Genomic DNA, 57671 nt, shown 5'->3' on the forward strand with positions numbered 1-57671 from the left:
ATGTCATATACAGGAATTTTGAGTCTCAAAGATATTTGTCACTACGGTAAACGGTGTACCGCTACAGAGAAAATCACGAAGAAAATATCAACTGGCCAAAGTAAAACCGTTGTGCAGTGTAAGAAATATATAATCCAGAAAGACAAAGTCTCAGAGGAAATGATTTATTACATTGGGAAACAAAAGCAAATAATTTTAAAAGATCCTATCCCCTTAAAAGAGCTATATCCAACAATCAAACATGTTTATGACCAAAACGGTGTACTGATTGGTCGAAGAAAAAATGGAGTCTTGCGTTGTACCGCAAAAGGGATGGGGCGTTTGATCGGCTGAATTGATCATTCTCATAACTTGTATTTTATCGTTTTTCGCTTGCTTGAAAATATTGTCGAGACTTCTAAAGGAACTTAGAGTCACTAGAAAAATAAGGAGTAGACTTGATCTATCAACAATTCCCTTCGGGGAGTGACGGGGTAGGTTTTAACGATTGGTAACGTAAAAAATTGGTCAATCGAGTAAATGCGCTTGTTTGGATAGTGGTGAAATGAATTTGTGTAAATAATAAGCGCAGAGTAAACAAGAGGGAATTTAGAAGTTAGACAAGTTAGAATAGCGTCTAGATTAATCATGAGCAGCTACTAAGGGATCTAGACTTTGACGCAAACTCATGGAATAAGGAGTAGGTCTTCTCGTAATGGGGAGGACGCACAAGAAATTGTGTCGTGTGCTGCAGTACATGTAGATACTTGCGAGGACGTTGATTATTGGATCAATCGAGCATTTACCGCTGTCTACTAGGGTTTCTCGTTTCGGACGCCATAAACGAGTCGAAATTTTTTATGTATTTTTAAGTAAACGAAAAACGATAAAATATGAACAAGTCCTGAATAAAGTGAAAAAATTGATATAAAACATAGAGAAAATGAAATTTACGTAATGGAGGAATGACAAATGAAAAATTATGATCCGAATATACGATTGGGCACACATACTATTAAGGTTTCTTTCCAACGTTGGGATTACAAAGGATTTGTGACGTTTAGAAGGGGCGGAAATTGTAAAGGATTAGATGTGGATAGGCTACAATTAACTAGACAGAAAAATTAAGGTGTGTAGACTAGAAGAAAACATACCAGGAGGAATTTTTATGTCTAAGAGAACACGAAGAACTTTTTCACAAGAATTCAAGCAACAAATCGTCAATCTTTACTTAGCTGGAAAGCCACGTGTAGAAATCATTCGAGAATATGAACTAACGGCTTCAGCATTTGACAAATGGGTAAAGCAATCTAAAACGAGTGGTTCATTCAAAGAAAAAGATAATCTTACGCCTGAACAAAAAGAATTGTTAGAACTACGTAAAAGAAACCAGCAATTAGAAATGGAAAATGATATTTTAAAGCAAGCAGCGCTGATATTCGGACGAAGAGACAAGTAATCGATGCGAATAAGCATCTTTACCCTATATCAGCGATGTGCAGAATATTAGGTCTATCACGTCAGTCCTATTATTATCAATCAAAACCAAAGAAAGACGAATCAGAACTTGAAGAAGTAGTCGCTGAAGAATTTATCCGCAGCCGAAAGGCCTACGGCTCAAGAAAAATAAAAAAAGCCTTATCAAAACGAGGCATTCAGATCAGCCGACGAAAAATTAGTAGAATCATGAAAAATAGAGGATTAAAATCGAGCTATACTGTTGCTTATTTTAAAGTACATCATTCTACTTGCAATGAAGCCAAAACGACAAACGTATTGAATCGTAAATTCTTAAGAGACAGCCCATTAGAAGCGATCGTAACAGACTTGACTTATGTACGAGTCGGGAAAAAATGGAATTATGTCTGTTTCATTTTGGATCTGTTCAATCGAGAAATTCTCGGCTATTCTTGTGGAGAACATAAAGATGCCGTTCTAGTAAAAAAAGCATTTAGCCGTATCAAACAACCTCTGACAGAGGTTGAGATTTTTCATACTGATCGTGGAAAAGAGTTTGATAACCAAGCTATTGATGAATTATTAACAACTTTTGACATCAATCGATCATTGAGTCATAAAGGCTGTCCTTTTGATAATGCCGTAGCTGAATCAACTTATAAGTCGTTGAAAGTAGAATTTGTCTATCAATACACATTTGAAACCTTACAACAATTGGATTTGGAGTTATTTGACTATGTCAATTGGTGGAACCACCTTCGGTTGTACGGTACACTTGGCTACGAGACACCGGTTGGTTACCGTAACCAGAGATTGGCGCAGCGAATCCTTGATAATGAGCTCGGATGTGCTAACGCTAGCGAGGCAGTCTAACTTTAACTGTTAGCTCCTGCCGAAGATCGTCACATCCGAGGAGGCTCATTGTCAAGGACAATCGGAATAGCATACGGAAAGAAGTTCTGCACCTTATAAAATTTGTCAAAAAAACTGTTGCCATTCCAGATGTTTTAGCATTAGACGAGGATGATTTATACGATCAAACATTGACTGATAATCCAATTGGATTCGGCTTGCTACCTGAAGATGATGAAGGTAATGAATGGTTTAAAATGACGCTTATGAATGATAATGGAGACGAATTATCTGTTGAAGATACTTGGTCATATTTGAGTGATTATATTGTCAGCTTTGAAATCATTGAATTTGTAGCGGATAAAGAAGAATAAAAACTGGAGGAATAAATTTTACAGATAAAGGCTTAGAAGGAGTCACGACGATTAATAAAAAGGTAGTATTACCTTAGGCATTGAGTAAGGAATTTATTTAGGAGGAATAGTAGATGGCGCGACCAGTTTTAGAGGCGATGGATATGGATACTTTGACAAAAGGAAGGTATGTACAGCTGTTAGCTCGTGGTTATTCACCTAAAGAAGTATTCAAAGCCTTATCTAAAGGAACAGATATGGAAAAAGAAAGATTGCGAAAAGAATTCGATTATTGGAGAACCCATAATGGAATCAAGGATTTGAAACCAGCACGGCCAGTAATTAAACGAAAGAAAAAGATAACCCAAGACTGAAGTGTAGAGCGTATGTGATCATAGGCTTTTTTATTTTTGCAAAAAATAAGGAAGGTAGGAAAACTCATGAATTATGAAGAAATCGAAAACAGAAAAAAAGTGTCGAAAGAAATGGAAGAAAAGTTACTAAAAACGATGAAGCAAAAACACCTTAAAAGATTATCTGTCGCGCAATATATCAATGATATGCAGTTAACAGGAAAAGAGAAAGCTTGTTTGTTAGGTTCAATGAAAAACTTTGAACAGTTGAGACGAACTTATAGCTTTTGCGGGCGAGAAAACCCACGGTTTTAACCGTGTGGATGATAGCCCGCACTGTACTGTAAGAGCATAGGGAAACTTGTGCTTAGTGGAATATATAAAATCTCGTATATCCCAACAAAGAAACTGAATTGCGGGGAACCCCTAAAGCGAGTAAAACGACAACGTAGTCTTGAAATAGGCAAACGTGACCGTGGCGAAAGCAGAAAAAATTTACTCGATAGCATATGGTTAAATCCTAAGTGTTGCGACAATGGGCAATCTGCAGCGAAGACTCGAACAGAGTAACGTTCAACGACTATTCCTCTTGAGGGAAGTACACACAAGCGTGTGGAAGTGGTTTCGCCGTACTGGGTAAAGCCAACGGATAAGATATAGTCTGTGCTGGCACGAAAGTGTCAGAAGTTCATCAGAGAACTGCATAGGAAGTAGCGAACCTATGTGAACAAACTCCACATAAAAAATTCTTCATTCTTTTGTGTATATTAACATTGATTTAGTACATGGCTTAACCTAAAATTAAGGTATGGATAACGAATACAGACACTCAAAGACAACTGTATCGTTAGTCAATTACCACTTTGTTTTTTGCCCAAGGTATCGTCGGAAAATATTCGTTAATTCTGAAGTAGATGCTAGATTTAAAGCACTCGTTCAAGAAATAGCAAAGGAAAACGAGTGGAACATCATTGCAATAGAAACAGATAAAGATCATTGTCATTTATTAATAAATGTTCAGCCTACGTATTCTCCTTCTAAAATCATGAAGATAATAAAAGGTAAGACATCTAGAATAATCCGGCAAGAGTTTGAACACTTAAGTAAAATGCCAAGTGTTTGGACACGTTCATACTTTGTTTCAACCGCAGGAAATGTATCTAGCGAAATTATCAAGCGATATGTTGAGAACCAAAGAACAAGATATTGATTGCGTTAAGGAGGTGTGCAGAAATGAAAAAGGCTCATAAAATCAGGATTTACCCCAACTGTCGGCAAGAAATTCAATTTCAAAAAACATTCGGATGCGTTCGTTTCTATTGGAACTTTCTACTAGATCAACGTATAACGAATTACAAGAAGAAAAAAGAAAATGCCGATTACAAAGAAGATAAGACAACGTATGCTTCATTGAAAAAAATGGAAGAATACGCTTGGTTAAAAGAAGTTGAAGCTCAACCACTTAGCCAAGTAGCCATGGATCTAAATAAAGCATTTAAAAATACGTTCAACTCTACTTTTGGATTTCCTAAATTCAAAAGTAAGAAGTATTCCAAAAAGTCCTATCGAACAGCTATGGGTATAAAGGTGAATAGAAACTACTTTTATGTATCCAAGGTTGGCTGGGTAAAAATGGCTGAAACGTTGCGTTTCAATGGTAAATTAATGAATGTGACAATCAGCCAGTCAAAAACAGAAAAATATTTTGCAACTTTTTTAGTCGATACTGAAAACTTCCAAAAAGATCCTGTGACGGAATCCATTGGTTTAGATTTGGGTCTTACTCATTTCTGCATAACTTCCGCAGGTGAGAAGATAGGAAACGAGAGATTCTATCGATCATTAGAAAAACGCTTAGTGGTAGAGCAACGTAAACTTTCAAGACGCTTAGAAGTAGCAAAGAAGCATAATCGTAAATTAGAAGAGTGCAAAAACTACCAAAAGCAAAGAGTGAAAGTGGCACGTATCCATGAAAAGATTTTTAACCAACGAAATGACTTTTTACACAAACTGTCTTCTCGTATAACTGATGAGAACCAAATCATTTGTATTGAGGACTTGAATGTAACAGGCATGGTTAGAAATCATAAATTAGCTAAATCAATAGCAGACGTATCTTGGAGTGAATTTGTAAGGCAATTAACATACAAGTGTGAATGGAAAGGTCGAACGTTAGTAAAAATCGACCGTTTTTACCCTAGCTCGCAAATATGTTCTTCTTGTGGTCATAATGACGGTAAGAAAGAGTTAGATATTAGAGAATGGACTTGTAGCAATTGCGGAACAAATCATGACAGAGATATCAACGCTAGTATAAACATTGGAACCGAAGGACTTTCGGGGATAGCTTAGTAAATTTGCGCCCGTTTGGGTGTATTACCTAAGAACCCCATGACTTTAGTCGTGTGGAGTGTCAGGTGAAAACAAGTTCTAATTGTCAACTATTGTTAGAAGTCTCATGACATTCATTAATAGAATTCATTTTTAAAACTTTTTCTATGGAAATGAGAAAAAGTTTTTTTGTTTTGTCTGAAAGGAGGCAGATGGATGAAAAAATGGTTATTTGGTTTTTTAGGAGTCACTTTAATCGTCTTTTGCAGTGTGTTTGGCTATGTTAGCTACCAAAAACATGAAGGAGAGGTGTTTAAGCAAAATATAGAAAAAAAGATGCCCGTAGATCAAATCAATGCACATGCAAAGAGTTATAAGGAGGATGCAACGAACGTCAATAATGATATGTCTTTGGGGCAAATGTTGTCCATACAAAAAGAAGCAATCGAAATGGGCGTCAATAAACAAGTATTTGCACAAATTCAGATTCCTGCACTTGGTTTAGCATTGCCAATTTTTAAAGGGGCAAATCAATACACTTTGAGTCTTGGAGCGGCTACTTATTTTTATGAAGATGCCGAAATGGGCAAAGGAAACTATGTCCTAGCAGGTCATAACATGGAAATGCCAGGTGTTTTATTTTCTGATATTCAGAAGTTGTCATTAGGGGAGGTGATGGACTTAGTTAGTAACGATGGCGTCTATCGTTACAAGGTAACGCGTAAATTTATCGTACCTGAGTACTTTAAATTAATCGATGGCGTTCCTGAAGAGAACTCTTTCTTGTCTTTGCCAAAGAAAGGAGAGAAACCCTTATTAACGTTGTTTACTTGTGTCTATACGTCACAAGGAAAAGAAAGATACGTGGTACAGGGAGAGCTACAATAACAAGGTTTTAATCAACGCGAGTCGTTGAAATATGAAATGAGGAGAGTAAAAAATGGCAATAAATCGGTATGTAAAAAAAGCTGGAATGCTTATTGGAATGTTAGGAATCATTGCAGGCTGCTTTCAGGGATATCGAGCATATGCAGAAGATATCACGCAAAAAACGCCACCAGAGAAGGTCAATATCACGGTTCATAAATTAATGTACGATCAAGGAACGCAATTGAATGTTGATATTGACGGGATCAAAAACGATGGTTATACGCACGATCAATATCCTACAGGTGTAACGAAATACAACAAGGCAGATTATGGTGATGTTGAGTTTACGTTAGGAAATATTACGGATCAAGTATTACCGACTGAAGATTCTGATCTAACCAACGCGAAAGTGGACGAAATCGTTAAAGATGTAGAAGACAAGGGATCTAACAGTGAGTACGTCAAGAATGCAACCAACAAAATTACTTCAGCTGTAGATGAAAATGGTGAGATTACTTTTGCTGATCAACCAGCCTATGTCAATTCCAAAGGGAATGTATATGTGGTTTATGAAAGTAAATCCGCTGCTGGATTAGTCACACAAAAAGCAAAACCAATGGTTGTGATTGCGCCAATGACTGATAATACAGGTTCAGGTTTTTTAAAAGACATTCACTTATATCCTAAAAATATTGTTTCTAAGTTGAGTTTTGAATTAACGAAATTTGGTGACGATGGCACAGCTCAAAGCAAACAAACACCTTTAAAAGGGGCAAAATTTGAGTTATACAAGGGCGAACCTGGAAAAGGAACAAAATTAGGAGATCTTGTATCGGATGATCAAGGAAAGCTGACTGCTACTGATTTGACGTTAGGAAAATACTATTTTGTGGAAGTTCCTTCAGAAGTTGTAGTGGGATCAGATAAAGAACCAACAGCAGATCAATATTTATTAGGCGCAGACGCTCGCAACGATGCGCACAATAAATTAACCTTTGAAATTACGAATGATGGCGTGACAAGTGACTTAAAAGCTTCATACGTAAACTATAAAGCACCAGTGATCGATAAAACAGTAACAAATGGAACAGGACAAGAACATTCTTTCCAAATTGGTGACGCAGTAAATTATCAAGGAACGATTCATATCCCAACAGACATTGCAGGCGGAGCAGACGGTATCACAGTAAACGGAGTGAAAAGCGAAACTTCTCCTTACAGTGTATTTAAATGGGGGGATACAGCAGGACAAGGACTTTCTTATGTCGCTGCTAAAGCAAATATCAAAGTAACAAATAAAGATGGATCTGTGGTATTAAAAGAAAATACAGATTATAAAATCCAAAATTCAGAAAATGGCTTTGTGATCGATTTTATCGTGAATAATGGCCAAGTAAGTGATACTGTAGCAAGTTTACACGGACAAGATCTTCAAATGACTTATAACATGTATGTAAATGACAGCGCAGCTGTTGCCAATCCATTAACAAATAGCGTGGATTTCGTTTATAACAACAATCCATTTAATCAGGAAGAACACCACGAAAAAACGAAAGCTGACGTTGTGACTTATGGTGCAAAATTCTTAAAAGTCGATAGCGGACTATTTGGAACAGGAATCAAAGCAACACCGCTTGAAAGCGCAGAATTTGCTGCTAAAAACGCAGAAGGAAAATATTATGGTGGATTAGTTGATACGGATAAAAACGGTGTCAAAGAAGCAGTATGGGTAGACGATGTAGCAAATGCAGCGATCCTAAAATCAGATAAAGAAGGTCACTTTGAAATCACTGGTTTAACTGAAGGTGAATATTCACTGGAAGAAACAAAAGCGCCTGAAAACTATCAAAAATTAACGAAAGAGATCTCTTTCAAAGTAGACAAAGATTCATACAAAGAAGAAAACCGAATCACGATCAAAAACAATCAAAAAGCTTCCGTACCAATGACCGGTAGCAACGGTTTTCAAACGTATGTATTAATCTCTTGCTTGTTGCTAGGAGCAGGGGCACTTTCTGCAGTTGTTTACTTTAAGAAGAAAGCCTAGAAGGATCAAAACCAATGATTATCAGGAAGCCTAAGAAAAAGCGAATCATGGGTAAATGGATCATTGCTTTCTGGTTACTTTCAGCTGTAGGTGTCTTACTTTTGATGCCTGCTGAAGCGAGCGTGGCGAAATACCAACAAAATCAGCAGATTGCCGCAATCGATCGAACAGGAACGGCAGCAGAAACGGATTCTTCTTTGGATGTTGCTAAGATTGAGTTAGGCGATCCTGTTGGTATTCTTACAATTCCAAGTATTTCTTTAAAACTACCAATTTATGACGGAACGTCCGACAAAATTTTAGAAAATGGTGTAGGTATTACGGAAGGAACTGGTGATATTACAGGAGGAAACGGTAAAAATCCTTTAATCGCAGGTCATAGTGGACTTTATAAAGATAATCTTTTTGATGATTTACCTTCAGTAAAAAAGGGAGAAAAGTTTTATATCAAAGTTGATGGTGAGCAGCACGCTTATCAAATCGATCGGATTGAGGAAGTGCAAAAAGACGAACTACAAAGAAACTTTGTCACTTACTTAGAACCAAATCCCAATGAAGATCGAGTAACGCTAATGACATGTACGCCTAAGGGGATCAACACACACCGTTTTCTAGTGTATGGGAAGCGAGTAACCTTTACAAAATCAGAATTAAAAGATGAAGAAAATAAGAAACAAAAATTATCTTGGACATGGCTTTTAGGAAGTACTGTTTTTCTTTCAGTCATGATCATTGGTTCGCTATTTGTTTATAAAAAGAAAAAATAAAGGAGGGTAACCAACATGAGAAATAGAAAATGGCTATTTGTTTGTGCAGCCGCTCTTTTTTCTTTCACTGCCTACACACAGTTGACGTTTGCAGACAGACAAGAAAGCACGGATAGCACAGAACAAACAATCCAAACGTCAGATAGCAGCACGATTCAAAGCAGCGATGAAACCGTCGATTCGTCAACAGTTGATTCTTCAGAAGAACCTAAAATTGCTGAAGACGATCAAATAGTCAAACAGACCATTCACGTTCAAAAGATTATTTCTTCAGAACAATTAGACAACCAGGGGCATGAAAAACAAGAAGGAGTAAATGGCGCGAAGTTTTCTGTTTATGATGTATCGGACATTTTACAAAAGATGGATGTTAAGGATCTCACTACTGACCAAATTGAATCCCAATTAAAAGATCGAGTGAAAAAACTATCCAGTGATCAATTGAAGCTAGTTTCTAATGGAGAAACAAAGACAATTGATCAACAAACAGGTGTCTTTGAATTCTCGGTAGAAGTACAGGCAAATCAGAAACAAGCTTATTATATTGTCAATGAATCAAGTCCTGAAAACATTTCTAATAGCGAGGATATTTTGCTATTAACACCTGTTTCTGATAAAAACGGTGAATTCTTAAAGGATGTGTGGATCTATCCTAAATCAGAAGCTTCGCAACCTAAAGAAGAAGTAAAAAAAATCGTTTCTACTGGCGTAAAGAAAAACTTCTTTGAGAATTGTTGGGATTTTGTTACTCACTTGTTTTCTAGAGATTAAGGAAGAAATAAAATGAAACTGATCAAATTATTATTATTCAATCTTTCTTGTTTAACCGCAGTCTTTTTGTACTGCGGTTTATTATTTTCTAAACTATCTATTTTGCCAAGCTACCAACTATACCTAATGAGGATTTTAAACATACCAGCTGCTTCCATGCCGCTAGATATTATGGAAAAGCTCATTAGGAATCCATTATTTACTACGATCAATTTGATCGTTATTGTTGGAATTTCACTAGTCATTTATAAAAAAGAGGGGATGAAGGGATGAATTTTAAACACTCGTGGACCAGACGGTTAAAATATGTTTTTCCCATAATGATGATGTTAGGTACATTGTTTGGGTTAAAAACAGCCAATGTCTTTGCTGAAAAAGTTATTGTCGATCCGTCAAATCCAATCCAGAACGTAAAGAATAATTTTATTATTCCAAAAGATGTTCCTAATGCAAAAACAAATATTACTGTAAACGGAGCGTCAAAAGTTTACAAATATCATGTTGATGCCAACAAAGGTGGTTTTACAGACGACTACGTAGGATTAGTGGAGGGAAACAAAAATATACGCTATCCTTCTTTCCAAAAAGAATACGGTGAAACAAACCTTGTTTTAGAAGGCGTAACAACCAACACCAAAGTCAATATTGACTATGGAAAAATCGGTACGTATAACGGGAAAAAAGTCAATATCAAGCTAGTTCTATCTAATATTCACTTATACTCGGATACGTTGCCGTGGAATCTACTAGATAACAACTATACAAAAACTCATTTTCGAGACGATGGCTATAAAAATACGAATGGTGCAATGAGTAAATCTAAAAAAAGAACAGTACTTTGGATCTCAGACAATCTTTTCTCAGGAATTGTTTACCATTCAACACAAATGAATGTGCAGCTAGTAGCCACATATGAGGACGGTAGCCCCGTTCAATTTTCAGGAGATACATTTATCAGTTTTAACTCTTTGAACCCTGCAGGAGGAAAAAGCACGGATCTTAAAGGAGAATATGCCCACTATGACAAAATGAATACGACAGATTGGTATGTCAGAAAAGATACGGTTCTTTCAGAATTTAAATCTTTCTACAACAATCTGAACGTGGTAGGTGGCCACCCAGGAGGAAGCTCTAAGCTGACACAAGCGGATAATGATTTCAATAATTTGCATGATAAATTAGGAGATCCGAAGTTTGGTCAAGGTACTGTGTCCTTTAAAATATCTGAAGCAAATCCGACGTTTGTGATTGGTTCTTCTAATGTTCAAACCTGGTTTACTTTATCTTCTGCGACAATCTTTAGTGTTGTTCCTGATCAACCTGAAAAAACAGGGGTTGATAAAAATGGAAATAACGTGAACGATAAAATGTTGCAAGTAGGAGACACGATTCAATATCGAATCAAACAGAAGGTGAATCGATTAGGAGTGGATTTACTAGCGGTTTACGATCGATTTGAGTTAATCGATAATTTACCAAAAGAAGTAAATTACGTCGATGCACACGTTGAAAGTGGTACAAATAAAAAATTCGATGTATCTGGTGAAGTGACCTATGACAAAACAAAACACCAGGTAAAATATGCAGCGAAAGCTAATACATTAAAAAATCGAATGAAGTATAACGGCGAAACTTACGAATTAGTGATCAATGTAAAAGTCAATGAATTGGCCAATCAAAATAGTGTAGCCAAAAATCAGGGAACGTCGATCATTAATAAAGTAGAAAAGGATACAAATATCATTACCGTTTATTTCCCTAAAATTCCAGTGAAAGAAGTACAACAAAATGGAAAAGATGTAAACGGACGAAATGACGGTAAGAAGGGTACGCCGACAGCTCCTTTAAACGCAGGATCTGAAGTACAATATCTAGTCACACAAAAATGGCACACAAAAGGCGTAGACGCTGCGTCAGATCACTACAAACAATTTAGTATTCAAGATCCAATTGAAGCTCGTTTGACATATAAAGAAGGTTCTGCGCAAGTAATAGATAAGAGTAAAGGAAAAGATATTACTTCTGAAGGCACACTAACCTATGATAGCAATTCAAGAACGCTGAAGTGGGAAGCTTCCGCTGACTTCTTAAGTAACAATCTTTTAGATGGACGAGAAATTCAGCTGATATTTACAGCTAAAACTCCATTACAATCAGAAAAAAATATTGATAACCAAGCCGTAGTAGCAGTAGATAATGTTTCTAATAAAACAAATGTTGTGACAATTGGGGTTGATCCTAACTTGCCACAGGTCATTGTTCCTAAAACAGGTTCTACACATTTAGTAACGATTTCAGCGGTCAGCTTACTATTACTTGTGTTAGCAACTTTTAGTTATGCGGTTCTGAGATACATTTAAAATAAAAAAACGAAAGAATGAATAAAATGAAAAAGTTAATAATAGTAGTTACTTCCTTGATTGCCATGATTGTTATTTTAGTCGGATGTAGTAATGAAAAAAATAAACAAACTAATCAAGATAATGGCGTATTGAAATCAGGAACTATGTGGAAAGAAGAAGTAGGTGGTCTTGTTTATAATTTGAAAATTATAGACGAGACTACCTGGGAATACTCTGAGAGTGTATGGCATCCAGATCCTGTACAAATAACAGTCAAGAGGCAAAAAGACTATAAAGGTTTAGAAAGATACAAAATAGTAGATTCAGCTGGTGTTAGGGAATTTATAAACAAATCTGATTCTTTATTTATTGTTGTTCCCTATGAGAAGAATGGCGTAAAAAAAATAATTTTTCTTGGATCTAGCAAGGATGAAAAGCGAACGAAAGAGAAATTGATTCACGATGGATCACAATCCAATAAATATAAGTTACAAAAGACTAGCGAGTGATTGCTAGTCTTTTTATTTGTCCTGAAGGAGGAATCACAGTGGCAAAAGCTAAAACGCCATTTGAAAAAGCCGCGTCTAAAATCTTAGAACGCCGCGGTGTATCTGAAACACAGTGGAAACAAGAAGTCCTTGAAAAAGCACAATTTGACCTATTACGGGGAAAAGACAAGGACTTAGAAGGATATATCTATCAACGTGAACGTGAAAAGCTTGTTTTCGATGAAATTATTAAACACTAAAAGGAGCGAACAATTTTATGTTTGAATCAATTACAATGAATTTTTTAACACAACCGAAAGTAGTAGCTGCGGTTGATATTTTTAGAGCATTACAAACTGCCGCAACTAGTTTAAAAAACAATCTGATGATTTTTGCTGCTGCTGCGGCCGTTGCTTCCATTGTTATTGGGGGTCTTTTCTTCCTATTTGGACGAAGAGGAGCTGAAAATGGGAAGATGCACGTAGGCTATGTATTGATGGGGGTAGGAGTTATTTTAGCAGCAGCTTCTATTGTGGTTTCGTTATTTGGATTGTTTGGACAAACACCTCAAGGATTATAAGAAAGTAAAAAAGTAGGAGTAAGAAGTAGTCGATACTTTTTACTCCTTTTTTATGAAAGGAGAATACTCATGTACTTTACGATTGCAGGCAATACCAAAACAGATAAAGAGTTAATTAAAAAAGCAACGAAGGAAGTAGGAAAGCGGACTTCTTTTTTACCGAAAACAATTAAATATTCTGTCATTGAAACGGAAGAACAGCTACATGTGTTAGGGAAAGTACTGGAACACGAAAGTCGATCTTCTGTTAAGTTGACTCTCACGTTACATGACACAGAAGGAAAAATAGAGAAAGCTGGTACAGAATACGTTTTTGGCCCGCTGGATTATCAAATTTCAGAAGGTTTCTATCCTACATTGATGGATTTAATCCGCCTTGATGTGTTTAAAGAAACGGATGAAACTATGAGTGTGGAAGAGTCTTATCGAAACGAAAAACTTTTACAAGTTTTAGAAGAAGAGTTAGAGAGCGACCAAAGAAAAGTGAATCAAGTGAGTGAAGTCGAAGTAAATGAAGAAGTACCATGGGAACGACCAATCTTTCCAAAGAAGGAGTCAAAAGAAAAAGAGACAGTCTATGTTGACGAACAAGCTGATATTCCGACTCAGAAATCGATATTTGAGGAAGAGAACGATGTGATGGGTCAATTGGAGGTAGATCCCTTTGAAGAAACAATGGAGGATGAAGAGACGGCCGAAGTAGAAGTTGATCCAGTTGAAGCTAATGAAGAGTCAATATGGACTGAAGGGGATTCTCAGGAATATATTGAACCACTTATCAGTGAAGAAGTAGAGAAAAACGAAACAGAGATACAAAAGGCAACTGTATTTGATTATATTTTGGATCAATATCCGCCAGAGCATGAATGGATGAAAGAAAAAAACAAATTATTTTTAAATGGGCTTTATTCGAAATATCAATTACCCCAAACCTATCAAGCATTTTTAGAGAGTAAAGAAGAATTAATCTCACAGGGTAAAGGCACACTTTTAGAACAGTTAGAGTCTGTCCAATCAACAAATTGGCATGAGCTTGCACAAGAAGATTTATTAGCCACCTTTGAAGAACGTCAACAAGAAACAGATCAAGAAATTAATGAGTATGCGACGGAACAGTCGTCTAATTGGGAGAAAGCAAAAGAGGAACTAAATAAAGAAAAACAGCGAGTGATTGAAGAAGAAGTACAAAAAATTAAAGAGCGATACGAAAAGAAACGCGACAATGCGTATTCCTTGTGTGTAGAAAAGATCAATAATTTTACTCAGACGAATCAAGAAGCGTTATCGAAAGAAAAAGAAAACTTGTTAAAAGAACGTATAAGAGAACGAAAAGAAGAATTTTATCAAGGTTTGCGTACAGATAAGCTAAAGATTAGCAAAGAATTAAATGAGCAACTGAATAAGCTATATCAAACAACGACTGAAGTTCTTATGGAAAAACACGAGCAGATCCAGCAAGAATTACAAGTACAAATTCCAAAATGGAAAAAAGAGTATGAAATTCAACAACGAGAATTGAAAGAACAAGAAGAAAAACAACGGCAAAAAGAAAAAGAGCGCGAACAATTAGAATTAAAAAAACGTGAACAGGATCTTGCGGAACAAAAAATGGCGATAGAAAAACAACGGTTAGAGCAAGAAAAGGAAAAAGAAGCAGCTGCTCGTAAGGAACGTCAAGAACAAATGGATACATTGCGACAAGCACAGTTAAATTATCTAGCACAACCTCAACCAGTAGCTGCTGTTCAAACGCCAGTGAACAACCAAGCAAATTTAACTCCTTCACCACAGCGTTCCTTTAACGGATGGATGGTGGGATGTATTGCAAGTTTAAGCTTGCTTCTAGGTGGAGGAACAGTATTTGCTTTTAATCATATCAATCAATCTTCACAGGCTGATTCTGTGGCCACAACGACGTCAATCAAGGAAGAAGCCCAAGAACAAGCAAGAAAAGAGTATGAACAACAATTAGAAGAATTATTGAATCATACCAATCAGTCAACAACAGAGTCAAGTATGGAAAATAGCAAAGAGAGTGATCCTAGTAAGGCTAAAGAAGGATCAAGCGATTCAACTGTACAATCAAACACTTCCGAAAGTTCAGAATCAAATGAGGTGAAATAATGCGTGTTAGAGAAACAACGAGACGAAAAGACAAACGATTCAATTTAGAAAAGAATAGGTATCTTTCTCATTTCTATCGCTATACTCCTTCAGGAGAAGAGCTACCAGAAAAACATGACAAACGTATTTCTCAAAAGATTTTTTATAGTGGCTTAGCTTATCTTCCTTTAAACTATGTTGTTACAAGAATACCAGAAGCATTTCATCGATTTGAGATTATTCCAGGAAGTTTACAAGGAGTGAATATTTTTCAGTTACAAGAAATGCCGCAGTTATTCCATTTTGATTCAACTGGTTTTTGGAATCCTTTGACCCCAACAACAAGTTTAGGCACACGTTTAGTTGTTTCTACGATTTGTGTTGTTCCAGCTGTACTTATGGGATTGAAAATGGACATGTGGTTTCGTCCTCTAGCAGATGGGCAAAAAGGAGATAACCGATTAAAAACGTTAAAGGAAATCCAACAAATTTATCCGCAAATACCAGAATCAAAGGGAGGTTTTCCTGGTTATGGCGGAATACCAATTACTCATTATAAAAAGTACTGGTATATTCAGACGGATACAGTAAATACTTGTATTGTTGGTACTTCCCGTTCAGGGAAAGGACAGATAGAAGTTTTAGCAACCATTGACAATTTGTCTCGTGCAGAAAGACAAAGTTCAATGGTTGTTAATGATCCAAAAACAGAATTATATGTTGCTAGTAAAGATGAACTAGAAGCTAGAGGGTATGATGTGTATGCATTTAATATCACCGATCCACTGCAATCAATGAGTGATAATCCATTGGCACTCATCGTGAAATACTGGAAGCGAGGAGACATAGATACTGCAACGCAGTTAACCAATACTTTTACGAATACGATTTATTATGATGCCAATGCTTCAGACAACAAATACTTTAACGAAAATGCGCAGAAAGCTGTAAATGCGCTTATTTTTGCGTTGTTAGAACAAGCCGATCAAACAGGGGATTACTCCAAATTAACACCCAATAATCTTGTTGAGCTTCTTTCTGAAATTGGCGGTTTTAATTATCAAGATCCTGAGAATGATTACAAACAACTCAATGCCTTAGATGAATTCATGAATCAGTTACCACCTGGAAACATAGCAAAAAAACAATATGGGGCAACAAAAATTGGTTCTGATAAAGCAAAAGGGAATATTTTATCGACGGCAATCACAGGATTGAATCCATTTACCCTAACGAAAATTGCGAAAATGACTTCTCAATCAACCATTGATTATAAGTCCATTGGTTTTCCGAAGTATTTGGATCTCAAACTACACGAGAGTCTGTTAAATCAGCGAATTGTTGTAGAGTTTTATCATCAAGGAAAAAAATTTCATGAGGAACGTGTCAAAGTAGGTTATAGAGGTTTTTGTGAAATCAACTTTGATTGTCATTTAGAGCAGGGAGATCATGTTTGCTTAAAATACGATCATCAAGGAAAAGAATATGTTGCTTGGTATGAGTTTTCTCAAAGAGTATTGAAAGACGAAGAGGGAAATATCGTTTATCGAAAAAAACGAGGAGAAACCCATTTACCAGAATTAGAAAAAGAAGCTGTTCTAACATTAGATGAGGATAAAAGTAACTTATTAGTAGAGTCTATTCGGATGCACTATACCGATAAACCAATGGCTATTTTTATGCTCACACCTGATTATGATCCATCTAACCATATCATTGTTAGTATTTTTCTTAGTCAGTTGTATAAAGAATTATCTACGCAATGTGTTAAGACTAAAGGAGATAAATGTCACCGTAGGATTCATTTTATTTTAGATGAATTTGGGAATATGCCACCAATGGATAATATGGAAGGAATCATGACAGTCACAGCTGGTAGAAACATGTTGTGGGATCTGTTTATTCAATCCTATCAGCAACTTTATGCGAAGTATGGGGAACAAAACGCAGCGATTATCAAAGAAAATTGTCAGACACATATTTATATTATGTCGACAGACGATAATACCATCGAAGAATTTTCCAAAAAAGTGGGGAATAAGACGGTTGAACAAGAGAACAGTACCACCAATTCATTAGGTATGAATACTCATATCAATCGCAATGTTGATTCAGATCGTAACTTAACTCCTGAAAGAATTTCTACTTTTTTAGAAGGTGAAACGATTGTACTCGCTCCTTTAAAACGACGAGATTTGAAGGGTCATAAAATACGGCCGTATCCTATTTTTAATCATGGGGAAACGAATCTTCCTTATGCTTATCAATATATTGAAGATTTCAATCCATCGTGGGATATCAATGATATAGACATACATTGTACACATGCGGACTTGGATCTTAAGGCTTTACAAATTGATTACGATTATTTTCTACCTGATATCTATGCACGTCGACTTTATCACAATATGCACGATCAAATAGAAGAGGAAGCTAAAGAAAACATTTTTATTAAAATCGTTCAATCTTTAGACAACTCAACGGCACAAAAGTTACTTATTCAATTTTATGAAGAGAAGCAAATAGATCGTTTGCAAGAATACCTTGAAAAATTGCATCAAAATGAAGAAATTACAGAGGTTATAAGGAAACGACTTTTGCTAGAAGCTGAAAAGGCGGTGAAAGAATGATCATTGGAGGAATATTTTCCGGCATTGCCGACTGGTGGTCAGGCTTATTTGGGGATGGGGATGCAGATCCCAAAACCGTAACGAAAGTCTTACAAGATTATGGTAATTATCTGCAGTATCAAGATGTATTCAGTTGGATTTGTAATACTTTTTTATGGGGTTTGATTAAAGGGTTATATAATCTCAATACTTTACTAGAAAAAACAATTTATCAAAGCTTTGATTTAAAAGACTTATTGAACGCTGCTGGTGTTAATGAACTGTTTCAAAGTTTGATTAGCAAGGTATTGGCTCTTTTTTGTGTCGTCACATTAATTTATTTAGGCTTAAAATTTTTTATGAGTAAACATCCACCAAAAATCAAAAATATCTTGGTTAATCTATTTATGGCCATGATTTTGATTTTTGGTGGTAGTTCTTTAATCGATGAAGGGCTAAATATTAGTAAAAACTTTTACGGAGACGTGACTGCAGCAAATAAAGCAGATAAAACTGGATCACCTGCTTTTCAAATTATTCAAAATAATGTGATCGATGTGAGTACGCTACTAGAAACTGATCCGAATAAAGTAGAATCCCTACCAACAGATAAAAGAAATGCTCTCACGGCGAAAAACTTTAAGACAGCAAATATTAATTCAGTGATTATTCCTAAGGAAGCCGCTAAGATGGCGGATGAAGATAAGAGTGGTCTATCAGATATACAAAAGGATCGGCTAAGAGCGTTACAATACCGACTGGAACTGGATGATAATGGAAAAGAAATCCCTGTAGAGATTAGTGATGAGGGGTTAGCAAAATATGTGTATACTTCAGGCTATCGCCGATACATTAGTAGTCCAGGGATTATTTTAGCTGGTGAATCTTCTTTGTCGGTTGCCTATTTATTTATCTTGTTTACGATTGTAACTTGCATTATTGAGCTGGTATTTAAAAAATTCTATTTAGTAATTGCCGCGTCAACGGACTTTGAGACAGGACAACGGATGAAAAGTGCTATAGAAGATATTTCTCAATCCTTCTTGTTATTGGCGTTTACGATTTTAGAATTACGAATCTATACATTAATGCTGTCAGGTATCGGTGATTTGCACGCAGCAGGCAAGATCAACGGATTTTTGTATGTTGTCGCTTTAATTGTACTAACCATTGCGCTATTCAAAGGCTCTCAATCTGTTACGAAGATTTTCGGTGTTGATACAAGTCTGAAAAACGGCAGCAATTCTCTTCTTAGCATGTTTGCCTTAGGAAATATTGCGAAAAATGTGGGTAGTGGGGCTAAAAACCTTGCAAGTGCTGGTAAGAGTGGTTTAAGCAATTTAAATGATATTCGTAAAAATGGATTTGGCAATCGAAAAGATGTTACCCCTGATAACGGGGAAGAACAATCAGACGATAAAGCTACAACTGTACCTAATAGTAAGAAAAAAGTTTCCGAAATGTTCGGGAAAGCGAAAAATGGTGTTTCTAAAGCCGCAGAAGGTCTTGGTTACGTCAATGAACGTGGGTTAAAAGGAACAGCTGAAGATCTTACAGAAAAAGCCAAAGACACCTTAGAAGAGAAATTAGACGGCACGAGAGCTAAAGAATTGGCTGAAGCTGTGAAGAATCCATCCGAAGCACTAGAAAAACAAAAAGAAAAAGCTTCAGAAGTCAAAGAAGGACTGAAAGGTGCGTATGGTGAAGGACAAGTCAATGCAGCAGTAAAAGCTAATACAACAACCGAAAAAGAAAATCAAGAAGGTGCAGCGATTCCTTCAGCCAAAGATCACCAAGATGGGTTGCATTCTAACGAAAATTCAGAAGAAGAACAAAATGGTCAATTACCAAAAACAGATCCAGAACAATATCGTTATAAATCTAACATTAATTCTGAGAATGAAAAGCGCATTTCAGATTTACCAAAACGAAATCAAGAAGTACAAACGGATGAGGATTCCATCGATCTGCCAAATGATAATGGAATCGAAGTTGGAACTGAAAAATCAACGAAAATTAGTTTGCCTAAGACACAAAATTTACCAATGAAAGATAGTCGTTTGAATCAATTCAAGGAGAATGATCAAAGCTTTGTTCACCAATCAACTGCAGGTAATGTTCAAATGAAACCAAGTCGTTTGCCTGAAAATGGAAATCTGACAACTGTTTCTTACAATTTATCTGAAAGTGGGGAGACAGGGAATGCGTCCGTTCAAAATGTTGTGACAAGAGAAGCTGCACCAGAACCTATTCAAAAAGTTCACACAGGTTACAAACCAGCAAATGTGGCATTTACTGCACCAACAAAAATAAATGTAACAAGAGAAACTAAAAACAGGAACAATGAATTGAAAGAACAATTATTGAAGGATATCAAATCATAAAAGGCCTACGAGTTAGGCCTTTTTTCTATGTATGAAAAGGAGAAATCATTTATGGATAAATATATTAACATGAAAAATCCTCCAAGATTTAGTGGGGAATGGAAGTTTTTCGCCTTTTTCTTTTTGGATCTATTAACGCTTGGTGGTTGCTTTTTTTGGGCGAAAATAGTCAATAATCTTGTCCATTTACCACTCTTTTTTGCACTCTTGAATTATGGCTTATGGATTGCGATAGCTTTAGTGATTGTTTGGCGCCCCTATAATAACCCAGGTCAACGACAAATTTTTGCGATTATCGAGTCTATTTTTTTTACGGACAAGAACCACTATCATGCGTTAGATCCTAACCGAAATTATCATGGTACGTATAAGGAGGATGAATAAATGCGAGTCAAAGGACAAAATTCAGTTGATAAGAAATCCATTTTTCAGTTTGGAAAACCAGAAGAACGATCTATCTTGGATTTATTTCCTTATAAATCCTGTACAGAAGAGGGAGTCTTAGTTACTAAAGAAGATCATTTTCAACGTTATTATCGTGTAGTTTCTACAGACGTGGAAGGATTAAATGAACAAGAGAAACTAGAACGAATGAATCAGTTGACCACCGTCATGCGTACGTATGTGCCAACAATTAAGTTAGTTAGTTTGACCACAGAGACGGATTTAACGGAACAAATTGTACAAAAGCGGCAATTATTAGATAAGAATCGTATGGAACAATCCTTAGGAAGAAATCTACAGCGATTAAGAAAATATGAAAAGAAATTAGTAGAGGAAATCCAGGAATTGAAACGAGCAGAACAAGAACGTCCTGACTTAAGCTTCTTTTTCGTCATTGAAGGAAAGACAATCAAGAATTTACAAACCAGAAACCGTCAGTTAATGCGATCTAGTGGCATTTTAGGGTTAAAACCACTCTACAAAAAAGAATTGATCAAGATTCTTTATCGAATGAATAATATGAATGATGAGTAGGAATGATGAGTAGGAATGGAGAAGAGAGAATGAAATATCCGTTGATATGGTTAGAAAAAGATGTTCCGAAGGAAGAGACCACTAGAAAATTTCCTCACACTTTAAGCCTGGGTAAGTTGGGAAAAGGGCAATCTTTTCACCAAGTAAAGAATCAAACAAGAAGAGGTGACTGTACATGTTAGAAGCGATTAAAACAGCTTTTTCACCACAAAATGATCAAAAAGTACTTGATCCATTAAAGCAACTAGGAAATCGGGAAATCGAAATTTTAAAATCCAAAGGGTATGATTTAGATTTTTTAAAACAAGTGATGCCACAAGGTGGATTAAATTTCGATGAAGAGTATGTGACCTATGGAAATGGTTATTCACGGTGTGTGACAGTTTATCACTACACAAAAAATCCAACGCTTTTTTGGTTGGCCAATCTCATGAACAATCCTCATACAGTGGCCACACTCGATGTTAGCACAGATGAAAAGCAAAAAGTGATTGATCAAATCAACCGTGCATTAGATGAATTAAATGATCGATCAGATAATGAACGAAAAGCGACTGACCGAAATAAAAGTGCGGAAGAATACCTGGAACTAGCGGAATATGCCCGAAAATTGACTTCTAATGGGGAAATTTCTAAACAAGTCAAAGTGAGAGTACATGTTTACGGAAACACGATTCAAGAAGTAGATGAACGAGCGCAGGAACTGATCGAAAATCTCAAAGGAATGGATTATCGTGCGGTGACTTATCTGCATAAAACCAAACGAGATTGGCAATCGATGTTTACCATGTTCGATGAACAAGCTGAATGGTCCGGAAATATCAAAGGGCAATCACTACCATCGTTAAACATTGGCGGAGGTTTCCCGTTCCACCACCAAACGCTAAAAGATCCAGGAGGGACACAATATGGGGAAACCATGACAGGCGGCCCATTTGTCTGGAATGCGACGTATAAAAATAGTGTACGGTTGTCTACTAATACCTTGCTTCTAGGAATGATGGGAGCTGGTAAATCGACCGTTCTTAAAATGATCGCGGAAGCCCATTTAGCTGCAGGAGACTTTATTTGGGGCTTTGAAAAGGGAAAAGACTTTATTCCTTTCTTAAAGGAATATAACGGTATTATGGTGCGTTTAGACGGATCTGACGGAATGATCAATCCTTTAGAGATATTTGCCACACGGACGTATGATGAAGCATCCAGTTTATATGACGATGGATCAGTCAAAGATTTGAAGATCAATGAAGCAGCGTCCTATCAAACACACTTAGACAAAGTGGTCTATCAGGTACAGTTAGTGAGTCCTCAGCTAAAAGGAACGATGAAAGCAGAATTTAAGACCTACTTAAATCGTTTTTATGAAGAGTATGGAACAGTACCACGCGGCTTTACTTCCTCAAATTCGCGTTCAAATACTGATACGCAAGTCACAGGTAAAGATCCAGAAGCTTATCCGACGTTCAAAGAATTTTTAGACTTTTTAGGACAACTGGAATTACCAGGTGCTTCCCAAGAGAAAAAGAATCGAAAAGAAGAAATGGAATCCATCGTAGAATCCTTATGTGAGACGTATGGCATGATTTTTGATGGTCATAGTACGATTCGACACCTTGACCAACAACAGTTGGTCTTTTTTGACATTGACTCTATTACAGGCTTAGATCGAGGGGTACAACAATGTCAAATGTACATGGCTATGACGTTGATTTGGAATCAGGCATTGATTCAAGGAAGAAGACAACGACGTTTAATTAAAGAAAAACAAATGGAAGAACAAGACTTCAAACGCTTCTTGGCGATGATTGATGAGTGCCATAATGCGATTAATCCAGATTTTATTGAAACGGTAAATTATGTAACAAACTTTCAACGAGAAATGCGTAAAGTAGAAGCAATGACTGTTTTAGCTACACAATCCCCACAAGAAATGGTGCCAGAAAATATGTCTTCTGATAACTTCTCGAAACTGAAGAAAGTCTTTGAATTTTCTTCTACGAAGATCTTTATGCGTATGGATGAATCTATTTTACGTCATATAGAAGGATTAGTTGGTAAATCAATGACAAACTCAGAATTAGAATCCATTCCTCAACAAAATCAAGGAGACGCTGTGATCAATTTTGGCTCAAAAGAAACCATTCGTGTTCATTTTAGTCCGAACAAACGTCAATTAAAATTGTTTGATGGAGGAAAATAATGGAAAACCAAAATGAAAGTTTAATCAAGCAGTATGTTAAGCGTCGTGCAAAGCGACGCTTATTTTTGTGGTTGTTTGGTACTTCTGCAGGTTTGATTACTATTTTGATTACTGTGTTCGTGACCCTTTTTCTAATACTTGCGGCGGGTTCGATTGATCATTCTGATTCAGATTCAAGTAGTGGTGGCGACGCTTTTACAGGAGAATATTCGGAAGGATTACCCATTTATAAAGAAATCAAAGGAAGAGGCCCTTTTTCTGATGAGATTGCGCAATATGCTGTAGGTGCAGCAGTGAAATATAAATTATTACCAAGTGTGATCCTTTCGCAATACGGTTATGAATCAGCGTTTGGTACATCGGCGTCCGCAAGAAATGATCTCAACTATTTTGGGATTACTTGGTTTGATGGTTGTCTGTTTCCTAAAGGAACTGCACGAGGAATTGGTGGCATTGAAGGTGGCTGGTATATGAAGTTTCCCAACTCAAAAGCTGCATTCTCCTATTACGGCTTTATGGTAGCCACACAATCAAATTTTAATGCATGTGTAGGAAATAAAAGCCCTGGCGCAAGCTTATTGATCTTAGGACGAGGTGGTTATGCCGCTGCAGGAATTACTGAAGATAGTCCGTATTATACAGGTTGTATGTCAATTATCACTTCTAATAAATTAACCGAATATGATGAATTCGCGATGAAACATTGGGGTGAAGGTGGTAATGATAATGGCACAATTACTGGTGAATGGACGAATCCATTCCCTGGCAGCAGTTTAGATAAAAGTTCCTTCAGCGGTGGTCAATTATTTGGAACGAATCCAGGCGGTGAATTCCGTCCGAATGGCTTCCATGATGGATTAGACTTTGGTTCAGTTGATCATCCAGGAAGTGAGATTCATGCGGTTCATGGTGGAAAAGTCGTGTACGTTGGAAATCCTGGTATTTCAGGTTTAGGCGCATGTGTGATCGTGATCAATTACGATGGCTTGAATATGGTGTATCAAGAATTTGCGAATAGTACAGGAAATTCTCGTGTGAAAGTAGGCGATCAAATGAAAGTTGGTCAAGTAATCGGGATACGAGATACAGCACACTTGCATTTAGGCTTCACTCGAATGGATTGGCGTCAAGCACAAGGACACGCATTCACAGATGATGGTACATGGATCGATCCATTACCATTTTTGAATAGCAGCAAAAAATAGATCAGGAGAAAAAATATGGAAAATAAAACTTTAAAAATCGTCTTAACAGCTGCAATTAGCGTTAGTTTAATCGGCAATATCGCGTTGTTTTGGCAGCTGAAAGAGGAACAAGCGACAAATACAAATACCTATAAAATTGAAGAAGTGGCTAAAAACGCCTCTGAGAAGCTCAAAAAAAATTCCTCTTCAGCGCAGGCAAAGATCGACAAGTTAAATCAAACTATTAATGAGAAAAACCAAGAAATCGATCAGCTGAAGCAACAAGATGGCACAAAAGCAAAAGAAGAAGTAACTGAAGCACAAAGTAAGACGGCAGAAGAGTTCGGTAAATTGGCCATTGATAAATCATTAAGCAGAAATGAATTAACGGAAAAACTAAAAGATGTAGCAACCCAAGAAGTGATTGACAAATTAAGTCCTGCAGACGATGATCACCAACATGATGATTACGGAAGTTACTCCTTTACATTAGGTGACGTGCAAACTTACGCTCAAACAAGCAGTGTAAAAGAGGAACAAAATTTTGTCGTATTTGTTGATTATACAATCGGCAATCCTCAATTCAAAGATGTCAAACCGCAAAAAATAAAAGGTGGATTAACTGTCACTGAAAAACAAGTAGATGGTCAATGGAAAGTCACAGACTTTAGTTATTTCACTCGTTAGGAGGAAGAAAATGAGTAAGAAAAAAGGAGCAAGACAACGTTTCAAAAAACGAAAAAGTTATCTTAGATGGCTGGGAATCTTTATGATTCTCGGCTTTTTGATTCTTGCTAGTCCGATTTATACGCACAAGAAGGTAGACATACCAGATGAGGTAAGCACGAACGCATTCTTAAACACGAAGGAACTGACGATGGTTTCAAAAGAAAAAGGAGCAAATCAGCAATTAGTTTTTGAATTTGCGATCGACGATGAAGATCAAAGCTTATTAAAAGAACTGGCTAATCTTAATTATCGCGTAGAAGTAAAGACAGCTAAAGGGGATTATCAAGCAATAAAAGCCGAAGTGATCAAAGTTTCTGATGATTATTTTGCAGTGAAGCTATCGCATGTACCAGAAGAATATATTGCTATGCGATTAACCATTATTCCTGAAAAAATCGATCCAAAGGTGGATATGCAAGAACCGCAAGATCTGATTTTTTATATTCACGAAGATAAGGTCAAAGATCAAGTGAAAGACAAAGATTATGAACAACATGCGATCAATTACAAAGTGAAAGGATACAAGAAAGAACAAAAAGTAGCACAAAAACAAATTGAATCTTTCCAAGCAACCATAGATTTGAATGAAGAATTAGTGAAGAAACTAAAAGATCAGTTGCCTTATCAAGTCGCAGATGATCAGGAAAACACTGAAAATAAGATTAATGGTTACCAGCAAGAAATTGAAACATCGAAAACGCAAATGAAAGATCAAGAAGAGATCATTCAAAAACTTCAAGAAAAAATTGATCGTATGACAAAAGAAAATATTTAGTAGAACAGGTGGAGTGAAAGAAATGAAGCGAGCGAACTTGGTCGGCAAAGATATTTTCGCTGAGCAGAAAGTATTGATTAAAGCCTATCTCAAAGTTGTAAAAGTCAAAGATGTATGTCAAGAAGTGAATTTATCTAACACGACAATATCTGAACTGAAGAATGGTAGAAAGAATTTAGACACATTAAAATTGAGATCTTTTGAATCTCTATATATAGCTGCTAAAAAATATTTTACAGCTGATAATAAATAAAAAATCAAGGTGGGTTCTATGTGAAAAAAAGTATCAAAAGTTTTTATGGATTAGCTATATCGCCCTATTTATCGTTGGGTTTCTCGTCAGTGTGTCCGTGATCGTCGGAACGCTTTTTCTTTTGTTCTCTGACGAAGATCTGTTACTTAAGGGGTTAATGAGTACGTTATCGTGTGTTATGTTACTTTACCTATGCATACAGCTCAACGAAATTATGCCCCCTCATTGGCAAGAAAAGAAGAAAGAATTTAAGGAAGAAATCGAAATAAAATCCAATGACTGGATCGAACATACGTGGCTTCCTCTGAAAAGAAATAGCAAACGAAAGGAATTTTGGGCATTGCAATTATGGCCAATAGGAAAACTTTTTAGTTATATGGCTTCACTTATGGTTACTTTAATCGGCTATTTGGTGGTGGTCTATGGGGTGGCCTATTACTTGTTAAGTGAGCCAAAACAGATCGCGGCGTCAAATATTTTCACGGCAGAAATGACAATAATGTGTGTCATGTGCTTTTCTATTTTTAGTTACTTACTCGTCCAATTTGTCAGGCAAAATTTAACAATGAGTAAACTTTTCAAAAGTTTATTGGACTTACTTATCTTAGGCAGTATGTTAACGACTCTAACAGATCGGTTCGAACAATCTGGAAGAACGGTAGAGGGGATAAAGAACTTCTTAACGACGATTGATCAATTTATAAATGGATATATGTATTTGTTTGAAGTAAGCTTTATTCTCGCTTTGTTTGGTTGTGTATTTATAAAACTCATTAAAAGATCAATCGAAAAAGAAATGGTTATTGATCTGATTCCGACGCTGAGCGGCTATGAGTATTACGTTGATTTTGGAAAGTATGAGGAGTTGATCCATACGGATATCGTTCACACGAGTATCCATGAAGTAACCGTTAAGGGCATCAGATCTACTTTAAAAGATGGACAGGAGACGAAAACAATCGACCGAAGAAAAGAGGTCTACAATTTTTATAAAGTTGAAGCAAGTCTACGATATGGCATTGGGAAATTGTGGTTAGATGGGAGTAATATTCAACAAAACAAACCATATGTTTTAGGAAAAGTGGTGATTTAGAACTTCCTATGAAAGATGAATAAATAAGGAGAATCCTTTGAAAATGATTCTTCTTTACAGAATTGTGCTTATAGTTGGCACGGAATTAAAAATCTTAAAGAAGGAGCATTTATTCAAAGTGAAAGAAAATCAGGATCAATTACTATGTAGTAAAGCGGGTATGGTGAACATTGAATACCGAACAGAATATTTAGAATTAATGGATCAAACTGATTTTTTGTCGATTCGAGAGCAACAAGAGCAAGAAAAATTAATGGCTACTTATAGCCAATTGATTGATGAATGGGAACAATTCAAGGAATCTAAAACATAAAATTCCATTTAAACACCTTATTTTTTAAAGAGCATAAGGAAACGTGGGAACACTTTTTAAAAAAAGTGTTCCAATAGGCTGTGCCTATTACGTTTCTCAAAAATAAATGTGGGAACAAAATATTTAAAAATAGGATAGTGAAAGGATAGTGAAGGATAGTAAAAGGAGGGTAGTAGGATAGCAAAAAGGATAGGCTCCTTTTCGCTATCCTTTTTAAATTGGAGGAATTAATATGGAAGTAAGAATAAGAAATGTGGATGAGAAAATCGTAAGAGAAATTGATCGAAGATGTGACGAACTAAGTAACCGTACGGGTCATAAATGGAGTCGTAACGATTATTTAAAATTACTAATAGAAAATGATTTTGATCGTCCTTTGATGGAATATAAAAAAGAAAAGTTTGATCAGTTATTAGAAAAGTTTTCAGAAATTCAAAGCTATAACACAAAGATATTAGAAGAATATGTTAGCCAAAACAATCGTATTTTAGAAATCTTGATCGAGCAAAATAGAGGAAGTGAACTTTGATATGGCAAAGGTTATAGACAAACACATTTACTTTCACCAAACACATATCGATGTGTTGGATGAGATTATTTCTACTCATGCAAAAGTTAAAAACTATAGTGAAGCCGTTCGGTTTCTATGTATGAATTATGATCCAGAAATGGAGAAAAAAGTAAATTCCAATCAAGCAAAGTTGAATGGAATGAGTAAAGAAATTTCTATTTTAACCGAAATGGTTTCAGAGTTTGCAGATCTTCATTTGAAAGATACAGGAATACTAATTGGTACAAATTCAACAGTTTACCAAGAAGCAAAAGAACGTGTGGAAGGAAAAATTAAATCTAATCAAACCAAAAAATATTCCCCTCAGTTGAAGAAACCTGTGAATGAATCTGTTCATGCCAGAGTAGATACATTTGATCCAACGAAGATTCTAAAAAGATAAAAAGTAGAAGGGGAACGTGATGAATAAATCGCCTGCAGTCATTCTTACTTGTCAATTTACCTTGCCCAATAAAAAATCTTTTTCAACATACATTGATTATATGACAAGAGAAAAAGCGCTGGAAGAAATGGAACGACGTACGCCTGAAGAAGAACAGGAACTGCAACGAATCAAGAATGCTTTAGAGGATTTTTATATTCCTGAAGGAGAAACTTTTTCGGAGAGTAAGACGGATAAAGAATTCAGTGAAACGTCGAATGAAGCTCAATCTTTGATGGGGAATGGTATCAATTTTGACAAGTTAGAGGAACAAGATTTTACCAAATATCTTTCTTATATGACCCGTCACTATGCGTTAGAACAAAAGAAAGAACTTACGCAAAGTGAACAAAAAGAATACCAACGCTTGAACCAAGCAATAAAAAAATATCAAACAGAGCCACACAAAAAAGCTTTAGGAAATCTTCCTGGAGTTTTTTCTATGGCTTCAGACGAAGTGAAAGGAAGTGATCTGAAGGAGATTAAGCAAATCTTCCAAAGAGGACAACAAAAAGGCTCAATCATTTATCAAGATGTTGTCTCTCATGATAATTCTTATCTTGAAAAAATAGGATTGTACGATACCAAAACAGATACTTTAGATGAAGAAGGGTTAAAAGCAGCTGGAAGAAAAATGATGGAGACATTATTCGAGAAAGAGCAACTGAATGAAACAGGCTACTGGATGGCAACGATTCACCGCAATACTAAACATATCCATATTCATTTTGCAGTTGTTGAAAAAGAAAATACGCGTAAACCTTACACTGAGGTTGAAAATGGTGTGAGTTATATCGTACCGAAAGGTAAGAGAAGACAAGCAACATTAGACGCAATGAAGACCAATTATGTACATGAGTTAGAACGTTTTTCTTATGAAAAGGATCGAATAATTGGTATGGAGAAACGAAATTTATTGACACGAAAAAGTGATTTGCGTAACAGCTTAACAAAAGTGGTAAAAGAGCCAGTACGTTATGATCGACACGCAATGAACTTATTAAATGAAGTATATAGAACCTTACCTGAAAAACGTTCGGAATGGAATTATGGGGATGAAAATCGAACTAAACTTTCACCATACACAAGAGAGAAACTCGACGAGTTAACCCAATATGTGTTAACAAAAGAACCTGAATATCAAGAATATATACAGATTTCAAAAGCATTGAAAGAAGAAGCAGAAAGTCTTTATGGGGAAAGCAAGAGAGAATCAAAGGATGCAGAGAAAAATGCTCTCTTTGATTTAAAAAAGCGCACAGGAAATGCCATCCTAACAGAGCTGAAGAGACAGGATAGTCAAATAAAACCATTAATAGAAAGTGTTGATCAGATGCAATCTATTTACAATGAACGATCCTTTCGAACGCTTAAACAATTGCCAACGAATGAATACAAATATAGTTACGAAGAATTCATGAAGCGCAGGAAACAATTCCAACAAAGAGTTGTCACGCAGCGGAGTTTACGTCAATTAAATCGAACGATTAATGCCCATGAAGAAAAATACCACGCAAGTAAAGCATACGAAGAGCAACAACGAAGAATTCAAATGGAACAAGAAAGACAGTAGGAGGAAGAGAAATGAAACGATATTTGAATCAATGGAAAGTCATAGAAGGATCACTAAAAAAAGAACGAATCGAACAACTTCCCGATTGTTTGGAAAAAGAGCATTTGTTCCAGATAAGAGAAATGTTGAGAAACGAACAGTTTGATCCAAATCAATTTTTAGTCGTTGAGTACCCAGCTACTGGTGTGTATTGTTGTAATCATGTGAATGGTGAAAAATATTTTATCATTCAAGAATATGAGGGCAAGTTAGCACCTTATTATACTACTTGGGAAATGAATGAAGAGGGAATCAATAACTTTCCATGTAAAAGCATTGAAGAGTCCATTTCACTCACAGAGTGTTAGTTGTTAAGTGAATAAAAGAAGTAAAAGAGTCCTGAACGTGATTGTCCAGGACTCTTTTTTTCAATGAATTGTTTTCCGCCAATTTATTGAGTGGTGCGATTTCCGACTACATTATATCAAAAGAAAGGAGGAAGAAGAAATGGCTTATTCAACTATTGGAGTTGTTGTTGAAAAAAGCAGAGACAATCTCGTTTTTGTGACAGAAATTCAAACAGGCAGATCTTTTGTCGTCACAGACAAAGCGGCAAAAGCTTATCAAAGTGGCGATATTTTAACGTTAAATCTGACTACGAAGACGTTCGTCGATGCGACAGAAGATTATCCATTTGTTTAGGAGGAAACGGACATGGCAGAAGAAAAAGAACCACTAGACAATAGTCGTTTGGGAAAATCAAAAAGAAAATTAGTACGATTGCAAAATGAATTAAACGAACAAATTGAAAAGATGTTTGAACACCAGAGAAAGACCAACGGTCAACCAATGAACGATAAGAGAAATGGGCATTCTTGGTTTAGGCAACAAGAGCGAATCGAAAATAAAGTGCATAGTCTGAGAGAAGAGATCAAGCAACAAGAAAAACAAGTAGAAAAACTTGAAAGACAAGAAGAGATAAAGGAAATGGGCTATAACAAGTACGGCGGACTGGATATGACGATCGAGAATATTCCAAGAATCAAAGAAGAAATCGAACGCTTTGAAAAAGGTGAATCGACTTTTTCAGCCGCTACGATCCGAAAATACCAACGGAAATTGGAAACATTAGAACAGCTGAAAGAAAGATCGGAAAAAGGAAAAGAAAACCTTCTTCCTGAAGTACAAGCAATCATTGACAGCGGACGAGTGACGCAATGGAAAAAAAATCCGACCATTTATTTTCTGAAAGGCTATCGAAAAGTCGCTTTAGAACTGAATGAAAACGGGGAATTTGAGGAATCTAAAAAATACCAAGCCACGTCGGAAGAGGAAAAAGCAGCTGTTCGTGAATTACTTGAAGAGGCTGTACCAACTGATTCTTTGAAGGAGAAAGAAAACGATCATTTTTATCGAGTAGAATTCAACGAAAATGATCCAGAAAAAGGATTGAAAAGTTATGGTGGGGAGATCGTAACATTCGAATTGATCGATCAACTCAAAACGTTGGATAACCAATACGCCGCAGAAGCAGGTTATTATAAATTCTATTTTGAAGAAGTGAAGAACGGAGAAGTAGTCGATCAGATCCGAATGGATCTAGGGGATGGCGTCAACAGTAATCAACCCATCTATTTAGAGTTAGCAAAAATGTGCGAACAAGTACCTGAGAAGGAACAAAAACAATCGGTCAAAAATGAACCTGTTTCGAAAGAACAAATGCAGTCGAAAGAAACAAAAACAAAACAAAAGGGCTATCAAAAACGAACGGCAGAAGAGATTAAACAAGAAGTTAAATCCCTTTCGCAACAGGCACTGGATGCGGTGAAAAAGCATACTCATTCTCCTGAAGACGTCAAAGAACTTTTGAACTTTATGTCTCGTTTTCCAGAACGATCCTTTAGAAATCAATTATTGATTGAGGAACAATTTCCAGGTGCAACGGCTTGTTTAGGTCGTGCCGCGTTGAAAAAAGAAGGAATCTATATCAAAAAAAGGGAACAAGGGAACAAGATCTTTGTCAGAAAAACGGTCAAAGGATTTTATGAGAAAGGACGTGGCTTTGTTCGAGAAATAGAAGCTACACCAGAAGATAAAAAACGAATCGAAAGTGGTCAAATCGAAGTGATCAAAAAAACTTACTACACGATTGAAAAAGTGTTTGATATCACACAAACACAGTTAAAACCTGAAGACTATCCGAAAATCTTTCCGAACCGTGTCTTTGATTTTCAATTGGATAAAAAAGGACAGTCAGAACTTCAAGCTGGGATTCAAGCGGTAGCCAACAATATTGGAATACAAATTCGAGATATGACAGAAAGTGAAGTCTATCAAAGAGAATTAGGACAAGCACGTGGGGCGTATGTTCGTAACGAATTTACTGGCGAAGAAGAAATCGTCATGAATACTCGAAATACTCCTACGCAGCATTTAGCTACAAGTATTCATGAATTAGCCCATGCAAGAATGCACAAATTTTCAGAATTAGATACCGCAACTAAAGAATTGCAGGCAGAAATGACTTCTTATATTGTGTGCAAACATTTTGGAATGGACACGTCGGAGAAAGCTATTCCTTATATTGCAGCATGGACGAAGAATGGTCAGACGTTGGATGATAAGGAAGCTGCGGAACGTGGGAAAATCATGAATGATGTCAGCCGTGTCGCAAATGAATTCATTCAAACCATTTCTAATGAAATCAATCAATACAGAGAAAGAGAACCAGAGATCCAACCAGCAGAAGTGAAGCAGGAGCATAAAAATACTGTAGAAACGGCAGAACAAAAGAATATTGTTCCTGTTGGTTCACTTTGGATCGACAAGAAAGACGGGAAAGTAATGGAAGAAGATACGGGTCGAACGTTACATTTGAAGGATGCGGCGTTTATTGAAGATCCGCAGCATAATCAAGTAATTTTAAAAGGAAAAAGTTATGGAAAAGAGATCCAAACGGCGTTACCTTCAGAAGAATTTGCGCTAGGAAATCCATTCCGATTTTCACTTGAGACAGTGTCAGAAGTGGCAAAACGAAAAAATGAAATCTATTATGAACAACAATTGTCACAAAAAGAACGTGTATAAAACAAGTAAAAAAGACTATCTGAAAAACGGATAGTCTTTTTTCTTTTGGGAGGTTTTAAAATGACCGAGAAAAAAATGAGTCTTATTGATCGATGTAAACAGATCGATATAGTGGATTTTGCTCGAAACAATGGAATGGCTGTAGTCAATAAAGGACGAGACTATCGCTTAGAAGACCATGATTCATTTGTTTTTGATCGAAGAAAACAACGTTTTTATTGGAACAGTCAAAATGTTAGTGGCGACATTATTGAATTAGCTAAACTTTTTTTCATAGACAAAGAGATCCAAGACCCTAAGCAACAATTTAAAGCAGCCACTGATTTTATTCTAAAGAATGAAGACAAAACAGAACGAGTGGAAAATCTTCATTTTGAGACAGAAAAGTACAAAGATCACCCCGTTGATTATCAACCACTCACAGAAAAAGGAAGGAATTATCTGAAGGAAGAACGAAAACTACCAGAGTGGCTGATTGATTATGCAGAAAAAGAAGGGTTGATTGCTGAACTAAAGCCGAAACATGAACGGCAAAATTTTTTAGTTGGAGACGACCGTTTAGATCATGCGGTTGCTTTTTTATGGAAAGATCCACAGACAGGAGATACAGTAGGGGCAAGTTATCAAGGAACGATCGTCGATTTTAATCGTTTCGGTAAACGGGGAACGTATAAACACATTGACAAGAATCCTACGCCAAATCACGGATTTAATTTAAAAATAGGCGATCCGAAGCATTTAAAATTCTTTGAAAGTAGTATTGATCTGTTAAGTTACGCTGCATTGAATCGGGAGAAACTACAAGATGCCTGGTTAGTTTCGATGGACGGGTTAAAACATCATGTAATCAGTCATTACGTTGAAGAGTCGATTTCTGAATTAAGTCGAAAACAAACATTTCCTCAATCGATTGAAGTATGTGTGGACAATGATCGTGCAGGACATATTTTTTATGAAAAAGAACAGATGAAGGGAATCGTTGATCCTTTTACCAATAAGAAAATCCGTTGTGAGCGAGGAATTCCAAATGATTGGCAAGTACCTAAAGAATACAAAGCTACTTATGAAGCAGTCGCAAAAGAAATGAGTGTTGAACCTGAAGCAATTATGGCCATACACAAAACTGAAACTAATTTACAGCTGACAAATCAATTGGTGTCTGCTCATGATGTTCAATCTACGTTTGGAAAGATGTTGGCGAAGGGCGAACCAGTAGAAACAATTGATTTGAAAGAAGCATGTACCACGGTCGCGAAGGAACTGAAAGTATGTGAACGCGCAGATGGAACATACAACTTTGATCGTTTTTATAGTAGAAAAGCCAACATAAAAGACGTTAATGCAGGAATCCTTCTTTCCTATAAAGCAGAACAATACTACAAAGGCTATAAAAAGCATGAACATGAATTTGTACCTGAAGTGAAAAAGGATTGGAATGATCAATTGAAGCATGAGATCCAGCAACAAGAAATCAGAAAGCAAAGACGTGCGATGTTGTTTCAACAAGGCAGACAACAAGAAAGGGAGTGAAGTCGTCACTATGAAAACCGTCATTTTAGCAGAAAAACCGTCACAAGCGAAGGCTTATGCCGATAGCTTTTCTAAAGCTACCCGAAAAGATGGGTATTTTGAGATCCAAGATCGATTGTTTACAGGAGAAACTGTGATCACGTATGGTTTTGGTCATTTAGTCGAGTTAGATTCGCCCGATATGTACGATGAAAAATGGAAACAATGGGCATTAGAACATTTGCCTATTTTCCCCAATCAATACCACTATCATGTTCCTAAAGATAAGAAAAAGCAGTTTAGTGTCGTCAAACGACAGCTGCAGTCAGCTGATACGATTGTGATCGCGACTGATAGCGATCGTGAAGGGGAGCTGATTGCCTGGTCAATCATTCAACAAGCAGGCGCCAATCAAGGAAAAACCTTTAAAAGACTTTGGATCAACTCCTTAGAAAAAGAAGCCATTTATCAGGGATTCCAACAGTTACGAGACGCAGAAGAGACCTATCCAAAATTTGAAGAAGCACAAGCACGTCAGATCGCCGATTGGTTAATTGGGATGAACGGTAGCCCACTGTATAGTTTACTCTTGCAGCAAAAAGGCATACCAGGAAGTTTTTCTTTAGGTAGAGTCCAAACCCCAACACTCTATATGATTTATCAATTGCAGGAAAAGATTAGAAACTTCCAAAAAGAACCATATTTTGAAGGAAAAGCCCAAGTAATCGCTCAAAATGGCGCATTTGATGCGAAGCTTGATCCAAATGAAACCCAAGCGACACAAGAAGCATTTGAAGCCTATTTAAAAGAAAAAGGTGTTCAATTAGGAAAACAGCCAGGTACGATCCTTCAAGTCGAAACAGAGAAAAAAAGTGCGGCTAGCCCACGTCTTTTTTCTTTATCGAGCCTTCAGTCTAAAATGAATCAACTCATGAAAGCTAGTGCCAAAGATACTTTGGAAGCCATGCAAGGGTTGTATGAAGGAAAATATCTAAGCTATCCGCGAACGGATACCCCTTATATTACGGAAGGGGAATATGCGTATCTGTTGGATCACTTAGACGAATACAAGCATTTTTTAAAAGCCGAAGCGATTCCGACTCCTATTCATACACCGAATAGTCGGTATGTGAATAATAAGAAAGTCCAGGAACATTACGCGATCATTCCTACAAAAACGGTTATGACAGCAGCGGCTTTTGAACAACTAAGTCCACTGCAGCAGGCTATTTATGAACAAGTGTTAAAAACAACGGTGGCCATGTTTGCGGAAAAGTATACCTATGAAGAAACAACGATCTTGACGCAAGTTCAGCAGCTTCAGTTAAAGGCAATCGGAAAGGTGCCGCTAGATCTAGGTTGGAAGAAGTTATTTGGAAAAGAGAGCGACGGAAAAGAGAAGGAAGAAGAGCCGCTACTTCCTAAAGTGACAAAAGGAGAAATGGTGACGGTGGATCTACAAGTTCTTGAAAAAGAAACCAAGCCACCACAACCTTATACCGAAGGTACGTTGATCACTGCAATGAAAACAGCTGGGAAAACCGTGGATAGTGAAGAAGCGCAATCCATATTGAAAGAAGTGGAAGGAATCGGTACAGAAGCGACACGGGCGAATATTATTGAAACCTTGAAACAAAAGGAATATATCAAGGTAGAGAAAAATAAGCTCGTGGTGACGAATAAAGGGATTTTGCTTTGCCAAGCCGTGGAAAAAGAGCCGCTGCTTACGAGCGCCGAAATGACCGCCAAATGGGAAAGCTACTTGTTAAAGATCGGTGAACGAAAAGGAACACAAACCACTTTTCTAGCCAATATCCAAAAATTTGTCTCTCACTTATTGGAAGTCGTACCAGGGCAAATCCAATCCACTAATTTTGGATCGACGTTACAAGAAGTGAAAGCAGCCAGTGAAAAGCAAGAAGCCGCGCGTCATTTAGGAATTTGTCCAAAATGCCAGGAACAAGAAGTCTTACTCTATCAAAAGGTGGCAGCCTGTACGTCTGAAGCCTGTGATTTTAAATTATGGACAACGATTGCCAAAAAGAAACTCACAGCGACACAGCTGAAGGAGATCATTCAAAATAGCCGAACAAGCCAACCAGTGAAAGGGTTAAAAGGTCAGAAGGGTTCATTTGAAGCAACGATTGTTTTAAAAGAAGACTTCACTACAGGCTTTGAATTTTCTGAAAAGAAAAAAACGAACTTCAAGAAAAGAACACGCCGCACTGCAAAATAATGGAGGGTTAATCTTATGCGTAATACCACACACAAACAACAAGAAATCGAAAATCAAAAAGCCAAAATTCGTTCAGAACAGGAAAAAATGCGTGCCAGCAAACGAAGACTGCAGCAATTGAAGAACCAGCAGAGGATTCAAAAAGAAATCGAATTAGATCGATAAAATCTTCCTAACTATTGTATACGTATAAACTTATGTTATACTGTTTTTATAAGTTTATACGTATACAAAGGAGGGAGAAAATGACAAAAGCAATGGTATACAAGCTGCTAGAAGAATTTAATGGAACTTTGGCTTTGAAGGATGCCAAAAAAGCGGGCATTTCTCCTGTAACGATCAAACGTATGGTAGATCGAGGGGAGCTGGATCGAGAGTATCCAGGTTTTTTCACCTTACCTGGTCAATTTCCTGATGAATTGTTTATGGCGCAAAAAAAATATGAACGCGGCATTATTTCACATATTACCGCGTTAGATTTGTATGATTTAACAGATATGATCCCTAGACAGATCGATCTGACTGTACCTTACGGTTATCACGTTTCTGAAAAAGGATTGAAGGAATTCGCAGTTGAGCTACACTATACAAAAGCGGAATGGTATGAATTAGGTAAGATTGAAATAAAAAGTCGCTATGGGAATCCTATTATAGCTTATGATCCAGAAAGAACTTTATGTGACATTTGGAATCCCTGGTATACCGTTGAGGATGAAATCAAAGTAAAAGCAATCAAAAACTATATGGAGTCGGACAGAAAAAATCTTAGAAAATTGAATGAGTATCGACGAATTTTACCAACAGACAAAACGATGCGTTCTTATATTATGGCTTTAAATTAAAGGAGAAGATACATGACACCTACGCAGTTAAAAGCAAAAGTGAAGAATATTTCTAGAGAAAAAGAAGTTGATCCGCAGCTTGTTTTAAGACATTTTATGATGGAAAAATTCTTGGAAAAAATCTCAGAGTCTCCTTATCGTGAAAATTTTGTGTTAAAAGGCGGCTTCTTGATTGGCTCAAAGTATGGCATTGAAAATCGCACAACCAAAGATATTGATACGACTTTACGGGAAATGAAAGTAACCAAAGAAACATTAGCAACGGTTCTAAACGAAATTTTTTCAACGCCGACGAAAGAAGGCATTCAATTTGAGATTCAAGGAATGAAAGAAACGAGAGAAGCCGATTACTATCCAGGATTTAGCTTACGTGTGCTGGCACATTTGGAAAACATGCGGCCAGATTTGACTACAGGTGACTCGATCTATCCTGCAACGATCACTCACAGTCATAAATTGATGTTTGAGGATCGAACGATTCCTTTGGAATCCTATCCTACAGAACAAATTATTGCTGAAAAATTAAGTGCAACCTTTGATTTTTTAACAGATAATTCGAGAGGAAAAGATTTTTATGATCTCTATACTATTCCTAAAATGGAGAAGATCGATGAGAAGACCTTGAAAGATAGTGTGAGAAATACATTTACACGTCGAGGAAAAACTGATCCGTTAAAGATATACTATGAAAAGGATATGGATGTACTGAAAAATAGTCACGAGCTAAAAGATACATGGAAGAAATATCAAAAAAGCAATCCTTATGCTGCATCGATCACGTACGATGAGACAATGGATTCGATTAGTAATTTGATGGAAAAAGTGATTCACGTCGAAGAAAAAGAGCGAAAACTAGCTTATCAAAGACACCAACAGATGAATAGAGAAATGGAGAGATAAAGATGATTAATAATGTGACATTAGTAGGACGCTTAACCAAAGATCCTGATTTACGTTATACCGCAAGTGGTACTGCAGTAGCGACTTTTACCCTAGCCGTCAACCGAAATTTCACGAATCAAAACGGCAATCGAGAAGCCGATTTTATTAACTGCGTGATTTGGCGCAAACCAGCAGAAACAATGGCGACATTAGCTAAAAAAGGTAGCTTGATTGGTGTAGTTGGGCGGATTCAAACGCGGACTTACGACAACCAGCAAGGACAACGTGTATATGTGACTGAAGTTGTAGCAGATAACTTTCAACTATTAGAAAGTAAAGCAGCGACAGAGAGCCGTGCGCACGCTGATCAATCGTCCACCAGTCCAAGCACCGCCACCTTTGAACAACGGGATACAGCGACGCCTAACAACAATGGATTGAACGCTTCACAGAATCCATTTGGTGGACAATCAATCGATATTAGCGATGATGATCTACCGTTTTAGTTTGAGAAAGAAGGAGTAAGCATGGCAAAAAAATTAGTCTGACGATGGATCTATTGATACCCGTAATTGCATTTATAGACGGGATTTCTTTGGGCGTCACTGAAAATCCTTTGGTAAATAGAATTGCGAAAGGATCACTATTTCTTGTATTCGTGTATCTTGTCTGTTCTTATCTTTTAAAAAGAGCAGGAAAGGATAATTCCTTTTGGCGATTGACTAAAGTCACAGTAGCAGCGACAGCTGTTATACTTACGGCTATTCTACCGCTTTATATGTAGAGTTAACGGGAAATCGTTGAACTTCTTGCGAAATATTGCTATAATGAACATGAAAAAGAGGAGTTGCGCTAACAACCCCTCATTAACAGCACCGATTAAAGAACGGTGGCAGAATATTAGTTATTTGGAAATAACCGCTGACCTGCTAAAGTAGACGGTTATTTCTTTTTGTCATTTTTAAGCATATTTACAATCAAACTAATCAAAGCAATGGTAAACATACCAAAACCAAGAATGGTTTGAATTGTCTCATATGCGGACAAAAGGCTTACTCCTTTCATAGATTTTAGCACTTACATTCATAAGCACCACCACCTTTCCAGAAGTCGCCACCGTCTTCAAACTTTACTGTCTTGACTATTATAGCATATCTAAAATCGAATAAAAATTCTCAATTTTAACTGTTTTTGCTATAATTTTAGCGAGGTGATCGTGATGAACAAATATGTTGGTTTGCTTGATAAAATCCGAGTAATAAAAACACAACCATTATTGGTTCGCTTTACTTTACAAACAATTCATGAATCGATTAATTGTGTAGTTGCAGATATTGAAATTATCGATAAATTGTTAATTATGGATGATGGAAAATACAATATTGCCGTCACAGGTCATTTCAATAAACGGAATCAATTAGTCATTGAATCGATGCAAATTAGAAACCCTGATCATTTTACGCGAGCAATGGGCATATAAATAAAAGAAGAGCTGCAATCCTAATGTAGGACTGCAGCTCTTTTTGTTTTACATAGAAACAGGAAGAAAGGGAAAGGCCTGTTTAGGAAGGCACAAGCGCCTTCTCAATTGAAAAACCTTTCTCTCACTCCAACCGCCACCGCCGTTCGAGAAGAAAGGAAGTGAACGTTGCACGTTCACTAAGATAAGGGGCCTTGCTTTGTAAGACAAAATAGGAAAAGCTTCCTCTCACCAAAAGGTTCGTTCCTGTTCGCTATCTCTTTATTGATTTGCCAGACCGGCAACAAGTTGCCTTTTATCACCAAAAAGCGACAAGGACAAGGGTAAATGGCACGCTGCGCGCCCTTGTCCTTGTCGCTTTTCGTTGATTCATTCTGGCCAACAAATCAATAAAGAAAGAACTAACGAAAGGAAGTAAAACCTTTCCTAAGAGGAGGCAGAATCAATCATGCGAAAGAAATTTGATTATTGGGGTGTTCCCTTCAGCGAATTATTCCCAAACTATCATGCACCACATACTGTCGAATGCGATTGTGGAGAAAGAGCGAAATGTATCAAAAGCTATTGTTTGTATCAATGTCCAACATGCGGGAAAAAATATACCTTGTCTTATGGCGATTATATTTTGATTGAGGAGAAAGGAAAGAAACGCTGATGAAAACACAACACAAATTATTGACTGTAAAAGAAGTCGTTCAAATTTTGGTGGACAAAGAAGTCATTTCTGAAAAAGTAGCAGAAGCTTTACTTATTCCGCGGTACTGGACGATAGAAACCCCTTTAGTAGAGGATGCACCGACTATGCTATTTGAAGACCTAGTGAAGATTGCAGGATGTGAACTGCATTATCAAGAAAACTTGGAAACTTATGAAAACGAATATTGGTTAACCAAATTAGAGAACTAAAAAGGAGAAAAAATATGGCTCAAAATTACTATGACGAATTTGTCAAATTACCTTTGGATAAAATGGCACAAAAAATGGAGGATATGACGTTCCTAGACAACGAAACACGTGTTCCAAAAAAACATTATAAAGAAAAATTGTCGGTAGCTGTGGAAGAAATGATTGAATTAGGTGTCGAAATGAATCTTATTGCGACGTACTATCGAACACTGGAAGAACTGAAAAAGCAAAATGCAAAATGGTTTTTCCAAGCCTTACTATGCTTGGAAGTAGGTGTCAAACCAAGCACTATTAAACCTTCTGAATATCAAGCTTTAGAACTAACGTATGCGAAATTTGTCGAAACGAAAAAAGCCAAGACTGTTTCAAGTGAATGGTTAGATTATTTTGAAAATATCAATAAGTATGGCGCCTATTACACCATGAAAAAGGAGGACAACGAAAATGAATAAGGTGATTTATCAACTAACAACGGATTCCATATCAACGATTTGAAAGAAAAAAAGGTCAATAATCATTTATACCGAAAAGTGAGAATGTGTGAAATAAGGACAAAAAAAGCCTAGTAACTAAGGGAATGGTTCTTATTTCGCACCAACCGCCCCCGCCGCTTAGGTGGTGCGAAATAAACGGGCAAAGCCCGATAACTTAAGAGAAAGAAGGTGATCCATTTGAACAAGATTATTCCCTTATTGTTAGTACTGTTTGTTGGTTTTAAGCCATTGTTCCACTTCTCTTGCTGTGTATTGGCTGCCCAAGTCAGTGTGTAGAATCATTCCTTCTGGAATGTGATAATGTATTTTTGCTTTATTCAATGTTTGGATGACACAATCCACAGTCATTCGTTTTGAAAATGTATAACTAATAATTTTTTTCGTGTGTAAATCCATGATTGAAGATAAGTAACACCAACCATTTTTCTTAGTAGGAATGTACGTAATGTCAGCTGCCCATTTCTCACAGATCGTTTCAGTAGAAAAGTCCTGATTTAAGAGATTCTCTTTTGAAATGATCGGTTTATTAGACCTTTGAGGTCTATATTTTTTAACTACAATCGACCTTAAATTTAATTGTTTCATTAGCTTTTGGACATGTTTAAGAGATACTGAAATCCCTTCTTTTAATAAAACTTGATGGATCTTTGTGGCACCATAGCGTTGTTTATTCGTAAAAAAAATTGTTGAAATCTTCTTTTTCAACTTATTATTTCTGATTTCTGTAGCTGTCAACGGTTTATTCTTATAAAAATAATAGACACTTCTAGGGATTTCTAATAACCGACACAACAAAGAAACAGTGTAATCCTTACACCATTTTTCAATAAATTGAACAAGCGAATTTAGGTTTTCCGAGAGAATATGGCTGCGGCTTTTTTTAAGATTTCAAGTTCCTCATTTAAACGAGCATTTTCTTTTCTCAGTTCAGCTACTTCTTTTCCAGTCAGTCCTGTGGACTGATCAGGTAAATATAAATTCTTCCATTTGTAAATCGTTGCTTCAGATAAGCCATATTCTTTCGCTAACCCTTGAACAGAACGTCCAGTTTGATTCAGTTCAACAATCATTTGTTTAAAATTTTCTTCATATCGGGTCATAAAAATTCATCCTCTCGTAGATAAGTTTAATTTATTCTTGTCTCTACGAAAAGCTGTCTAAGATTTGATACTAACACCAGGTTCCATGGAAGTTCGAATACCCAACAATTTAGTTTTTGCGCTACCACTATAAAGTAAATCAATAACAGTAATTGCCAAAGAATTAAAAAAACCCACTCCTACACCAAAGACAATCCTAGAAATTAATATTACATAGTAATTATCAATAAAGAAAGGTACCACACCTGCAAAACCGGCCAATAAAAGCCCTAATATTACAGTTTTTTTGATACCTATTTTTTTAGAAATAAAATTTGCAATTATTAAGGAAATGACAACTGAAAATTGTTGTACAGTACTTAAACTTTCAATAGCAGCCTCTGAAATATTATTATAATGGTTACTAATATCTGGCAACAGCGGAGAAATTGCCGGTCCTGTTGTGATAATAAGGGAAACGCTTAAAACCGATATTTTTGTTAATAAGTTTAATTTATTTTGTTTATTCATTCATATCAACCTTTCATTTACAAGAATAAAAGTAACGTTTAATATTTTTTAATTTTATGATTTGTCAAATTAAGCTAGAATAAAATGCTTCTTGTACATAGCTCAAAAATATTTCGATTGGTGTTCTGTAATTCAATGATTTTCTTGGAATATGATTACGTTGATTGCTGACACTGGAAATAAATGTCTGATTCACTTCTCTAAAATCCATTGATTTCGGCAGTCCATTACGACGCAGAATCCCGTTAGAATTCTCGTTTAATGGGCGTTGAGAAGGTGTTCCAGGGTCCGCAAAATATATATCAATATCATGTTGGTTACTAATGGCTTTCCAGTTAGAAAATTCTTTTCCACAGTCAAACGTAATAGATTTAAAGAAGTTTTTAGGGAAGCGAGAAAACCATTGATTAAGGGCAGTTTCAATCGGCTTATTATGTTGAAGATAATATGATTCTATCATTGTCAGTTCGTCTATGGTAAGATGTTTGTAGGTCATTTATGGTTACACTCCTTTGTTTTCTTTCGTCGGAAATACAATTTGAGTGTACCATAAATGCCTTTTTATTTTTCTAACTTAATTTTACAATTCGCGTAATTTAATGCGCTTTAAAGTAGTTTTTTATGATTTGCTTTTTATTAATTTGCTGGCTTTAATGAAATCACGTTGTATCCAGAATGAGATTAGCAGTGCCAATAGATCAATCAAAATAAAGGCAGCTAATGTCAAAGTATAATTGTGGAACAGTTGATGTGTTAATGATAATAGTAATGGTCCAACAACTCCGGCAGCAGCCCATGCTGTCAGTACATATCCATGAACAGCTCCTAATTCTTTAGTACCAAAGACATCACCTAAGTAGGCTGGGATGACAGAAAAGCCTGCTCCATAACAAGACATCAACAAGCATAATGCAATGACAAATAGGAGCGGTAATTTGAAGATGAGCATGGCTGAAAGCATTACAATATCGAGAATAAAAATGGCACTGAAAGTAGCAGGGCGCCCGATATAATCAGACAAAGTTGCCCATATCAAACGTCCAAAGCCATTGAAAAGGCCTATGATTCCAACCATAATTGCGGCTGTTTGGACAGACATGCCGGTCATACTTTGAGCCATGGGGGATGCAGCTGAGACAAGGCCGATCCCGCATGTAATATTGATAAAGAACATTATCCAAAGAAAAGTGAAGGATTTAGTTTTGAGGGCTTGGTTAGCTGTTAGCTCCGGTCCTCGGGTTAGACGTGTTCCCTTTTTTTGAGAAATGCTATTTTCAGTAGTGCTTGATAGTGCCAGATTTGGACGAACAATAAACTGTGCAGCGAGCAGCATAATAACAAAATAAAATGTTCCTAAGAGATAGAATGTTTGTTCAAGACCAACACTAGCCATTAGCTGTTGAGCAACAGGACCAGTCAGCATTGCTGCAAAACCAAATCCCATAATAGCTAACCCCGTTGCTAAACCGCGTTTGTCTGGAAACCATTTAATAATTGTTGATACAGGGGTAACGTATCCTGCTCCCAGTCCTAAGCCGCCTATGACACCATATGAGAGATATAATAGCCAAATTGAATTTTGATGGATAGCCCAACCAGTCATAATGGTTCCAGTTCCGTAAAGAAAGCTAGCAATAGTTCCCGTTAGTCTAGGGCCTATTTTTTCAACGACTTTGCCCATAAAGGCGGCTGACATTCCCAAGAAGAAAATAGCGATACTAAATGCAAGAGCGACTGAGGATTCTGCCCAACCATTTTGTTTTGCAATTGGATTAGTAAAAACACTCCAAGCATAAACGGAACCAATCATTAAATGAAACATGACACCTGCAAACGCAACAACATAGCGATTTGTTTTCAACAACAATTCCTCCATTTTTGATAGTATACGAACAATTTAAACGTTGTTCACAACCATTGTTGGCATATAAGAATAATATCACATTGATTATCACATTTAAACAATTAAATTTTAGTATAAGACGAATTTTAACGTTAGCTAATGAAAAGTACATTTAAGTTAGCTATAGTACTGGGAAAAAACAAATTACGGTTGCTGTTTTTGAACAAATAAAAAAGCACAGGGAACCTAAAGTGCTCCATAATTGTTAGACAAGAAATCTAACAGTTATGGAGCACTTTTTCTATGGTCAAATATAGTTCAGAATTAAAAGCAGAAGTCGTTAGTGAATATCTTCAAGGTGACATTAGTATCAGTCTTCTTTCAAAGAAACGTAACTTGCCTCGAATACAAGGGTAGATGGATACAAAACTTTCGTTTGAGCGGCGCAGACGCTCTTAAACGAAGAAGAGTTAAACGAAGTTTCTCAGTTGAGTTTAAAGTTGATGTGATAAACTACTATCAAACTCATGATGAAACTTTAGCCGAAGTATCCGCAAAATTTGATGTTAATTCTTGTCAAATCAGTCTTTGGAGGACAGCCTTCAATCAGTATGGTATAGAAGCCTTGAAGCCTCATCCGAAAGGCAGAAAAACCAAAGTGAAACATAATAAGAAGAAATTACGTAAGTTAGTAAACAAGAACGAAATCGATCAACTTCGTGAAGAATTGACGAAAAAGAATCAAGAATTATATGATGCAAAATTGGAGAACGAAATCTTAAAAAAATCAATGACCCTGTTCGGAACCTCAAAGGACGAAAGAAAACACAAATAGTTGATCAGATCAGGGTCGAACAAGAGTCTCTTCCGAAATCTAACCGGTATAAAGTCGGCGATATTCTTAAGACCATTGGACTTAATAAAGCGACTTATCATGATGAACGTAAACGTATCAAAAATTATGTAGATAAGTATGAAGATGTAAAAGTAGAGATACTAAAAATTGCCGAAAGCGGAAGATATCGCGGACGTCTAACCTACGGTTATCGTCGCGTTCAAGAAGAGCTCATTAAATTAGATATCCATCTATCAGACGCCGTAGTGCGTCGTTTGATGGATGAATTAAATGTTCAAGTAAGCCTTTATAACCGCCACAGAAATGGTAGATATTCATCTTATAAAGGTACAGTTGGAAAAGTGGCCCGTAACGTTCTACATCAGCATTTTAATGAAACCGTACCTTTCAAAGTATTACATACCGATGTTACACAAGTACGCTTGGCCGATACTAAGTAGGCTTACGTTTCAGCTATTACTGACGAAGCAAGTAAGGAAGTTTTAGCATTTCAAGTAAGTAATAGTCCTAACAGTAAACTAATTATGGATACACTCGATGAACTCACAGAAAATATTCCGGAAGGAATAAAACCAATAATTCATTCAGATCAAGGTTGGCATTATCAATTGAATTACTATACCGATGAACTCTCTGAAAAAAAATTTATACAAAGCATGTCTCGTAAGGGAAACTGTCTTGATAATGCGCCAATTGAAAGCTTCTTTCATCTTCTTAAAACAGAATGTCTTAATGGATTTCCACAGTGTAAAGATATTGGATAATTCAAGGAAATCACAAATAATTACGTCGATTGGTTTAACAATCGACGAATATCACAGAAAACAAAAGGCATGACTCCCTGCGAATACAGGGAACATGCCTTAGCAGTTTAAAAATATTCAATTTTGTCTAACTTTTGTGTTGCACTTTAAATGAGGTGATCTTTTTGAATCTTTTAAGAAATTATAGCTGCTAATGCAGCACCAGTCCGAGAGTTTTTATCGTTTAGGCTATCTTTTGGATGACCTTCAAAACAAACTTGACCGCCGAATTTACCAGCATCGGGTCCCATATCGACTAACCAATCGGCTCGTGAAATTAATTTCAGATTATGTTCAATCAGAATTAATGTATTGCCCTTATCAACCAATCCTTCAAATAAATCGATCAATTGTTGAGTATCCTGTAAGTGCAATCCGGTTGTTGGTTCATCTAAGAAATAGATTCGGCCGGTATGATTCAATTCCATTGCTAACTTAACACGTTGCACTTCACCACCAGATAAAGTGGTCATCGACTGGCTAAGATTCAAATAACCAAGTCCAACTTGGTGGAGTAGACTAACCTTTTTGTAGATATCTGGCACATCTTTGAAAAATTCTAAAGTGTCGTTGATAGAAAGACTTAGAACCTCAGAAATATCTTTGCCATGATAAGTGTATTGTAGTGCTTCTTGGCTATAACGTTTCCCATGACACAACTCACATTCTTGAACGATTGGATCCATGAATGCCATCTCGGTGATCATCACACCTTTACCTTTGCAACGGGGACAAGCACCTTTACCGTTATAACTAAATAGTTGTGTTGAAACGCCATTGTTGGCTTTACTGAAAAGCTTTCGTAGAGGATTTAAAATGTTCAAGTAAGTTGCAGGTGTAGAACGAATATTCAAACCTACAGAATCCTGACTCAAATCAATATAGTCTTGATCAGAAACTTGTTGTTTGAAAGCTTGGACTAAAGTACTTTTTCCAGAACCTGCTGGTCCAGATATCACGGTCATTACACCTTGAGGGATTCTGGTAGATACGTCTTTTAAATTATGAGAAGTTACATGATTAACATTTAGCCAAGATTGAGGTTCACGAGGCTTTGGGAAAGTGATTTTTTCTCGTAACATTTTACCCGTAATCGTATCTGACCGTAATAGTTCGTCGTAGGTACCAGTGAAAGTTACTTGACCACCATTTTTGCCGGCTTGTGGTCCCATTTCCACGACATAATCTGCTGTCGAAATAATGGCAGGGTTGTGATCAACTAGGATAATGGTATTGCCATGTTCCTTGAGCTTTTTTAAGGATTGGGTAATTAATTTAATATCGTGAGGATGGAGTCCTACACTTGGTTCATCGAGTACGTAAACTAAATCGGATAGGGAACTCGTCAAATATTTGGCAATTTTAATTCGTTGAGCTTCTCCACCAGATAGAGTATCAGTTCCACGGCCAAGGGAAAGATAACCTAAACCGATGTCGACCAAAGCTTGAACTTTACTATGTAGTTCACGCACCATTGTTTTAGCCTTGGGGTCCGAGATATTATCCAAAAATTTTAGGACACTTACTAAATCCATATCGCTGACTTCTGCAATATTTTTGCCAGCAATTTTACCAGTTAGAGCCTTTTTGTTCAGACGTGTTCCATGACATACTGGGCAAGGTTTTCGAGTGACAATCTTTGATAAGGCAGCTTCATGATGACGACCTGAGGCACTATGAATAACAGAGCGAAGCATACGTGGAACTAGTCCTTCATATAATGCCGTACGGCCCCAATTTGCCGGTGGATTTTTTAATTTTTGTTGCGGAGCGTGCATGAATAAATCATATTCTTCATCGGTGTAGTCTTTAATTTTTTTGTCTAAATCAAATAATCCACTGTTGCCATATTCCTTCCAACGCCAAGTTCTCGGTTGAAAACCGGCAAAAGTCATTGCACCTTCATTGAGTGATTTATTAGGATCAATTAATTGACGTTCATCTATGTCGTCAACAAAGCCTAATCCCTGACATTTTGGACACATTCCCTGAGGTAGGTTAAAGGAAAACCATTCAGAATACCCAACCCAAGGCTGTCCAATTCGAGAAAACATCAAACGTAAGACGGAATAGATGCCGGTGTAGGTTGCCAGAGTAGATCGAGAATTACGACCAATAGGCTTCTGTTCAACCACAATTGCCACTGGTAAGTTGTCGATTCGGTTCACTTCAGGTTGACCGTATTTAGGCAAATATTGTTGGGTGAAACTAGGAAAAGTTTCATTCAATTCACGTCGGGAAACAGCGGCTAATGTATCAAAAACTAAAGAGGATTTACCAGACCCAGAAAGACCAGCAAATACAGTCGTTTTATGCTTAGGAATATCTAAACTGACATCCTTTAAGTTATTTTCTTGAGCTCCATGGATAGAGATAGTCCCATCTGCAAATAAATCAGTCATAAAAACCTCCAACAGTAAATTTATAATTCCATTATACATAGAAATCTCGTTTAACAAAAATAATCGGGTCTAGAATTTTTGGTGTTGGAAAGTATTTCCATTCCAAAAATACTAGGCCCTAATTTAAAAAGCCATTGATAATGGATCAAAAACGGCCACTAGGGTATACCCTGTTGGTCCTAAAATGTTATTCTATATGGACATAAATGAATAACTGATAAAGAAATAATAAACTTAGCAAAAAACAAAGATATTACAAAATTAAATAATTGAACCTATATAGTAAGAGTACCTAAACTCAATTAGATACTCTTTCAAAAAAATATAATGGTACTTATTACAACTCAAAGTCCCGACCATGCTTTGGGAGTTTTTACTTCAGCAAGTAACTCCAATAAAACTTTTGGTGTGGAAAAGCCGTTTCTAATAGTGAACCCACTAATTGCAGGTTGAAATTCTTTCTTATAATCATAATAAAATTCACCTTTAGCAGCACTATCTTTTATTTTTTCTTAATTGTCAAATTAAGTTAGACAGATCATCAATACTTACGTAACTCAAAAATACTTCCAAAGGTGTTCGATAATCCAGTGATTTTCTAGGAATATTATTTCGTTTAGATGCGACAGATTGAATAAAAAATTCATCTACTGAATTGAAATCCATAGATTTCAATAAACCATCTCTACGTAACAATCCGTTAGAATTCTCGTTTAGGCCTCTTTGAGACGGCGTTCCTGGATCAGCGAAATAAATGGCAATATCATTGACATTACTGATCTGTTTCCAATTTGAAAATTCCTTTCCACAATCAAAAGTGATGGATTTGAATAGGTTTTTCGGTACAGATTCAAACCATTGATTTAATTTTTTTTCAATATCAATCGCTTGTCTACCACACGGTTTCAATGTGATGATAACTTTTGATAATCGTTCAACTAAGGTAATTACAGCACTTTTATGTTTCAGACCTACGATAGTGTCACCTTCAAGGTGACCAAACTCATTTGAGAATTGGCTATAATCCTTTTCACGTTCATGAATAGAGCGGCGGAAAGTTTGTTTTCCACGTCTTTCTTGATGTCCATTCGGTTTACGCTTGCCTTTCATCGGTAAGTCAGAAGAATCAAATAGCCCCTTTTTGAACATACGATAAATGGTACGAGCAGAACAACTAATAGGAAACGCTGCACGACCAACAATCACATCGGGTGTCCATCCTTGAACAACCTTTCTTTGAATATATTCTGATTGTTCCTCGGGTAAAACAAGCGGACGTCTACCACAGTTTGATTTGTTTTTCTTATACTGTTGATAATATTCTAAGGCTGATTTTCCTTGCTTGAAGAACAGATATACTTTATGGATCGTTTGTCTTGAACGATTCAAGCAATGGGCAGTTTTAGCAACAGATTGATTCATTTTGAAATAAGACTCTATTATTACAAGTTCATCCGTTGTAAGATGGGTATAGGTCATTTGTACTCACTCCTTATAATTCTTTGGTCGGAACTATTTTGAGTGTAGCACAAATGACTTTTTTAGTTGTCTAGCTTAATTTTACAATCGGCGTTTTCTAAAATTTCACATAGATTTTTATCTTTTTTAATTTCTGGGGTGGCTAATGCAGTTTCAGTTAATTCTAGAATTTTGTTGAAGGATTTATTATTTTTCATAATAGGATATTAATGTCCCATACCTGCCAAGCCAGAAGCCCAGCCACTAATAACAATTCCTGCAATATTTTCTTTAGCTTCTCCCCAATTAACCCAGCACTTACTATTATTACAATAAATACCATTATCATATGAACGCGTAGCTGCATCAACTTTTGTACCAAAATTCGTCACAACTAATCCAAACTTTCCAATAAGAGTTAAACTAAATAATTTTTTTCTAATAAATCAATACCTCCTTTTTTCTAAAATAATTATAAATAATTTTCAGAAAAATTTGATAATTATATCATAAAAAGTTTTTTTGAAAGCATAATTGCAATAAAAAATCATTATTAAAACTAATCCCATTTTTATTCTAATCCGAAACACTAAAATACAAGAAAAAACCCGTGGTGCTAGTTAATTTTTTCCTAGAGGAAAATGTCTAAACATGTTGGTAAATCAACAAAAAAACGCATATATTAGTCTCAAAACTCCCAAGAAATGAGGACTACATATGCGTTCATCAAAATATACTGAACATTATACAGATACTTTTATAACATTCAAGGAAATTATGAGAACTGTTTCTAACATATACCACAATTGTGTACCAGATAAGATTAAAAACCGAAGAAATACTGATAAACTGAAGCAACGCGATACAGTGATTATTGCTTGTGTTATATGGGGCATAATTAATGGCTATACTAGCCAAAGAGCCACGTATAGAGCGGTTTGTTCCGTCTTATTTCCTAATGGTGACTTTCCTAGTAGGAGTCGATTCACTCGCTTAAGTTCAAACTTAGCTTACACTATCAAGATTATTCGATACTTTTTCATCAAGAAGCTCACCAAAGGTGAACTAGTCGGAATTATAGATAGTTTTCCTAGTCCATTATGTAAACCAGTTAGAAATAGACAAGCAAAACTATTGAATCAAATAGCCAAAGTTGGCTATAACTCAACAAAAAAATCTTATTTTTATGGTCTTAAAATTCATATGATCGTTACTAAGACTGGCTTTCCGATTACTTACTCAATCACGAATCCAGGTGTCCATGACGTGAAAGTGTTAGAGACTTTATCGGAAGAAGCGAATCTTCCCAATATCCTAGGGGACAAAGGATATATTAGCCATAAAATCCATGAAAAGCTTGCCCTTAAGGGCATTACTATATCCGTTCCGCCACGTAAAAACATGGATAAATCAGAAAAACTAGACCACAGCTTACTTGGAAAACAAAGAAAAACAGTTGAGACTGTTTGTTCTTCCTTAGAAAAATTAGGTTGTCAAAATTTCAACTCACGTTCTGTTAAAGGGCTAGAGAGTAGATTTGAAAGCATATTACTGGCTTACAGTGTTCTATTAAGTCGAGCACAACGACGTTTTGAAGGAACTTTGAAATATTCTTTAGGATATTAAAATTAACTAGCACCACGGGTATATAGATATATTTTTAACGTGTACAATTGATTCATTCCGATACAAATGAAATGAAGGCAAATAATATTAAATTAGGCGAATGTTTATTTTTTTTTAGGTTTGTCTAATATTTTACTTTAATTTAATAAAAAAGAGGTGTATACTTATGATATTTTTAAAGGAAGGTGGAAATATTTTGAAAGATACAACAAGTCAGTCCAATAAAGAGCACAAACATCGATTAATTCAGCATGCGAATGGTCCCTCTTTAGAGGAAATTAACGGAACAGTCGAGGTACCCAAAGGAAAAGGCTTTTGGAAAACCCTGTTCGCCTATTCTGGACCGGGAGCATTAGTTGCTGTGGGATATATGGATCCAGGCAACTGGTCTACTTCGATTACGGGTGGGCAAAACTTCCAGTATTTATTAATGTCGGTCATTTTAATGTCTAGTTTAATTGCAATGCTATTACAATATATGGCTGCTAAATTGGGAATTGTTAGTCAAATGGATTTAGCTCAAGCAATTCGAGCGAGAACGAGTAAAAAACTAGGAATCATTTTATGGATTTTAACGGAATTAGCGATTATGGCAACAGATATTGCGGAAGTAATTGGCGCATCAATTGCTCTTTATTTACTTTTTAATATTCCGCTTGTCGTCGCAGTCTTTATTACGGTATTTGATGTTTTATTATTATTGTTGTTAACGAAAGTTGGTTTTAGAAAAATTGAAGCAATAGTTGTCTGTTTGATTTTTGTAATTCTTTTTGTGTTTGTTTATCAAGTAGCGTTGTCTGATCCTAATTGGGGGGATGTACTTAAAGGATTGGTTCCGACTGGTGAAACGTTCTCCTCTACACATTCAATTGGTGGTCAAACGCCTTTAACTGGTGCATTAGGAATTATTGGTGCAACCGTTATGCCTCATAATTTATATCTACATTCGGCTGTGTCTCAGACTCGAAAGATAAATCGTACGGATGAAGATGAAATCGCAATGCTGTACGATTTTCAACATGGGATTCTAACATTCAATTGACTCTCGCTTTTTTTGTTAACTCCTTATTGCTCATAATGGGAGTTGCTGTTTTTAAAACAGGGGCAGTGAAAGATCCATCATTCTTTGGGTTGTATGAGGCTTTATCAAATCCGGATACATTGAGTAACGGAATTTTAATCACCGTTGCAAAATCAGGTCTTCTTTCTACATTATTCGCAGTCGCGTTACTAGCTTCTGGACAAAATTCAACGATTACCGGAACTTTAACTGGACAAGTAATTATGGAGGGATTCATTCACATGAGAATGCCAATTTGGCTAAGACGTTTAATTACGCGTTTGATTTCAGTTATCCCAGTGTTAATCTGTGTAATTATTACAAGCAGGCAAGGAACGATTCGGGAGCACACAGCGTTAAATACACTAATGAATAATTCACAAGTCTTCTTAGCTTTTGCGTTACCATTTTCGATGGTACCATTATTAATGATGACCAATAGTGAGGTGGAAATGGGAAGCCGGTTTAAAAATTCGATAGTTATTCGGATACTAGGATGGGGTTCAGTAATTGGATTGACATATTTAAATTTGATTGGATTGCCCGGCCAAATTGAAGGTTTTTTTGGTGAAAAGGTGACATCAAGCCAACTTGTACTAGCTGATTCTATTGCCTATGTCATTATCGTCGCAGTATTACTACTGTTAGCGTGGACAATTATTGAACTGTATAAAGGAAATAAAAAATATAATCAATTAATTAATGAAAGGTAAGATGCACTATGGAAGGATTTGATGAATTTAAAAATATTTTAGTTGGGGTAGATGAATCAGAAGGAGCTCAAAAAGCCTTTCAATATGCTGTAAAGCAAGCGAGTAAAACTGGAGCCGCATTACTGATTGCCTCAATTTTAGAAATTGAAGAGTTGAATGTTTATGAAGCGTTAGACCCTGAGTACTTGAGCCAGAAACGAAGTCAATTGTTACTTAATTTGGAAAAGTACAAACAATATGCAGAAAATAGCGGTGTAAAAAACATTCAGCTGTACAGTGGAGAAGGTGATCCGGCCGAGGAAATTACTAAGACGATTTTGCCAGCAACATCTGCAGATATCTTAATCATTGGATCGCGATCAATGCATGGAATTAAAGGATATTTTGGTTCGCATGCTACTTATATGGTTAAAAATTCTCCAATCTCAATTACAGTTATTAAGTAAATATTGCAGATAATATGTATTTGGGTCAATATCTTGGACAAATTTTAATATAGATGGTTATGCTATTTCTTGGATTTGAGTCAATATCTTGGACACATTTTAGTAGAGACGGTTAAGCCATTTTTTCTTTTGCTAATTCTTCAAATTCCTGTGGGGTTAGATAGTGAATCGAGCTATGGATTCGATTTCGGTTATAAAATCCTTCAATGTAGCTAAATAGCTTGAAAGTCGAAAGATATTATCATATAATGAGCTGCACTGCTTATTTTTATTAATTATCGAAAGGAAAAAAACAAGATTGGGAATCAATGGGAAAAAGAGGATATCGGTATTTGGGTTAGGTTATGTTGGTCTAGCGAATTCATTGTTATTAGGTCAGCATGAAGAGGTGGTGGGCTATGATATTGATAGTCACAAGATAACATTATTGGAACAAGGTGGCTCACCTTTAATCGATGATTACATCGAGAAATTTATTAAAGAGAAACGTTCGAATGTGAGCTATACTAGTGATTTTGAGCAGGCGGTTTTACATGGAGAGTATTTGGTGATTGCAACGCCAACAGACTATGATGAATCAACAGATTATTTTAATACATCGTCTATTGAAGACGTGATTGAAAAAGCAATTCAAATCAAAGCTGATGCGAAGTTCATTATCAAATCTACGATTCCAATCGGCTATGTTGCAACCCTAAAAAAACAATTTCCAAGTGTTCAAACTATTATTTTTTGTCCTGAGTTTTTGAGGGAAGGAACAGCACTGTATGACAATCTTTATCCGTCTAGGATCATCATTGGTGATACAACTGATGCAGCAAAAGAAATAGGTGCTTTATTTTTGAGAAATGTCTGGGATAAGGAAGTGCCTGTGCTATACACTGGTGAAACAGAGGCGGAAGCAATCAAGTTATTTGCCAATACTTACTTAGCCCTTCGTGTCGCTTATTTTAATGAATTAGACACTTTTGCGCAGATAAATGGACTTGAATCTCGACAAATCATTGAAGGAATGGGATTAGATGCGCGCATCGGTTCTCACTATAACAACCCAAGTTTTGGTTATGGTGGCTATTGTTTGCCTAAAGATACCAAGCAGTTAAAACAAAATTATCGTCAAGTCCCTGAGAGATTAATTTCAGCGATTGTTGCATCAAATGATGTTCGAAAAGATTTTGTTGCTGATAAAATTATGGCGAAAAACCCTAAAACAGTCGGTATTTATCGTTTAACGATGAAGCATGGTAGCGATAACTTTAGATATAGTGCGATTCAAGATGTTATGACAAGACTACAATCTAAGGGTGTTGAAATTGTTATTTACGAACCAACTTTAAGTGCGCCAAATTTTAAGGGAATTCAACTTGTGCATAGTTTAGAAGACTTTAAACAGGCGGCTGAGATTATAGTTGCCAATCGATGGGATGAAAACCTACGCGACGTTGCACATAAAGTGCACACTCACGATGTATTTGTGAGAGATTAAAATATAAAATCTATCAAATGGATTAATGGAGAGAAAATGTTAAACTTTTTAAGTATATTTTTATTGGTTTATGGTGTGCTTGCTATTTCGCACATTGTATTTCAAATTATTCTATGTCATAGTGACCATAGACGACAGAACAAGAAATCATTTAAGGATTTCCATAGTAACTATAAGGCTAGTGTTTCGGTCATAGTGCCTGCCTATAACGAAGTACCACAAATTTTGAAGAATTGTATTGATTCTATTGTGGCACAAAAAATACCTGACCTCGAGATTATTGTTGTTGATGACGGCTCAAAAAATCGTGAAGAATTGATTGAAAAAGTCTATAACACTTATCAATCGAATCCAAATGTTAAAATTTTATTGCCTGATGAAAACAAAGGCAAGCGTCACTGTCAAAAACTTGGATTTGATATTGCTAAAGGTGATATTATTGTCACAGTGGATTCAGATACCTTACTACATGATGAGAATGCTGTTGAAAAATTAATTCAGCGTTTTGCTGATAAGAAAGTTGGTGCTGTCACAGGTGATGTTCGAGTCGAAAACAAGAATACAAACATCTTAACACGTCTTATTACGTATCGCTATTGGTCTGCTTTTCACCAAGAGCGAGCAGCTCAAAGCCGCTTTCACGTTGTCATGTGTTGCTCTGGACCATTTTCAGCCTATCGTAAAGAAATAATTGAGGAAGTTAAAGAGAAGTACATTACACAATATTTCTTAGGCGAAAATTGTACCTATGGAGATGACCGTCATTTGACAAATTTGGTTCTTGAAGCAGGCCATGAAGTTGCTTTCCAAAGTGATAGTCAAGTTTATACTTTTGTTCCTGAAACAATTGGTGGGTATATCAAACAGCAAGTAAGATGGAATAAAAGTTTCTATCGTGAGATGCTCTGGACGATTAAGTTTGCACATAAGCATCCTGCTTATATGATGTATGATTTGGTCATGCAATTTATCTTACCGTTTATGTTGGTTGTGTCTTTAATCGCTATGGCTGTCCAAACAATTTTGTATCAGAATTTCGGACATTTATATCAGTATTTGATTATTTTGATTCTGATTGCTATTTTCCGTTCACTGTATGGTATTTATAGAACTAAAGATGTTGGATTTTTACTCTTTGTTATCTATGGCTTTATGCACGTACTAATTTTATTACCTGTTAGATTCTATGCACTATTCACATTGAAATCGACAAAATGGGGAACGCGATAAATCTTACCCATAACACTATTTTAAAAAAACAGCTTGCGTAAGAAAGCTGTTTTTTTTTCATTAAATAAATCGAATTGACAAAAAGGTTCTGTTGCAAAGTTTTCCAAAAAATCTATTTTAGTGTAAAATTGAGAAAAAAGACAGAGAGGACAGAGTAATGAATGATTTTAAAGGCAAACAATTCCAAAAAGACGTCATTATTGTCGCTGTTGGTTACTAGCTGCGTTACAATCTAAGCTATCGTGAAGTTCAGGAATTGTTATATGATCGTGGAATAAATGTTTGTCATACTACGATTTATCGTTGGGTGCAAGAGTACATCAAAGTCCTCTATTATCTTTGGAAG

General features: G+C 36.3%; 59 protein-coding genes and 9 pseudogenes (1 of these 68 running past the window's edge). 56 read left to right on the forward strand and 12 right to left on the reverse strand.

What is annotated here, in order from left to right:
* The 42 genes and pseudogenes from traE to PYW34_RS12475 all read left to right on the forward strand — a co-directional run bounded on the left by traE (nucleotide 1) and on the right by PYW34_RS12475 (nucleotide 39696).
* Entirely contained in the window at nucleotides 1–333 is a 333-nt protein-coding gene (gene traE / locus PYW34_RS12270; RefSeq protein ID WP_002334604.1) for a type IV conjugative transfer system protein TraE, read from the forward strand.
* 618 nt (nucleotides 334–951) lie between these two features.
* A pseudogene (locus tag PYW34_RS12275) lies at nucleotides 952–1074 on the forward strand (DUF5406 family protein); the annotation flags it as partial.
* 73 nt (nucleotides 1075–1147) lie between these two features.
* A protein-coding gene (locus PYW34_RS12280; protein ID WP_115354384.1) for an IS3 family transposase occupies nucleotides 1148–2310 on the forward strand; the annotation gives its coding sequence in 2 pieces (ribosomal slippage) (nucleotides 1148–1424 and nucleotides 1424–2310; 1164 coding nt in all).
* Between the two features lie 128 nt (nucleotides 2311–2438).
* Nucleotides 2439–2663 (forward strand): annotated as a pseudogene (locus tag PYW34_RS12285) (DUF5406 family protein); the annotation flags it as partial.
* Nucleotides 2664–2776: 113 nt separating this feature from the next.
* A complete protein-coding gene (locus tag PYW34_RS12290; RefSeq protein WP_002295673.1) occupies nucleotides 2777–3016 on the forward strand; it encodes a hypothetical protein in 240 nt (79 codons plus the stop codon).
* A gap of 66 nt (nucleotides 3017–3082) precedes the next feature.
* Nucleotides 3083–3310: a hypothetical protein gene (locus PYW34_RS12295; RefSeq protein ID WP_002299891.1), complete on the forward strand. Its 228-nt coding sequence runs from the start codon at nucleotides 3083–3085 to the stop codon at nucleotides 3308–3310.
* Between the two features lie 493 nt (nucleotides 3311–3803).
* The gene (gene tnpA / locus PYW34_RS12300) at nucleotides 3804–4205 is read left to right on the forward strand and encodes an IS200/IS605 family transposase (protein ID WP_002320594.1); all 402 of its coding nucleotides are present in this window, start codon (nucleotides 3804–3806) and stop codon (nucleotides 4203–4205) included.
* A gap of 23 nt (nucleotides 4206–4228) precedes the next feature.
* On the forward strand, nucleotides 4229–5347 hold the full coding sequence (gene tnpB / locus PYW34_RS12305; protein ID WP_002334601.1) for an IS200/IS605 family element RNA-guided endonuclease TnpB: 1119 nt from the start codon (nucleotides 4229–4231) through the stop codon (nucleotides 5345–5347).
* 195 nt (nucleotides 5348–5542) lie between these two features.
* Nucleotides 5543–6214 carry a class A sortase gene (locus tag PYW34_RS12310; RefSeq protein WP_002295671.1) on the forward strand — a complete coding sequence of 224 codons (672 nt, stop codon included), beginning with the start codon at nucleotides 5543–5545 and terminating at the stop codon, nucleotides 6212–6214.
* Nucleotides 6215–6266: 52 nt separating this feature from the next.
* The gene (locus tag PYW34_RS12315) at nucleotides 6267–8243 is read left to right on the forward strand and encodes a pilin N-terminal domain-containing protein (RefSeq protein ID WP_002334600.1); all 1977 of its coding nucleotides are present in this window, start codon (nucleotides 6267–6269) and stop codon (nucleotides 8241–8243) included.
* 14 nt (nucleotides 8244–8257) lie between these two features.
* A complete protein-coding gene (locus PYW34_RS12320) occupies nucleotides 8258–9010 on the forward strand; it encodes a class C sortase (protein ID WP_002316053.1) in 753 nt (250 codons plus the stop codon).
* Between the two features lie 15 nt (nucleotides 9011–9025).
* A complete protein-coding gene (locus PYW34_RS12325; RefSeq protein ID WP_002320589.1) occupies nucleotides 9026–9781 on the forward strand; it encodes a pilin N-terminal domain-containing protein in 756 nt (251 codons plus the stop codon).
* Nucleotides 9782–9793: 12 nt separating this feature from the next.
* Nucleotides 9794–10054: a hypothetical protein gene (locus tag PYW34_RS12330; protein ID WP_002314405.1), complete on the forward strand. Its 261-nt coding sequence runs from the start codon at nucleotides 9794–9796 to the stop codon at nucleotides 10052–10054.
* Nucleotides 10051–12141: an isopeptide-forming domain-containing fimbrial protein gene (locus tag PYW34_RS12335; protein ID WP_002334599.1), complete on the forward strand. Its 2091-nt coding sequence runs from the start codon at nucleotides 10051–10053 to the stop codon at nucleotides 12139–12141. Before PYW34_RS12330 ends, PYW34_RS12335 begins: the two co-directional genes overlap by 4 nt.
* A 26-nt stretch (nucleotides 12142–12167) precedes the next feature.
* Nucleotides 12168–12632 carry a hypothetical protein gene (locus PYW34_RS12340; RefSeq protein WP_002310966.1) on the forward strand — a complete coding sequence of 155 codons (465 nt, stop codon included), beginning with the start codon at nucleotides 12168–12170 and terminating at the stop codon, nucleotides 12630–12632.
* Complete coding sequence (locus tag PYW34_RS12345; RefSeq protein WP_002305229.1) at nucleotides 12629–12871, forward strand: DUF5415 family protein; 243 nt, start codon at nucleotides 12629–12631, stop codon at nucleotides 12869–12871. The genes PYW34_RS12340 and PYW34_RS12345 overlap by 4 nt, the downstream gene beginning before the upstream one ends.
* Before the next feature lie 17 nt (nucleotides 12872–12888).
* Nucleotides 12889–13191, forward strand: a complete 303-nt coding sequence (locus PYW34_RS12350) for a hypothetical protein (RefSeq protein ID WP_002295662.1) — start codon at nucleotides 12889–12891, stop codon at nucleotides 13189–13191.
* A gap of 69 nt (nucleotides 13192–13260) precedes the next feature.
* The gene (locus PYW34_RS12355; protein ID WP_002334598.1) at nucleotides 13261–15315 is read left to right on the forward strand and encodes a hypothetical protein; all 2055 of its coding nucleotides are present in this window, start codon (nucleotides 13261–13263) and stop codon (nucleotides 15313–15315) included.
* Entirely contained in the window at nucleotides 15315–17924 is a 2610-nt protein-coding gene (locus PYW34_RS12360; protein ID WP_002334597.1) for a VirD4-like conjugal transfer protein, CD1115 family, read from the forward strand. Before PYW34_RS12355 ends, PYW34_RS12360 begins: the two co-directional genes overlap by 1 nt.
* Nucleotides 17921–20287: a pLS20_p028 family conjugation system transmembrane protein gene (locus tag PYW34_RS12365; RefSeq protein WP_002334596.1), complete on the forward strand. Its 2367-nt coding sequence runs from the start codon at nucleotides 17921–17923 to the stop codon at nucleotides 20285–20287. Before PYW34_RS12360 ends, PYW34_RS12365 begins: the two co-directional genes overlap by 4 nt.
* A gap of 51 nt (nucleotides 20288–20338) precedes the next feature.
* Nucleotides 20339–20671: a hypothetical protein gene (locus PYW34_RS12370; RefSeq protein WP_002295656.1), complete on the forward strand. Its 333-nt coding sequence runs from the start codon at nucleotides 20339–20341 to the stop codon at nucleotides 20669–20671.
* Entirely contained in the window at nucleotides 20672–21265 is a 594-nt protein-coding gene (locus PYW34_RS12375; RefSeq protein WP_002331346.1) for a hypothetical protein, read from the forward strand. It abuts the gene before it with no gap.
* Nucleotides 21266–21440: 175 nt separating this feature from the next.
* Complete coding sequence (locus PYW34_RS12380; RefSeq protein ID WP_002331348.1) at nucleotides 21441–23465, forward strand: VirB4 family type IV secretion system protein; 2025 nt, start codon at nucleotides 21441–21443, stop codon at nucleotides 23463–23465.
* A complete protein-coding gene (locus PYW34_RS12385; protein WP_002334595.1) occupies nucleotides 23465–24670 on the forward strand; it encodes a glucosaminidase domain-containing protein in 1206 nt (401 codons plus the stop codon). Before PYW34_RS12380 ends, PYW34_RS12385 begins: the two co-directional genes overlap by 1 nt.
* 15 nt (nucleotides 24671–24685) lie before the next feature.
* The gene (locus PYW34_RS12390; RefSeq protein WP_002297495.1) at nucleotides 24686–25336 is read left to right on the forward strand and encodes a hypothetical protein; all 651 of its coding nucleotides are present in this window, start codon (nucleotides 24686–24688) and stop codon (nucleotides 25334–25336) included.
* Between the two features lie 10 nt (nucleotides 25337–25346).
* On the forward strand, nucleotides 25347–26153 hold the full coding sequence (locus PYW34_RS12395; RefSeq protein WP_002334594.1) for a hypothetical protein: 807 nt from the start codon (nucleotides 25347–25349) through the stop codon (nucleotides 26151–26153).
* Nucleotides 26154–26175: 22 nt separating this feature from the next.
* A complete protein-coding gene (locus PYW34_RS12400) occupies nucleotides 26176–26406 on the forward strand; it encodes a hypothetical protein (RefSeq protein ID WP_002297493.1) in 231 nt (76 codons plus the stop codon).
* 157 nt (nucleotides 26407–26563) lie between these two features.
* The gene (locus tag PYW34_RS12405; RefSeq protein ID WP_002297492.1) at nucleotides 26564–27499 is read left to right on the forward strand and encodes a hypothetical protein; all 936 of its coding nucleotides are present in this window, start codon (nucleotides 26564–26566) and stop codon (nucleotides 27497–27499) included.
* Between the two features lie 43 nt (nucleotides 27500–27542).
* Nucleotides 27543–27812, forward strand: coding sequence for a hypothetical protein (locus tag PYW34_RS12410; protein ID WP_002331351.1), 270 nt, complete (start codon nucleotides 27543–27545; stop codon nucleotides 27810–27812).
* Nucleotides 27813–28044: 232 nt separating this feature from the next.
* Complete coding sequence (locus tag PYW34_RS12415) at nucleotides 28045–28341, forward strand: hypothetical protein (RefSeq protein WP_002299246.1); 297 nt, start codon at nucleotides 28045–28047, stop codon at nucleotides 28339–28341.
* Nucleotide 28342: 1 nt separating this feature from the next.
* Nucleotides 28343–28765: a hypothetical protein gene (locus tag PYW34_RS12420; protein ID WP_002334593.1), complete on the forward strand. Its 423-nt coding sequence runs from the start codon at nucleotides 28343–28345 to the stop codon at nucleotides 28763–28765.
* A gap of 19 nt (nucleotides 28766–28784) precedes the next feature.
* On the forward strand, nucleotides 28785–30377 hold the full coding sequence (gene mobP2 / locus PYW34_RS12425; protein WP_002334592.1) for a MobP2 family relaxase: 1593 nt from the start codon (nucleotides 28785–28787) through the stop codon (nucleotides 30375–30377).
* An 11-nt stretch (nucleotides 30378–30388) separates the two neighbouring features.
* A complete protein-coding gene (locus tag PYW34_RS12430; protein WP_002295640.1) occupies nucleotides 30389–30724 on the forward strand; it encodes a hypothetical protein in 336 nt (111 codons plus the stop codon).
* A gap of 139 nt (nucleotides 30725–30863) precedes the next feature.
* Nucleotides 30864–31058 carry a hypothetical protein gene (locus PYW34_RS12435; protein ID WP_002295639.1) on the forward strand — a complete coding sequence of 65 codons (195 nt, stop codon included), beginning with the start codon at nucleotides 30864–30866 and terminating at the stop codon, nucleotides 31056–31058.
* 12 nt (nucleotides 31059–31070) lie between these two features.
* Nucleotides 31071–33443 (forward strand): hypothetical protein, encoded by a 2373-nt coding sequence (locus PYW34_RS12440; RefSeq protein ID WP_002334591.1) that lies wholly within the window; start codon nucleotides 31071–31073, stop codon nucleotides 33441–33443.
* 60 nt (nucleotides 33444–33503) lie between these two features.
* Nucleotides 33504–34973, forward strand: coding sequence for a toprim domain-containing protein (locus tag PYW34_RS12445; RefSeq protein ID WP_002334590.1), 1470 nt, complete (start codon nucleotides 33504–33506; stop codon nucleotides 34971–34973).
* Nucleotides 34974–34983: 10 nt separating this feature from the next.
* On the forward strand, nucleotides 34984–37188 hold the full coding sequence (locus PYW34_RS12450; RefSeq protein ID WP_002331358.1) for a type IA DNA topoisomerase: 2205 nt from the start codon (nucleotides 34984–34986) through the stop codon (nucleotides 37186–37188).
* Between the two features lie 15 nt (nucleotides 37189–37203).
* Nucleotides 37204–37353 (forward strand): hypothetical protein, encoded by a 150-nt coding sequence (locus tag PYW34_RS12455; RefSeq protein ID WP_002295632.1) that lies wholly within the window; start codon nucleotides 37204–37206, stop codon nucleotides 37351–37353.
* Nucleotides 37354–37433: 80 nt separating this feature from the next.
* A complete protein-coding gene (locus PYW34_RS12460; RefSeq protein ID WP_002299811.1) occupies nucleotides 37434–38030 on the forward strand; it encodes a type IV toxin-antitoxin system AbiEi family antitoxin domain-containing protein in 597 nt (198 codons plus the stop codon).
* 12 nt (nucleotides 38031–38042) lie between these two features.
* The gene (locus PYW34_RS12465) at nucleotides 38043–38930 is read left to right on the forward strand and encodes a nucleotidyl transferase AbiEii/AbiGii toxin family protein (protein ID WP_002334589.1); all 888 of its coding nucleotides are present in this window, start codon (nucleotides 38043–38045) and stop codon (nucleotides 38928–38930) included.
* A gap of 2 nt (nucleotides 38931–38932) precedes the next feature.
* A complete protein-coding gene (ssb, locus tag PYW34_RS12470; RefSeq protein ID WP_002295626.1) occupies nucleotides 38933–39418 on the forward strand; it encodes a single-stranded DNA-binding protein in 486 nt (161 codons plus the stop codon).
* A 44-nt stretch (nucleotides 39419–39462) separates the two neighbouring features.
* Nucleotides 39463–39696 carry a hypothetical protein gene (locus PYW34_RS12475; RefSeq protein ID WP_002303482.1) on the forward strand — a complete coding sequence of 78 codons (234 nt, stop codon included), beginning with the start codon at nucleotides 39463–39465 and terminating at the stop codon, nucleotides 39694–39696.
* A gap of 158 nt (nucleotides 39697–39854) precedes the next feature.
* On the opposite strand, the gene PYW34_RS12480 is transcribed toward PYW34_RS12475, so the two are convergent.
* Nucleotides 39855–39977, reverse strand: coding sequence for a putative holin-like toxin (locus tag PYW34_RS12480; RefSeq protein WP_002295624.1), 123 nt, complete (start codon nucleotides 39975–39977; stop codon nucleotides 39855–39857).
* A gap of 154 nt (nucleotides 39978–40131) precedes the next feature.
* Between PYW34_RS12480 and PYW34_RS12485 the strand changes: the two genes are divergently transcribed.
* The 4 genes from PYW34_RS12485 (at nucleotide 40132) to PYW34_RS12500 (ending at nucleotide 41750) form a co-directional block, all read left to right on the forward strand.
* The gene (locus PYW34_RS12485) at nucleotides 40132–40392 is read left to right on the forward strand and encodes a hypothetical protein (protein WP_002334588.1); all 261 of its coding nucleotides are present in this window, start codon (nucleotides 40132–40134) and stop codon (nucleotides 40390–40392) included.
* A gap of 448 nt (nucleotides 40393–40840) precedes the next feature.
* Nucleotides 40841–41047 carry a hypothetical protein gene (locus tag PYW34_RS12490; RefSeq protein ID WP_002330430.1) on the forward strand — a complete coding sequence of 69 codons (207 nt, stop codon included), beginning with the start codon at nucleotides 40841–40843 and terminating at the stop codon, nucleotides 41045–41047.
* On the forward strand, nucleotides 41047–41298 hold the full coding sequence (locus tag PYW34_RS12495) for a hypothetical protein (RefSeq protein ID WP_002293542.1): 252 nt from the start codon (nucleotides 41047–41049) through the stop codon (nucleotides 41296–41298). The genes PYW34_RS12490 and PYW34_RS12495 overlap by 1 nt, the downstream gene beginning before the upstream one ends.
* Nucleotides 41299–41312: 14 nt before the next feature.
* Entirely contained in the window at nucleotides 41313–41750 is a 438-nt protein-coding gene (locus PYW34_RS12500) for a hypothetical protein (protein ID WP_002334587.1), read from the forward strand.
* Between the two features lie 243 nt (nucleotides 41751–41993).
* Here the strand turns inward: PYW34_RS12500 and PYW34_RS12505 are convergent, their stop codons facing one another.
* The 5 genes and pseudogenes from PYW34_RS12505 to PYW34_RS12525 form a co-directional block, all read right to left on the reverse strand.
* A complete protein-coding gene (locus tag PYW34_RS12505; RefSeq protein ID WP_115354390.1) occupies nucleotides 41994–42656 on the reverse strand; it encodes an IS3 family transposase in 663 nt (220 codons plus the stop codon).
* Complete coding sequence (locus PYW34_RS12510) at nucleotides 42638–42892, reverse strand: transposase (protein WP_002311014.1); 255 nt, start codon at nucleotides 42890–42892, stop codon at nucleotides 42638–42640. Before PYW34_RS12510 ends, PYW34_RS12505 begins: the two co-directional genes overlap by 19 nt.
* A 57-nt stretch (nucleotides 42893–42949) precedes the next feature.
* Nucleotides 42950–43402, reverse strand: coding sequence for an MFS transporter (locus PYW34_RS12515; protein ID WP_047642084.1), 453 nt, complete (start codon nucleotides 43400–43402; stop codon nucleotides 42950–42952).
* A 64-nt stretch (nucleotides 43403–43466) separates the two neighbouring features.
* Nucleotides 43467–43826 (reverse strand): annotated as a pseudogene (locus PYW34_RS12520) (IS30 family transposase); the annotation flags it as partial.
* Between the two features lie 195 nt (nucleotides 43827–44021).
* Nucleotides 44022–45263 (reverse strand): L-lactate MFS transporter, encoded by a 1242-nt coding sequence (locus tag PYW34_RS12525; RefSeq protein WP_002334583.1) that lies wholly within the window; start codon nucleotides 45261–45263, stop codon nucleotides 44022–44024.
* A gap of 285 nt (nucleotides 45264–45548) precedes the next feature.
* Between PYW34_RS12525 and PYW34_RS12530 the strand changes: the two are divergent.
* The 4 genes and pseudogenes from PYW34_RS12530 (at nucleotide 45549) to PYW34_RS12545 (ending at nucleotide 46976) form a co-directional block, all read left to right on the forward strand.
* Nucleotides 45549–46080: pseudogene (locus PYW34_RS12530) on the forward strand (transposase).
* A 167-nt stretch (nucleotides 46081–46247) separates the two neighbouring features.
* Complete coding sequence (locus PYW34_RS12535; protein WP_232842509.1) at nucleotides 46248–46541, forward strand: IS3 family transposase; 294 nt, start codon at nucleotides 46248–46250, stop codon at nucleotides 46539–46541.
* A gap of 15 nt (nucleotides 46542–46556) precedes the next feature.
* Nucleotides 46557–46865 (forward strand): DDE-type integrase/transposase/recombinase, encoded by a 309-nt coding sequence (locus tag PYW34_RS12540; RefSeq protein ID WP_100214378.1) that lies wholly within the window; start codon nucleotides 46557–46559, stop codon nucleotides 46863–46865.
* 48 nt (nucleotides 46866–46913) lie between these two features.
* A complete protein-coding gene (locus tag PYW34_RS12545; protein WP_225362175.1) occupies nucleotides 46914–46976 on the forward strand; it encodes a hypothetical protein in 63 nt (20 codons plus the stop codon).
* A gap of 62 nt (nucleotides 46977–47038) precedes the next feature.
* Here the strand turns inward: PYW34_RS12545 and PYW34_RS12550 are convergent, their stop codons facing one another.
* The 5 genes and pseudogenes from PYW34_RS12550 to PYW34_RS12565 form a co-directional block, all read right to left on the reverse strand.
* The gene (locus PYW34_RS12550; protein ID WP_002334580.1) at nucleotides 47039–49306 is read right to left on the reverse strand and encodes an ATP-binding cassette domain-containing protein; all 2268 of its coding nucleotides are present in this window, start codon (nucleotides 49304–49306) and stop codon (nucleotides 47039–47041) included.
* Between the two features lie 344 nt (nucleotides 49307–49650).
* Nucleotides 49651–49818 (reverse strand): annotated as a pseudogene (locus PYW34_RS12555) (bacteriocin immunity protein); the annotation flags it as partial.
* A 7-nt stretch (nucleotides 49819–49825) separates the two neighbouring features.
* Nucleotides 49826–50785 (reverse strand): IS30 family transposase, encoded by a 960-nt coding sequence (locus PYW34_RS12560; protein ID WP_002301399.1) that lies wholly within the window; start codon nucleotides 50783–50785, stop codon nucleotides 49826–49828.
* 95 nt (nucleotides 50786–50880) lie between these two features.
* Nucleotides 50881–50982 (reverse strand): annotated as a pseudogene (locus tag PYW34_RS13080) (bacteriocin immunity protein); the annotation flags it as partial.
* A 9-nt stretch (nucleotides 50983–50991) separates the two neighbouring features.
* On the reverse strand, nucleotides 50992–51156 hold the full coding sequence (locus PYW34_RS12565; protein ID WP_002298900.1) for a leucocin A/sakacin P family class II bacteriocin: 165 nt from the start codon (nucleotides 51154–51156) through the stop codon (nucleotides 50992–50994).
* Between the two features lie 325 nt (nucleotides 51157–51481).
* Here PYW34_RS12565 and PYW34_RS12570 point away from each other — a divergent pair, with 325 nt between their 5' ends.
* From PYW34_RS12570 to PYW34_RS12580, 3 genes and pseudogenes are all read left to right on the forward strand, one after another.
* Nucleotides 51482–52390: an IS982-like element ISEfm1 family transposase gene (locus PYW34_RS12570; RefSeq protein ID WP_115354393.1), complete on the forward strand. Its 909-nt coding sequence runs from the start codon at nucleotides 51482–51484 to the stop codon at nucleotides 52388–52390.
* A 166-nt stretch (nucleotides 52391–52556) separates the two neighbouring features.
* Nucleotides 52557–54163, forward strand: a pseudogene (locus PYW34_RS12575) (Nramp family divalent metal transporter).
* A gap of 8 nt (nucleotides 54164–54171) precedes the next feature.
* Nucleotides 54172–54609 (forward strand): universal stress protein, encoded by a 438-nt coding sequence (locus tag PYW34_RS12580; RefSeq protein ID WP_002297835.1) that lies wholly within the window; start codon nucleotides 54172–54174, stop codon nucleotides 54607–54609.
* 112 nt (nucleotides 54610–54721) lie between these two features.
* Here the strand turns inward: PYW34_RS12580 and PYW34_RS12585 are convergent.
* Nucleotides 54722–54829 (reverse strand): annotated as a pseudogene (locus tag PYW34_RS12585) (IS3 family transposase); the annotation flags it as partial.
* A 78-nt stretch (nucleotides 54830–54907) separates the two neighbouring features.
* Between PYW34_RS12585 and PYW34_RS12590 the strand changes: the two are divergent.
* The 3 genes and pseudogenes from PYW34_RS12590 to PYW34_RS12600 all read left to right on the forward strand — a co-directional run.
* Complete coding sequence (locus PYW34_RS12590) at nucleotides 54908–56095, forward strand: nucleotide sugar dehydrogenase (protein ID WP_002334574.1); 1188 nt, start codon at nucleotides 54908–54910, stop codon at nucleotides 56093–56095.
* 36 nt (nucleotides 56096–56131) lie between these two features.
* Nucleotides 56132–57325, forward strand: coding sequence for a glycosyltransferase (locus tag PYW34_RS12595; protein WP_002334573.1), 1194 nt, complete (start codon nucleotides 56132–56134; stop codon nucleotides 57323–57325).
* A 157-nt stretch (nucleotides 57326–57482) separates the two neighbouring features.
* Nucleotides 57483–57671, forward strand: a pseudogene (locus tag PYW34_RS12600) (IS6 family transposase); it runs 492 nt beyond the window's last position.

The organism is Enterococcus faecium, assembly GCF_029023785.1.
Taxonomy (GTDB): Bacteria; Bacillota; Bacilli; order Lactobacillales; family Enterococcaceae; genus Enterococcus_B; species Enterococcus_B faecium.

What these genes read in the sequence shown, in the direction of transcription:
- PYW34_RS12385 (WP_002334595.1), top strand. Translation starts at nt 23,465, where the DNA reads ATGGAAAACCAAAATGAAAGTTTAATCAAGCAGTATGTTAAGCGTCGT.
- PYW34_RS12450 (WP_002331358.1), top strand. Translation starts at nt 34,984, where the DNA reads ATGAAAACCGTCATTTTAGCAGAAAAACCGTCACAAGCGAAGGCTTAT.
- PYW34_RS12500 (WP_002334587.1), top strand. Translation starts at nt 41,313, where the DNA reads ATGGCTCAAAATTACTATGACGAATTTGTCAAATTACCTTTGGATAAA.
- PYW34_RS12320 (WP_002316053.1), top strand. Translation starts at nt 8,258, where the DNA reads ATGATTATCAGGAAGCCTAAGAAAAAGCGAATCATGGGTAAATGGATC.
- PYW34_RS12360 (WP_002334597.1), top strand. Translation starts at nt 15,315, where the DNA reads ATGCGTGTTAGAGAAACAACGAGACGAAAAGACAAACGATTCAATTTA.
- PYW34_RS12365 (WP_002334596.1), top strand. Translation starts at nt 17,921, where the DNA reads ATGATCATTGGAGGAATATTTTCCGGCATTGCCGACTGGTGGTCAGGC.
- PYW34_RS12480 (WP_002295624.1), bottom strand. Translation starts at nt 39,977, where the DNA reads ATGAAAGGAGTAAGCCTTTTGTCCGCATATGAGACAATTCAAACCATT.
- PYW34_RS12315 (WP_002334600.1), top strand. Translation starts at nt 6,267, where the DNA reads ATGGCAATAAATCGGTATGTAAAAAAAGCTGGAATGCTTATTGGAATG.
- PYW34_RS12455 (WP_002295632.1), top strand. Translation starts at nt 37,204, where the DNA reads ATGCGTAATACCACACACAAACAACAAGAAATCGAAAATCAAAAAGCC.
- PYW34_RS12515 (WP_047642084.1), bottom strand. Translation starts at nt 43,402, where the DNA reads ATGAATAAACAAAATAAATTAAACTTATTAACAAAAATATCGGTTTTA.
- PYW34_RS12435 (WP_002295639.1), top strand. Translation starts at nt 30,864, where the DNA reads ATGGCTTATTCAACTATTGGAGTTGTTGTTGAAAAAAGCAGAGACAAT.
- PYW34_RS12490 (WP_002330430.1), top strand. Translation starts at nt 40,841, where the DNA reads ATGCGAAAGAAATTTGATTATTGGGGTGTTCCCTTCAGCGAATTATTC.
- PYW34_RS12370 (WP_002295656.1), top strand. Translation starts at nt 20,339, where the DNA reads ATGGATAAATATATTAACATGAAAAATCCTCCAAGATTTAGTGGGGAA.
- ssb (WP_002295626.1), top strand. Translation starts at nt 38,933, where the DNA reads ATGATTAATAATGTGACATTAGTAGGACGCTTAACCAAAGATCCTGAT.
- PYW34_RS12430 (WP_002295640.1), top strand. Translation starts at nt 30,389, where the DNA reads ATGAAACGATATTTGAATCAATGGAAAGTCATAGAAGGATCACTAAAA.
- PYW34_RS12415 (WP_002299246.1), top strand. Translation starts at nt 28,045, where the DNA reads ATGGAAGTAAGAATAAGAAATGTGGATGAGAAAATCGTAAGAGAAATT.
- PYW34_RS12355 (WP_002334598.1), top strand. Translation starts at nt 13,261, where the DNA reads ATGTACTTTACGATTGCAGGCAATACCAAAACAGATAAAGAGTTAATT.
- PYW34_RS12405 (WP_002297492.1), top strand. Translation starts at nt 26,564, where the DNA reads ATGAGTACGTTATCGTGTGTTATGTTACTTTACCTATGCATACAGCTC.
- PYW34_RS12460 (WP_002299811.1), top strand. Translation starts at nt 37,434, where the DNA reads ATGACAAAAGCAATGGTATACAAGCTGCTAGAAGAATTTAATGGAACT.
- tnpB (WP_002334601.1), top strand. Translation starts at nt 4,229, where the DNA reads ATGAAAAAGGCTCATAAAATCAGGATTTACCCCAACTGTCGGCAAGAA.
- PYW34_RS12350 (WP_002295662.1), top strand. Translation starts at nt 12,889, where the DNA reads ATGTTTGAATCAATTACAATGAATTTTTTAACACAACCGAAAGTAGTA.
- PYW34_RS12595 (WP_002334573.1), top strand. Translation starts at nt 56,132, where the DNA reads ATGTTAAACTTTTTAAGTATATTTTTATTGGTTTATGGTGTGCTTGCT.
- mobP2 (WP_002334592.1), top strand. Translation starts at nt 28,785, where the DNA reads ATGAATAAATCGCCTGCAGTCATTCTTACTTGTCAATTTACCTTGCCC.
- PYW34_RS12580 (WP_002297835.1), top strand. Translation starts at nt 54,172, where the DNA reads ATGGAAGGATTTGATGAATTTAAAAATATTTTAGTTGGGGTAGATGAA.
- PYW34_RS12340 (WP_002310966.1), top strand. Translation starts at nt 12,168, where the DNA reads ATGAAAAAGTTAATAATAGTAGTTACTTCCTTGATTGCCATGATTGTT.
- PYW34_RS12330 (WP_002314405.1), top strand. Translation starts at nt 9,794, where the DNA reads ATGAAACTGATCAAATTATTATTATTCAATCTTTCTTGTTTAACCGCA.
- PYW34_RS12495 (WP_002293542.1), top strand. Translation starts at nt 41,047, where the DNA reads ATGAAAACACAACACAAATTATTGACTGTAAAAGAAGTCGTTCAAATT.
- PYW34_RS12420 (WP_002334593.1), top strand. Translation starts at nt 28,343, where the DNA reads ATGGCAAAGGTTATAGACAAACACATTTACTTTCACCAAACACATATC.
- PYW34_RS12445 (WP_002334590.1), top strand. Translation starts at nt 33,504, where the DNA reads ATGACCGAGAAAAAAATGAGTCTTATTGATCGATGTAAACAGATCGAT.
- PYW34_RS12295 (WP_002299891.1), top strand. Translation starts at nt 3,083, where the DNA reads ATGAATTATGAAGAAATCGAAAACAGAAAAAAAGTGTCGAAAGAAATG.
- PYW34_RS12485 (WP_002334588.1), top strand. Translation starts at nt 40,132, where the DNA reads ATGAACAAATATGTTGGTTTGCTTGATAAAATCCGAGTAATAAAAACA.
- PYW34_RS12465 (WP_002334589.1), top strand. Translation starts at nt 38,043, where the DNA reads ATGACACCTACGCAGTTAAAAGCAAAAGTGAAGAATATTTCTAGAGAA.
- PYW34_RS12475 (WP_002303482.1), top strand. Translation starts at nt 39,463, where the DNA reads ATGGATCTATTGATACCCGTAATTGCATTTATAGACGGGATTTCTTTG.
- PYW34_RS12570 (WP_115354393.1), top strand. Translation starts at nt 51,482, where the DNA reads ATGCGTTCATCAAAATATACTGAACATTATACAGATACTTTTATAACA.
- PYW34_RS12380 (WP_002331348.1), top strand. Translation starts at nt 21,441, where the DNA reads ATGTTAGAAGCGATTAAAACAGCTTTTTCACCACAAAATGATCAAAAA.
- PYW34_RS12400 (WP_002297493.1), top strand. Translation starts at nt 26,176, where the DNA reads ATGAAGCGAGCGAACTTGGTCGGCAAAGATATTTTCGCTGAGCAGAAA.
- PYW34_RS12325 (WP_002320589.1), top strand. Translation starts at nt 9,026, where the DNA reads ATGAGAAATAGAAAATGGCTATTTGTTTGTGCAGCCGCTCTTTTTTCT.
- PYW34_RS12375 (WP_002331346.1), top strand. Translation starts at nt 20,672, where the DNA reads ATGCGAGTCAAAGGACAAAATTCAGTTGATAAGAAATCCATTTTTCAG.
- PYW34_RS12395 (WP_002334594.1), top strand. Translation starts at nt 25,347, where the DNA reads ATGAGTAAGAAAAAAGGAGCAAGACAACGTTTCAAAAAACGAAAAAGT.
- PYW34_RS12390 (WP_002297495.1), top strand. Translation starts at nt 24,686, where the DNA reads ATGGAAAATAAAACTTTAAAAATCGTCTTAACAGCTGCAATTAGCGTT.
- PYW34_RS12560 (WP_002301399.1), bottom strand. Translation starts at nt 50,785, where the DNA reads ATGACCTATACCCATCTTACAACGGATGAACTTGTAATAATAGAGTCT.
- PYW34_RS12410 (WP_002331351.1), top strand. Translation starts at nt 27,543, where the DNA reads ATGATTCTTCTTTACAGAATTGTGCTTATAGTTGGCACGGAATTAAAA.
- PYW34_RS12440 (WP_002334591.1), top strand. Translation starts at nt 31,071, where the DNA reads ATGGCAGAAGAAAAAGAACCACTAGACAATAGTCGTTTGGGAAAATCA.
- PYW34_RS12310 (WP_002295671.1), top strand. Translation starts at nt 5,543, where the DNA reads ATGAAAAAATGGTTATTTGGTTTTTTAGGAGTCACTTTAATCGTCTTT.
- PYW34_RS12510 (WP_002311014.1), bottom strand. Translation starts at nt 42,892, where the DNA reads ATGACCCGATATGAAGAAAATTTTAAACAAATGATTGTTGAACTGAAT.
- tnpA (WP_002320594.1), top strand. Translation starts at nt 3,804, where the DNA reads ATGGATAACGAATACAGACACTCAAAGACAACTGTATCGTTAGTCAAT.
- PYW34_RS12550 (WP_002334580.1), bottom strand. Translation starts at nt 49,306, where the DNA reads ATGACTGATTTATTTGCAGATGGGACTATCTCTATCCATGGAGCTCAA.
- PYW34_RS12290 (WP_002295673.1), top strand. Translation starts at nt 2,777, where the DNA reads ATGGCGCGACCAGTTTTAGAGGCGATGGATATGGATACTTTGACAAAA.
- PYW34_RS12335 (WP_002334599.1), top strand. Translation starts at nt 10,051, where the DNA reads ATGAATTTTAAACACTCGTGGACCAGACGGTTAAAATATGTTTTTCCC.
- traE (WP_002334604.1), top strand. Translation starts at nt 1, where the DNA reads ATGTCATATACAGGAATTTTGAGTCTCAAAGATATTTGTCACTACGGT.